Raw genomic sequence first — 57,671 nt, 5'->3', positions numbered from 1 at the left:
GATGCACCCACTCCGGACCCTAAAGCCGCTCCAACTAACGCTGAAGCTAATACTGCTGGACTGACCAACAGCGAATTCCACAATACTTTAGACATTTTCCCTCTTCTCCTCACACCAATTTAGAGTTCGATGGAATACTTTCCCCTGGACTACATTGGGGAAATCAAAACCAACAGCAGAGTGATTATACAGGCTTTCCCCAAATTTGCGGGCCGAATTCACGTGGCCCTGGACGGATATAGGCTGTTCTGGGTCACCCCCCTAAGTCACCTTGGGAGTTTTGGCATCAATCCGCTCGCAAATTAGGGCGCTAGTGTACCCCTGTTGTGAGTGCCTTTATCATGGCCTAAAACTGTAGTTCGGTCAAGAACTTTTATCTATTAATTCTCCCTGGTAGCATTTGTTACCAATTACTCTGGGCTTTTTCCTTTCCTACAAGTAGCGTTATGAGGTATGCCGATGGGTAAAGTTCGTCCGCCTTGTGGATTATAACCTGAATTTTGTCTAGCCCATAAGTTGAATTATAAATTTTGCTAATACCGCGCTTGAAGATTGGAGCGATTGAGAGGGAGAGGGGGAGACCTCCAAAACCCGTCATGCAAAAGATTTTGGGGGAATTATTGGCATTTATTTCAATCAAGTCTATAGCGCATCTAAATCAGTTTGACCTAAAAATAGCAAGCTTTCTACCTCGCAGTCTAAAGTCCTTGGGCTTAGAGCTATTGTCAAATTAATTTTGGGTTACTAATAGTGCATCTAAATCATTCAAACATTCTAGTTAGGTTCGCCATAGGCTGTTAATGAGATGAAAAAATAACCCGATTTTTTTTGCTTTCATTATGGGAAGTAAATCCTAATTTATTGTTAATACATGAGTGAGAAATTGCATTCTTCCTTAACCGCCACAAGCATCTGCAAACCAAAAACTGATTTAAAATAAGGATTGAACTGCTATCCGCTCAGACCAGAGCTTTGGTTTGTTTCAAATTTTTGTTAAACTTTAAATTTACTCAATTAAAATATAATTTTGCCAACCCAATTATTCTTCAATAGATTACATGAAAATGTTAGGCTGTAGTGGCAGTTTATGAATTACCACTACAGCCTAATGCTGTCATACATGAAGAGTTATCGAAATTTTTAAAAGTTGCTACAGCATTTTTTAAAATTCAGTTAATTGAATGATTAATGCGGATGATTTGCCAATTATACAAAAGACAAGGGGGAAAGATTAACGTATTTTTTAGCCGTTTGCTTTGTTACAACAACTTCTAAACCGTCTCCTATTATGGAAACCTTCGGGAGGTTCAAGGCGATCGCTCTTTCCCCATCTACCCCCCCACCCATTCCAATACAACTCGCACCCTTTTAAAAGAACCCACATAAAAGAACCCACAGTCTCAGCCAAAAACCTCTATGTTTAAAACCCTTTGAAAGCTACACTCAGCGCGAGAATGTCAGTCTTCCCATTCTAACCTAATACCAAATCCGATAGTCTCAAGTCGGTTTACTCTATGAAACTGCACAGGTGGGCTATAGCCCTGCGCCCCGGGCTACGAAGCGTGTTAGTATAGCCTCGCTGGATTGGCTGCGGGTTTTTATGTCGATAACCGAATTCCTTGATAACAAGGGTAGAAATCCATCAAATTTTCTCCAGACAAACCCATTAAAAAGAAACCCCCCTTAATTAATTAGGGGGGTTTCAATATCTGGGCTACCCAGTTTTCAAAAGCTTAAGACCAAGGTAGCATCCGGAATCGAATTCCCTGGATTTAGCCCAGGGGTTGATTCCAATTGCTGGTTTTAGAATCGGAAAGTGGTCCGGATGGTTCCAATGACCACATCATCGTTGAGGTCGTTATGATCTGGAGCGGTCAACCAGACAAAGCCCGGAGTAATGGCGATATTCTCCGTCAGTTGATATTGGTAAAACCCTTCAACGTGCAGAGAAGTATCCGTATCTTCGAGAGCTCCATTAAAATCATCGTTGGTGACCCGAGGTTCCATACCCACGACTAGACCTAATTGGCTGCCCGGAGGTCCAGCGTTAACCGCTAAGTTAACGGCCCAGTTCCAAATGCCCAAGTCGCCTTTAACACCTTCGTCTAGGATGCGAGAGTTAGTGTAACCGGCCCAACCTCCGACAGCAAAGGCTCCCGTATCATAGCCGAGTTGAACACCATAGGCGTTGCTGATGGTGGTGTAAGAGCGCAATGTTGGAGAATCTTCACGAATGGGACCAGAAATTGTAGGAGTAGCAAGCTGGCTACCTGTAAGCAGATCGCCACGGTAGGCATTCACGTAAGTCAGACCTAGTTGCAGACCCGTAACGGGTTTAAACACCAATTGGGCTAAGGCTCCGTAAGGGCCATCGGTCAGACCGTTGCGACGGGTGGGAGTCGAGGCATTTTCTGCTAAGTAGCCGAGGCTAACTTCTGCAGGGCCTGCATCGAAAGTTAAACCAATCCCAGAACCCCGAACCATGTTGTAAATCGGAGCGCGGGTCCCGAACCGAGATAAAGCACCACTGCCACCATCGCCGTCGAGGGGGGTGATGGTGCTGGCGAAGTCATCTGCTGCCCCAGCATTTGCCATAAAGACAACATTAGCAGGGCCAACGGTCGTGCTATATAACAAGCTATCTAAGCGGACCGTGGTATCTCCAGATTGGTAAGGGTCAACCCCAAATTTCAGGTCCCCTTCGGGAGTGAAGGTGTTGGTGCCAGAGAAGGCATCGAGGTTGTTGATTTCGAGTCGAGTTCTGAGTAAATCTTCACCTGTGAAGCTGGTATCGAAGTTCAACCGAGTGCGGGTGCCAAATTGAACACCGCTATCGACATCGCCACCGACACTGTTTCCACCTTCTGCTAAAGATAAGGCGAAGATAGATTCACCAAAGAGTTTGGTGGTGGTGGAGAATTGATTAGCTTCGATTTCGGCGACGCGCACTTCGAGGGCATCTACCCGACCGCGCAAGGTTGCCAGTTCTGCGGCAAACTCTTCAGTTAAGCGCTGGAGGGTTAACAGGTCGTCTCTGTTGAGAATCCCTTCAAGCTGGGCGGCAATGATTTCGTTGATGCGCTCTAAACAGGCGTTTAAACCTGCGGCAAATTCATAACGAGTTAAGGCGCGGTTCCCACGGAAGGTCCCATCGGGATAACCGGCGATACAGCGATAGCGCTCAACCAGGGATTGGAGTGCTTGGAAAGCCCAGTCCGTGGGTTGCACGTCCCGGAGTTGAGACACGGAGGTAACTTGGGCGATGTTATTGGTGCCACCCCCTTCCCGACTGTATTGATTGAGTTGTTGTAAGACGTTGGCGGTTTCGGTGGCCGACGGTGCGTCTTGTTGGACTTGGGCGATTAGGTCAAATCCGCCTGCTGAAAATGCAGTGGGTGCAGCCAACTCATTGGCTTGGGCCACGGGCATAGAATCAGCTTGGGTTTCGGAGGCGATCGCTTCCGGTGCGCCCACCACGGACGCTAAGGCCGCTCCAACTAACGCTGACGTTAAAACTGCTGGACTAACCAACAGAGAATTCCACAATACTTTAGACATTTTCCCTCTTCTCCTCACACCTTTAATTATCTAAACGATTTGACTCGCGTCTCTCCTCAATCTTTCAGACAGGAGATAACAAGCCAAAAGAAGGAAATTCAGAGCTGTTTCATTGCTCTTAACCCCTTGATGGGTTATATCCACTTCTCAACTGCACCGATATAGATTTTTAGCCGGAACAGTTATAGGTCCCCACTACCTAGGGTGGGGGTGCTACGGCAGAGCCTAGAACCAGAGGCATCCCCTCCAATCATTAATCTCCCCGATGGAAAAACTAGCCCCATCAAGGATGAGGATGTAAAATCCTCAATCCGACGGCTCGGTTTTCTGATCGGGTTTTTAGTAACCGGATCAAGCTGGTTTCGGAGTTGGCTGGAGGGCCTATTGCTTCTGACAAACTCTCGACTCATTATATAGTCAGCGAGATAGTGGCTGCTTACTTCTGTTATAGATTAACAGATTTACTTCGATTGGAACCGGATATTTGCAAGTCTTTGTTGTTTCTTGCGACCGATGGTAACCCTTGAACGGTTCAGTTCTATGGTGTTTTTTTTCTACTTCAAGGGCAAATAAACCCTATTTTTACTGAAAATTTTCGGTTCAGGGCCAGCCAATGCTCGATCTGAGGCAATAGGCTCCCAGGGATGACTGAAATTAAGATTTTGGAGTTCCCCGATCGCCTGAATCAAGAGGTTTTAAGAAAGCTGAAGAGCCATTAGCTGTGATGGGATCGGGGTGATTAAGCGCTTTCGAGGGTGACGACCTCTGGAGAGTGGCCCAGGACTGAAAAAACTTGACGATGCTCGAATAACTCCAACAGGTCCGCGTTGATTTTGTTATGAATGGCTTCTTCCCGGAGAATTCTGAGGGCCGCTTCTACAGGCAATCCTCTCTTGTAGGGGCGATCGCCTGCGGTGAGCGCATCATAAATATCAGCAATGGTCATAATCTGGGCCTGGATCGGAATTTCATCTCCTTTCAATCCCCTTGGGTAGCCGGAGCCATCTATCTTTTCATGATGGCCGAAAGCGATCTTCGGCACATCTTTGAGATCCCGGGTCCAGGGAATGCGCTTCAAAAACTCATAGGTATGAGTCACATGATATTCAATAGACAAGCGTTCTTCTGGGGTCAGATTCCCCTTCGGGATCAACAGTTGAGTAATTTCATCAGGATCGATCAAGGGCTTCAATTGACCATCCACATCTCGATAGATCTGTTGAGACAGTTCTCGGAGGCGCGCCAGGGGTTCTTCCGCGAGAATACGCGGTTCGTTGGCCTCTAACAAGAGTTTCCAGTAACTATTCAGTTGCTCTATCTTCTCTTGGAGTTGACGGTCTAATTCCTGCAACTCCTGACAATGAGAACAGGCGTTTTCGGGGTGGCGAGGAAGGTGCGAGGGATGCTCAATCAAATACCTAAACTTATTTTGAGCGCATTCCATTTCCATCGTTCGCTCCGCTAAGGCAAAGCGATGGCGGATCACCTCTAGTTGTGATGGATAGAGCTTTTTCTGCTTCACTAAAATCGCTTCAGGGACGCCAACTTTGCCAAAATCATGCAACAACGCTGCATAGCGGACTTCTTGGATTTGACGAACGCTAAACTTGACATCTCGCATGGGTCCAGTTGTCACCGTATTGGCCTCTTGACTGAGGCGAACGGTCAGTTCGGCTACCCGCTCAGAATGTCCAAAGGTACAGGGATCCCGTGCTTCAATGACCTGCACCGATGCGGTTACAAAACCCTCGAACAGATGTTCAATACTTTCTTGCAGATGATTTCGTTCAATGGAGATCGCAGCTTGGGATGCCAAACTTCTGACGATGCGCTCTTCCCATTCTGAGTAAGACTGCGTGACTTCGGTCACGTTTTCTGGAGTGACGACCACATCGGCCTGAGTCTTACGATTAATCAGTTGGAGTACGCCGATCATTTCCCCCTGACGGTTTTGCATAGGCAGCACCAGGACCGAACGAGTCGAGTAGTCCAGATCTCGATCGACACTGCGCTCTAGCTGATAAGGGACTGTGGGTGGCAAGGCGTAGGCATCGGCGAGATTTAGGCTTTCTCCAGTAAGGGCGACATAACCGGCCAAACTTTTAGGCGTTAGGGGTATGGCGAATTCCTGAAATGAAACTTGAGGCAGAGAATCGTTCTGTGCTACCTTAAACAACAACTTTGGGACTTCTTCATCGGTGTGATCGACCAGGTAAACGCTCCCTGCATCGCTACAGGTCAGTTCTCGGCTCTTTGTTAAAATTAGGCTCAACAACTCTCCCAAGTCATAGGTACTCGAAAGCGCTGCGCCAATATCTAATAGCTCTTCGACTAATTCCGCTCTCGTTACATATTCGTTGCTTAATTCCGGGGTATGCAATACCCCAAGGGAGTGATGCTTTACTGTCGGATCGCTGTTCACAGCTTTACCTGAATTCACCTGAAAGTACCGGATGCCTGGAAGCCCTAGCTCTTTAAACCAGGGAGGAAAGGCGGCGCTATTCCATTTATTCTCCGTCAATCTTATTCGGCGATCGAGAGGCCCTTAACAATAACGGTCTACCTGTGGAAACAATTTCAATCATGTGAGACTCCTGCGTTAACTCTAAGGCTTTATCGCCGTAGCCCGGTTAAACAAGCACGATTTGAATGGTTAACTCTACCTAACAGCCCATGAGTGACAGGCCAGGACAATCAGATTTCCCTATCATAAAGTAACCGCAATTGCAATCCCCCGGGTATTGGTATTTGTCTTCAGCCTTTAGAGGCACTTTGACAAAGCTTTGTCAATTGGCCTTAAAGAATATCAGCCTATTCAAACCCGAGACTATCAAGAAGGGACTGCTGGACTAAGGTTCCAGACTTGGTGGAGTGGGGTCCCGTACATTCAGGAGATCCAGATGGGAGAATCAATCCCATTTCCCATAAGCTTCCAACCCATTCAATGGCGATCGCTGTTGACCTTGATCGGGGGTTAGCACCTAGAGTTCGAGGTTATAGGTCAGCCGGTTACTTGGGGAAACTCCCAAAAAAAGGACCCTCTTTTTGGAGGGGGGACCGCTCCTGGTTTTGCCAGAAACATTTTCCCTGAGTTGAGACCTTCCTTTTGATTGTTTCAAATTCATGTCTCCTAAATGATGGACCTATTTTGGCTCCCAAAGCAAGGCCCTACGGAGTCGAAAGTCCCATCAATTCGTTCCTCCTACTTAGAACAACTCCAGAGTGCGCTGATGCTACATCTGTAGTTTACTGATTGGCACAGTTTATCACAAAAATTTTGTTAGGAGAATTTAATCCGTCTCCACCCACTCTGTCAGGGAGGGTAACTCATTTCAACTCGGAGATAGTCTGGGCCATCTGAAAGTCTTTTTCGGTTAAGCCCCCAGCATCATGAGTCGTTAAGCTAATGGTGACTTTATTATAAGAAATTTCCAGGTCTGGGTGATGTCCGGCGGTTTCGGCGGGGTCAACTAATTGATTGACAAAGGCGATCGCCTCGATAAAATCTTTGAATTTTCTTTCACACTGCAAGATTTTTCCCTCTCGGGTCCATCCCCCAAGTTGAATCAACCGATCCTGAATTTCTGTTTCTGTTAACAACTGAGCCATCTGATTCTCCCTGTTGACTTCAATAATTCAATCATAAGAGGGTTAAGCGAATTTTTTCCCGGACTCGGGTTTGCGCTCCCCCCAGTATTTTTCTCTATAAATTGCCGAAAAGATTTAACACGGGCTTAAAAAAAACTATCCGCTCTCACCGGGTGCGCTTAGTTTTCACTATGACGCTGAGGGTGAAAGCGGTCTAGTTGGTCTTCAGATTGGAATCTGACTGCCGGGAGGAACTCCCAACCAGCCTAGTTCTCAAGGATTTTCTTTAATCCCAAAGGGACTAAAGCGAGTTGTTAGAGAACAGCCCCGGCCCACAGCCGATTTACTCCAATCTGATGACCCATGCGTTTACTACTATCTGGCATAGGCATCACCTCCTGTTTACCCTAAGCGGGTTTTATTTCTATAAGCTTTATGTCACCTAGCATAACACAGGAAATTGAAAATTTCCCAACCCTGCTGTTTTTTATCTGGCTAATTTTTTTCCGCAAGTGTGGGGCGTCCAAACTCGGCGGAAACGCCTGGATGAAGAAGTCCAGGGGAAGTGACCCCTGCTTTTTAACACAAAACCCCTACCATTCGGTAGGGGTTTTGACTAAATCAACCTAAAAACTCGGGTGAGTTCAGGAAATTTCTACAGAGCGTTACCGCGAGGTAGAACTTCTTCAGGGAACTCGAAGTTTTCGTGAGGCTGGTCAACCGGAGCCATCCAAGCCCGAATCCCTTCGTTCAGAAGAATATTCTTCGTGTAGAAGGTTTCAAATTCAGGGTCTTCCGCAGCCCGCAGTTCTTGAGACACGAAGTCATAAGCACGCAGGTTTAAACCTAAGCCAACGACCCCGATCGCGCTCATCCACAAGCCAGTTACTGGTACGAACAACATAAAGAAGTGTAACCAGCGCTTGTTGGAGAAAGCGACCCCAAAAATTTGGGACCAGAAACGGTTAGCGGTCACCATCGAGTAGGTTTCTTCCGCCTGAGTGGGTTCAAAGGCGCGGAAGGTGTTGGAACCTTCACCATCTTCAAACAAGGTGTTTTCCACGGTGGCTCCATGAATGGCGCACAGCAGTGCACCGCCCAGGATACCGGCCACTCCCATCATGTGGAAGGGGTTGAGGGTCCAGTTATGGAACCCTTGGAAGAAAAGTAGGAATCGGAAAATTGCTGCGACGCCAAAGCTAGGAGCAAAGAACCAGCCTGATTGACCCAAGGGGTACATCAAGAACACGCTGACGAACACCGCAATGGGTCCGGTAAAGGCGAGTCCGTTGTAAGGACGAATCCCTAGCAGGCGGGCAATTTCCAACTGACGCAGGCAGAAGCCAATCAGACCAAAGGCCCCATGCAGGGCGACGAAGGTCCAGAGACCGCCGAGTTGACACCACCGGGTGAAGTCTCCTTGGGCTTCAGGACCCCAGAGGAACAGGAGGGAATGTCCCAGACTGTTCGGGGGAGTTGAAACGGCTACGGTGAGGAAGTTGCAACCTTCTAAATAGGAGGAAGCTAATCCGTGGGTGTACCAAGAGGTGACGAAGGTGGTGCCGGTCAGCCAGCCTCCCACTGCGAGGTAGGCGCAGGGGAAGAGTAATAGGCCAGACCAACCGATAAAGACGAAGCGATCGCGTTTTAGCCAGTCGTCGAGGACGTCAAACCATCCTCGCTCTGCCTGTGCGCGTCCGACTGCAATCGTCATAACGCAAAATCTCCAAATAAATATGACTACGCTTAACTCTTTCTGAGCGTTTTCACCCAAGGGTTCTGCCTGCTATAGCAGAAAATGGGCGATTGCAGCTCAAGAGTTTACGTTTCTTTACTATGTTTCTCATTATAGGGGGAAACCTGAAAAATTTTAAACCCCCTAATCTAAAAATTTTCTGAAAACTGAGTGAAGGGCAGTGGCGGTGGGGGTGGGACTGCCCGAAAATTTGTCTCGATTGGGGGATGGTTTCGAGGAAATCGATGCCTCGGGTTGAGGGGTGGGGAGGGCCACAGGGAGCAGAAAACGGGTCGGGAGTCGGAGTGCGATCGCCTCTAAGGGAACTCCAAAAAATAAAATGTCCAAAAAACCCACAGGCTGAAGCCTGGGGCTACACGGACGAAGCCCGCCTGCGCGGGCTAAGGGGATTGCAAAATATAAATCCTCCAAACGTTCATGTAGGGGCGCAAGCATTGCGCCCCTACATTGACGGGGCTACTCTGTTGATCTACGAACGAAGGTTTTGGAGATTTTATTTTTTGGAGTTCCCTAAATAGAGTCTTGTTAGGTGCGATCGCATCAAAGCAAGGAGGATTTATTTGTTGGAATACCCTAATACCAAATCCGGGTATGAAAAGTCGTTTTTATGGAGTAGCCTGCGTAGGCAGGCTTTGTCCGCAAACGCCCCAGCCTTGAGCCTGCGGGTTTTTATAGACCTTGACAACCGGATTCCGTATAAATCGGGGTGGTTCATTTCCAGACATCCCCGGAATGCTGAGATTTTGGGATACTAGAAAGGTGCGGTCCAATGAACTTTGCCACAAATCATGTTTACGATTGACTTAACCCTGAAAAACACTCCTTTACCTCTATCGGTACAACGGAAGACCCTAGAAGATGCCCAGGCCCTCTACCAGGAGGTAGTGGGATCGATGCGCTCAGGGAGTTCTGAGATTTTGGAACTCACCTGCGAGAAGATGCCTGAGAAAAAAATCGCCGTCTTTATTAATCAGATCTCAGCGGTGCAAATCTCTGAAAAGTCTGGGGCAGCAGCGGCAGGCAAAGCGCCTGGATTTGCCTCTTTGGTGGAATCCCTGAGTCAATGAACCCCCAGTCTCCTAGTGACGATCGCCCGAATGCGATCGTCGTGCAGGACCTCTGCTTTAACTGGCCCTCGGGAGCAGAGGTGTTAAAATCCTGCTCCTTGGCCGTTCCCCAGGGCGAATTTTGGATGCTCTTGGGGACTAATGGCAGTGGAAAATCCACGTTACTCCGGCTACTGGCGGGTTTGCTTACCCCTAAAGACGGTCAAATTGCCATTTCTCGTCCGGTGGGGTTTGTATTCCAAAACCCAGATCATCAGTTAGTGATGCCGACTGTCGGTGCCGATGTCGCGTTTGGATTAGTGGAGGAAAATCTCACCCTGGCTCAAACTCGGCATCGGGTGGAAGAGGCCCTAACAGCGGTCAACTTACTCGCCCTGCAACGCCGTCCGATCTATGCTCTGAGTGGAGGTCAAAAGCAGCGGGTTGCCATTGCCGGGGCGATCGCCCGCCATTGCGAGGTTCTGTTATTAGATGAGCCCACCGCTTTACTGGACCCCGACAGTCAGTTAGACTTGGTAGCTCAAGTCCAGCGGTTGGTGAAAAGCCGAGGTTTAACGGCACTCTGGGTCACCCATCGTTTTGAGGAATTAGCCTATTGCGATGGGGCTTTCCTACTGGAGCGGGGGCGGATGGTCGATTCGGGAAATCCGCAGCCCCTGATCCAACGATTGATGGAATCTGAGGATTTAGAGTGATTCCCAGGGCTGCGACTGCTATTTGCTGTAGTCGCGGCCCTTTCACCTTTATAAAGATATCGTTATGCTTGGCGGAAGTTTAGTTTAGAATTTTTAAACTAAATTTAAGTTTTTATTATCATAAAAAATGATATAATGCAAAGCGCCTAGTCTGATTCTGAGTAAATTGTAAACAAATGTAAATAAAAGCCATGCCACGCTCCTCAGCGCGACCTTTATTGCTCGTGGATGGATACAACATCATAGGACTATGGTCGAAGCTCAAAACCAAGCGAGACTTTGACGGGTTAGAAGCCTCCCGCCGAGAACTAATCGAGTCGCTGATCAACTACAGCGCCTTTGAAGGATTAGACACGCTGGTAGTTTTTGATGCTCATTCTCGCCATGAGCCGAGCTACACCGAAGTCATCTCGAAAAGTTTATCCGTCTGCTACACCGATTTTGGGCAAACCGCAGACACCTATATTGAAAAAATCTGTGCCACCTTTCGACGAAACTTGGGAAACCTGAATCGCCGCTTAATTGTGGCGACTTCAGACCGAGCTCAACAGCAAACGGTTTTAGGATATGGGGCCGAATGGATGTCAGCGCCACAGTTTGCCCAAGCGATCGAAGCGACGGAACGCCGCTGCCGGAGTAAACAGAAAACCCGCAACAAGCCCTCTAGTCGGTTTTTGGTTTCGGGACTGGATGCGGAAGCCCAACAGCGACTCGCTCAGTTGCGACGGGGTTTGTAGGACAGTCAAAACCCTTGATTTTTCTGAGTGTCAGGCGATCGCCACCTATCCCTCCTGTGAAGCAATCCGAGCCTTCAAAAAAAAATTCAAAAATTTTTTGAAAAAGGGGTTGCCAAAACCAGAAAGGTATGTGTATTATTAATAACGGTGAGCCAAGCAACCCGAAACGTTCCTCGGTAGCTCAGTGGTAGAGCGGTCGGCTGTTAACCGATTGGTCGTAGGTTCGAATCCTACCCGGGGAGTTGATTAATTTTAGACTTTGGATTGAAGAGATTAGATTGAATTTCAATCTAGTCTTTTCATGTTCAAGGTTTAAAAATAGACAAGATGATGTTAAACAACACGGATTTAGAAGGGCAGAGACCGTCCGAATTTTCCGCTTATTGGTCCCTCGACCCGCAAATTACTTTTTTAAATCACGGTTCTTTTGGGGCCTGTCCCTTCCCGGTGTTAAAAGCCCAGGAACAGGTGAGGCAGAAGCTAGAACAGGAACCTGTGCGGTTTTTCGTGCGCGAATTTGAGCCGCTTTTGGATCAAGCGCGGGACCAGTTAGCCCAATTTGTTGGGGTGGATGGACGGGACTTGGTATTTGTGCCCAATGCCACCACGGGGGTCAATTCTGTACTGCGATCGCTGCGGTTTAACCCCGGAGACGAGTTACTCACCACGGACCATGAGTACAACGCCAGTCGCAACGCCTTAGAATTCGTCGCCGATCGCGCTGATGCCAGAATTGTCGTCGCCCCAGTTCCCTTCCCCATCGCCTCCAAGCAGGAGATTGTCGATGCAGTGATGGCAAGGGTCAGCGAAAAAACCAAACTCGTTCTCTTAGACCATATTAGTAGCCAAACCGGATTAATTTTTCCCCTTGAGGAAATCATTCAGCAGCTTTCCCAATTTGGGATCGAGACTCTGATTGATGGCGCACACGCACCCGGGATGCTACCCCTAAATTTATCAGAAATTGGGGCGACCTACTATAGCGGCAACTGTCATAAATGGTTATCTGCACCAAAAGGGGCGGCTTTTTTGTACGTTAAAAGCAGCCGTCAGCAGCAAATTCGACCCCTGACCATCAGTCATGGGGCCAATTCCCCTCGGACCGATAAATCTCGCTTCCAACTGGAATTTGATTGGATGGGAACCGGGGACCCCTCGGCTTATTTATCGGTCCCTGCGGCGATTCAGTTTATGGGGTCCCTCCTGCCTGGGGGGTGGCCCGAATTAATGTCAAGAAACCATCAGCTTGTTTTGTCCGCAAGGCAGATGCTTTGCCAAATCCTGGGAGTGGAAATCCCGGCCCCCTCAGAAATGATTGGATCAATGGCTTGTATTCCAATTCCTGATGGATCCGTTGACGAATTACATGATCAACTGTTCGATCGCCATCAGATTGAAGTGCAGGTGATGCCTTGGCCGAAATCTCCCCAACGGGTCATCCGCATTTCGGCTCAGATTTACAATAATTTTGAGCAGTATCAACAGTTGGCGGCAGTGTTGGAGCAGATGCTGGCTATCTCATAGGACAACATTTTTAGTGCAGGACTTCCGCAATATTTGCGGTCAAATCCTAAATGTAGGGTTGATTCGCGAATCAACCCTACCGTTAAAAGACAGGATTAGATCAGGGTACAAGCAACAACCTACGGGGGTTTAAATCCTAGCCCTGTCAAGGTGGTGAATTTGATGACGAAAAATTGTTATTTCTTGGACAGGCGCTTCTCGAAGCGCCCCTACAAGAGGTGAATTTGATGACGAAAAATTGTTATTTCTTGGACAGGCGCTTCTCGAAGCGCCCCTACAAGAGGTGAATTTGATGACGAAAAATCGTTATTTCTTGTTGGAGTAAATGCTTGCGCCCCAAGGGCGCTTCGAGAAGCGCCCCTACAGATGAATACACCTTGATACCAAATCCGGTTGGTCAAAGTCGGTTTTCGCTTTTAGCCCGCGCAGGCACCGCTTCGTCCGCAAGTGCCCCACCCTTTCCTAGCGGAACGCTGCGCGAACAGGGTGCGGGTTTTTACAGACCTTGAGCAACCGGATTCCGTATGACAGGGCTAGGGTTTAAATCCCCTTAATTTGTTTTAATAATTGCCTGATAGTTTTCCAGAAAGGTTAATAAGGGTTGGGCTTCGGGAGATTCTTTGAGGCTCAGATAAGAGTAGCGATATAACCCCCGACAAATTAACCCTAGCCGGGTTTTGAAATCTAGGGTTGAAGGGATATCGATGAGAATATCTTCAACCGGAGGAATATCCCCCCGTTGACAATACGCGGCTAAACTGATGCGCGGAAATTTGGCCCGTTTGCTACTGCGACTTCCCCAGTGAAATACATATTGATCCCAACAAGAAAGCGTTCCGGCTGCTGTCGGTAAAGCTCTGATATCTTCTAAGTTAAATTCAGTGGCTCCTGTTTGGAGATTGGTAATCGCTTCTCGATATTGAGGGTCTCGGTTGGCGGGGAGGATGTACATACAGGAATTGAGTGGATTTGCCTCGGTAATCGCGATCCAAATGGTGAGTACCGTTGGCATTCCGGTGGAGTCTATGGTGTTTTCATATTCCGCATCTCGATGGGGTTCAAATCCTTTCCCACTGTCTTCCGGATCAATGTAGTAAATCCAAAAATTGGGGACAAGTTTATACCCAGGTCCTAGCATTTCGGACAGAATTGCTTCAAAGTTACCCAAAACTTGATAAAAGACATCGTACACTAGGGCAAACATGGCTGGAAAACCGGCTTGTTTGACGGTTTCAATACAAGTCTTCATTTCCGCAAGGGTGGCCGGGGGGATGAGGGGTTCGGTTTGAAAATAGCCATCCTCTCGGAGTTGGGAGGCCAATTCCTCAAGTTGTTGTGGACTGACTTGCGGGGGTGAAGTCGGGCTATCAAAAGGTTGCTTGGAAATCCTTGAATTGGGATTCAGGTTTTGCCAATAGCGAATATCTTCGGCTTGCGGAAGCAGGGAAATTAAGGGGTCGAGGGCAATCGACTTTCTTAAAACTTGCAAGTCTTGGTTCATGTGATGGGGTTTGGATAATAAGATATTGGCAGAATCTTAGGCTAAGAATCTGGGGATGGAGGATTGCAGTTTAGTTGGTGACGATCTTACCCTATCACCATCACCCTATCAATGAGAATTGATGTAAAAGTTTCGTTAAGGGAAGTCCAAAAAATAAAATATCCAAAAAACCCGCAGGCTGAAGCCTGGGGCTACACGGACAAAGCCCGCCTGCGCGGGCTAACACAGTCTTGTTAGGTGCTTAACCATCGGGATTTGGATGATTTATTTGTTGGAACACCCTAAGGGAAGTCCAAAAAATAAAATATCCAAAAAACCCGCACCCTAAAGGGTGGGGCTATACGAACGTTAGCGAAGCCATGCCCCTTGGGCTATAGCCCGCCTGCGCGGGCTAATATAGAGTCTTGTTAGGTGCGATCGCATCAAAGCAAGGATGATTTATTTGTTGGAATACCCTAAGAAATAGGAGGGTTATCTTGGGGTGACGATCGCCGGTTTATGACTGACCGAACTTGAATTAATCGGCGGCAAACTGTTGAAATTGGTCTTGTCGCCATTGGACATCGAGGTGGCGATCGCTTTTTACCTCTTGGATTTGAATTCTGGACTGGCGAGAAAGCGAATCGCGGCTACATTTAATCGGGTATTGAGGTGGCGATCGCTTTTTACCTCTTGGATTTGAATTCTGGACTGGCGAGAAAGCGAATCGCCTCTACATTTAATCCGGTATCCGGTTTTTACAGACTTTCTTCGGCAAACTGTTGAAACTGGTCTTGTCGCCATTTGACATCGAGATGGCGATCGCTTTTTACCTCTAGGACTCGAATACCCGAACTTGGTAATGGATTTAACAGGAATTGTAATTGCTGCCAATCGTTAATCATCTGATGTTCGATATCATAGGCTGCACATAATCGGGCAAAAGTGATGTTTTGCGGGGTAGCAAAAAACTCGGTGAAGGGCGGGTCAAATTTGGCAATGGGTAACATTTCAAAAATGCCGCCGCCGTTATTGTTGATTAAAATTATTGTTAAATGACCTTGAAAATATTGGCGGATTAACCAGCCATTGGTGTCATGTAAAAGGGCTAAATCTCCCGTTAACATGACGCTACTTTGATGGCGATGGGCGATGCCTAATCCGGTGGATAATGTTCCGTCAATGCCGTTTGCGCCTCGGTTGACGAAGGGTTGGATATGGCGGTTCCCCGGTTTCCAGAAATATTCGATATCTCGGACGGGCATACTATTGGCGATAAATAGGGGAGTTTCTGGAGGTAAATGTTGAGAAATCAGCCATGCAACTTTGGGTTCAATCAGGTCAGGAATGGATGAAAGGGTGGTATCAATTTTCTCTCTAGTTTGGCGTTCAGCGTCACACCACTGTTGTAGATAGGCGGTGGGGGAAGGAGTGGTTTCAAGCGGGGGTAACGTGGCGGCAAGGGAGTTAATTGCCATTCGTAAGGGAATCGTGCGGCCATGTAGGGGGTCGAGGTTGCGATCGCTCTCGGTCACCAAAAAGGTTAGAGGTTGGCTGTTTTCTAACCAACTGCGAAGGGTTTTGCTGGTTGGTAATTCCCCAATTTGAATCGCAATTTTTGGGGTGAGTTTCTCAGCATTTATGGGATTTCTGAGGATAAAATCATAGGTAGAAATTAAATAGGGATTGAGGTCGGCATAATTGCGGAGGGGGGATAATCCTTCGGCAAGAACCGGCCAATTTAAGGTTTTAGAAAGATGGGCGATCGCCTGACAATAGTCTCTGGGATTTTGGGGTTGGGCGACTCCGGCAATAATGATTCCCTGTTGGCAGTTTTGCCACTGTTGGAGAGGGGATGGGGGGGATGGGGGAGATGGGGGGGATGGGGGAGATGGGGGGAGATGGCTAAAGAATTCTTCGGGTTGGAAGGTTGCTGCTAAATGGGTGGCTTTGGGTTCTGGTAAAGGGGCTAATGGATCGCGAAAAGGGAGATTCAAATGGACGGGACCGGGGACGGAAAATAAGGTTTTTTCCCAAGCGTGAATCAGGGTTTGGCGGAGATAGCTGAGTTGTTTTAGTTCTAAAGATGGCGTAGCTAATTCCGTTTGCCAATTGGGATAATGTCCATACAGTTTAATTTGGTCAATGGTTTGACCGGAATGGCAATCTCGCAGTTCTAGGGGTCGGTCTGCGGTTAAAATTAATAAGGGTACTCGGCTTTCTTTGGCTTCAATAATCGCCGGATAAAAATTTGCCCCAGCGGTTCCCGAAGTACAAACTAAGACAACGGGTTTGCCGGTTTGTTTGGCTTTTCCTAATGCAAAAAAACTGGCCGATCGCTCATCTAAAATTGGGATAGCTTCGACCTCGGGATGGCTGGCAAAGGCAACGGTTAACGGGGTGGAACGGGAACCGGGACAAATCACTGCGGTGGTTAATCCCAGGCGTTGGAATGTCTCGACTAAAATAGAAGCCCAAACGGTGTTAGTATTGCGGAAATCTATTGGCATTCTTAAGGGAAAAAGGAATCCTAATGGTCCCGGTAATTGAGGTTAAACTAAGGCTTTTAACAGGGTTTTTAGTTTGAGTTGCACTTCGGCTAATTCTTTGTCTGGGTCGGACCCGGCGACAATTCCAGCCCCCGCATACAATCGGGCCCGATCGCCTTCAATTAAAGCGGACCGAATGCCCACAATAAATTCACAGTTCCCATAGCCATCAATCCAGCCTAATGGGGCCGCATATAAGCCGCGATCGAAGGCTTCATAACGGCGAATTTCTTGACAAGCCGTATCCCGGGGAACCCCAGCTACTGCGGGAGTGGGATGGAGGTCCGCTAAAATGTCTAAGGGATGAATTCCCGGAGGTAAAGGGGCTTGAATTGGGGTCCAGAGATGTTGAATATTGGACAATTGTAATAACAACAATTGCGGGGGGACGTTGGGAGTTAGCCCTAAACGGGTGAGGCGATCGCAGATAAAATCAATCACCACTCGATGTTCATGAATTTCTTTCTCGCTGGATAACAGCAGTTTGGCTAATTCTGCATCTTCTCCGGATGTTTTACCTCGCGGGGCAGACCCGGCTAAAGCATCAGTGGTTAATTGATGATTATAAATCGCCAGCAAGCGTTCGGGACTGGCCCCAATAAAATTAGTCCCGCCGCCGTTTCCCGTGGCAAAGGTGTAGCAATCGGGGTAAAGTCGGCGTAAATTATTCAGGGATTTGATTAAGTTGATGGGGAGGGGAAAGTTTAAATCAATGGCATCAGCTAAAACGATTTTATTTAAAGTTTTGTTGTTAATCCTGTTCAGGGCAGAATAAACAGATTTTCTAAAATTAGCCGTGGGTTTAAAATCGTGACTTTGGAAAGATTGGTTGGGAAAATTTACCGGGTCTAACCAGCGAGAATTGGCCCAGCGAATTTGGGTGAGTTTATTACATAAATCTTGATGTAAGGCTTTAATATTATCCCGGGGGGATAAGGAAAAATTGGCGACGAACACCGAACGGTTGCGACATCGGGCGACTTGCCACCGGGGTAATAACACCGTGGCGCAAGGAAAGGCCGATTCTGGGGGGCGCAGGTCGTCAAAAAAGGTAAAGTTACAAAAAAAGTGGGGTCCGGCAAACGGCAGGTCCGTGGCCCCGGTGGTAATGGTATTCGCCAGACAGGATTGGATAAAGGTTTGCGCTTTGCCAAATCTTGCGGAACCCGAGGGGACATGAAAGGTGATTGCCGCCCCGATCGCCGCGATCGCTTCCCCTTTATTGCCATTTTCAAAATAAAAATGTGGGTCCTCGGGTTGGGCGATCGCCTGCAATACCGCTAGGGGGTCCAGGGGGGGAAGTTCCAAGGAGAGGGTGGCAATCTGGGGGCATTCTTTCTCAACGGATACCTGCTGACAAGCGACAAGGAACTGATAAAGATCCTTGCGGTCTGGCTTCATATTGGTATCAGACGGTACAACTAGCATGGAGGAAAGGATGGCTTCTTGGGCTGGTTGGGGGAAATAGTCCCCGGTTTACAGAGGGTACCCTCAAAAGTACCTCCTATCTATCTAACCATCGCACGGTTCCCACGGACACGCGCACTGGATGGGGACATCTACCCGGTAAAATAGATCCCGCATTCTCAGCATTGTATGTCACTGAGGGATTCACAGGGGGTTCGATGAAGTTGCCAGCAGGCCCTAGGGCACCATTTTTTCTGCAATCGCTACAAATGATTGCCAATCCAGTCGCCTATCTGGACCGGAATGCCAATCGCTATGGTGACCCTTTCACCCTACATTTATTGGGGGGAAACTCTCCCCCGGTGGTGTTTTTGAGTCATCCTGATGGGATTCAACAGATTTTTACCTCGGCAGCAGGGGCGTTTGAGTTAGGCAAAATCACCGACCCCTTTCGCCCCCTTACTGGGTCCCAATCCCTGATTATGCAAGATGGGGCCAAGCATCAAGGGACGCGCCAGCTTTTGATGCCGCCTTTACATGGGGAACGGTTGCAAGGGTATGGCAATCAGATTTGTGATATTACTGCAGAGGCGATCGCCCATTGGCAACCGGGTTCTAATCTGAATTTGCGTCAGGCCCTGTCGTCGATTTCTCTCAAAACGATTTTGCGGGTGGTGTTTGGCATGAACCCTGGGGAACGTGCCCACCAACTCGAACTCCTGATTGAACCGTTTTTGGAGTCGGTGAATTCTACCCTGAACTCGGTGCAATTTTTTTGGAATCCGTTACAGCAAGATTTAGGTCCCTGGAGTCCTTGGGGGAAATTTCTGCGCCAACAGCAGCAAATTGACGAGTTAATTTATGCCGAAATTCGCGATCGCCGGGGTCAAACCGATGGCAATGATGTCCTCTCCATGATGATGTCGGCGCAAGATCAGGCGGGAGAGGGAATGGGGGAGGCGGAATTGCGCGATCAGTTGATTACTCTGCTGTTGTTGGGTCATGATACGACCGCATCGGCCCTGACTTGGGCATTTTATTGGATTCATCAGGACTCCGAGGTGCGATCGCAGTTGGTAGAAGAACTGGATAGTCTGGGGAGTCACCCCAACCCGATGGCAGTGGCGCAATTGCCGTTTCTGCAAGCAGTTTGTCAAGAGGCCCTGCGTCTGTATCCGATCGCCTTAATTTCTCAACCCCGGGTGGTGAAGGAATCGGTGGAAATTCAGGGGTATGAATTTGCACCAGGGACCGTCTTGGTTCCTTGCATTTATTTAGCCCATCGGCGTCCGGAGGTGTATCCAGAACCGTTGGCATTTAAGCCGCAGCGGTTTTGCCAGCGCAAGTTTTCACCTTATGAATATTTTCCCTTTGGCGGGGGGAGTCGCAGTTGTATTGGTATGGCCCTAGCCATGTATGAGATGAAGTTGGTCCTGGCAACGGTCCTCTCCCGCTATGAATTGGCCCTCTGCGATCGGGGTCCGATTCGTCCTCACCGTCGGGGGATTACCTTTGTCCCCTCGGCTAATTTTCAACTGATGGTGAAACAGAGGCGATCGGCTGTTTTATCCGCAGCGATGCGGTAGGACCCAATCCGGTAGTTATCGTAAAAACCCACACCCTCAAGGGTGGGGCTATACGGACGAAGCCTGCCTACGCAGGCTATAAGAGAGAAAACAGACATGATCCCAAATCGGGTTGTTAAAAGTCCATTTCCTGGATGAGCCCGCGCAGGCGGGCTTCGTTTGTGTAGCCCCACCCTTGAGGGTGTGGGTTTTTACAGACCTTTGACAACCGGATTCCGTATGAGACCACCGGATTGCGTATTAATTCTTAATTTTTATTTCATCCTCTGAGACTTTTCTATCCGCCATCGTAAAATGATGGGGCTGGTTGGAAGAATAATAGGAATAATCAATGACAACTCAGACCATTCAGCCCTCGAATTACAAGTTATGGTTAGCTGCTATTAAACCTCCCATGTATAGTGTGGCAATTATGCCAATTTGGGTGGGAACTGCGGTGGCTTTGTATGAGCATCATTCCCTGAACTGGTCGATATTTTCTACCTTTATAAGTTCGGCCATTTTAATCTTGGCCTGGGAAAATATTAGCAATGATGTGTTTGATTCAGATACGGGGATTGACAAAAAAAAGCATCATTCTTTAGTTAATTTAACCGGGAATAAATCTTTGATTTTTTGGTCGGGAAACTTGTGTTTAGCCCTGGGTATTTTAGGGATTGGGGCAATTTGTTGGTGGCAACAAGATTTAACCGTCTTGGGATTAATTTTGGTTTGTTGTTTCTTGGGTTATATGTATCAGGGTCCCCCATTTCGACTGGGTTATCAAGGATTGGGGGAATTTCTCTGCTTTTTTGCCTTTGGTCCTTTGGGGGTTTCGGCAGCTTATTATAGTCAAACCCAGAGTTGGTCCAGTCTGAGTTTATTGGCTTCAATTGTGGTGGGAATTGCGACCACTTTGGTGTTATTCTGTTCCCATTTTCACCAAGTTGAGGACGATTTAGCTGCCGGGAAGCGATCGCCTTTGGTTCGCATGGGGACTCACCGAGGTGCTCAACTCTTACCCTGGTTTTGTGGGAGTATTTTCGCAATTACAGGGCTGTTGGTGGCGATGGGTAGCTTCCCGGTTTGGACGTTACTCAGTTTTGCTGGGTTGCCTGCGAGTCTGAAACTCTGCCGTCATGTTGGCACTTATCATGACAGTCCGGAAAAAGTGAGTAACTGCAAATTTATTGCGATCGCTGTTCATTTTTGGAGTGGGTTGTTATTAGGGCTGGGATTTATTCTATAAGGAGGTTTCCCGGCTATCAAATTTTTGAATAGGGATGGGGGACGGTTTTGCCGTTCCCTTTATTGCGATAAAAATGTCCAGTTTGTATGATTTTCATTCTAAAATTTTCGGAAATACTCAAAACCCTTTAATTCTCTTTTTACATGGCTTTATGGGGAGGGGTGATAACTTTTTTGAAGTGATTGAGAAATTATCCGATAAATTTTGCTGTGTGACGGTGGATTTGCCGGGACATGGTAAAACTCAGGTTTTGGGGGGAGAGGAATGTTATCAAATGTCTCATACTGCCCAAGGGTTAATTGAGTTATTAGATGAGTTAGGAATTTTCCGGTGTTATTTACTGGGATATTCGATGGGAGGGCGATTAGCATTATATTTAACTTTACATTTCCCGGAACGCTTTGAAAAAGTTATTTTAGAATCCGCTTCACCGGGTTTGGAGTCTGCTGAGGCGCGATCGCAACGTCGTCATCGGGATGAAATTCTCGCCCAACAGTTGGAAACAGGCGATTTTTCCTCATTTTTAAGCCAGTGGTATCAGCAACCCTTGTTTGATTCAGTTCGCCATCATCCTGCCTTCGATCGCCTCTTCCAGAATCGCTTACAAAATCAGCCTAAAACCTTAGCTACTTCCCTGCGACAGATGGGAAGCGGCAGTCAAGCCTCCCTCTGGGCACTGCTACCCTCTCATCCGGTTCCCCTGCTGTTACTGGTGGGAGAATGGGATCGTAAATTTCAGGAAATTAATCACAAAATTACCCAAGTCTGTCCCGTTGCCCAACTGGAAATTATCCCCGATAGTGGGCATACGATCCATTGGGAAAATCCCTCTACCTATCTCAAATCAGTGATAAAATTTTTCTCAAGTTAGGGTGATCGCCCCTTCATGAGGAGGGGTTCGGTGAAACGGATGGGATGGCTGTCCCCCACTGGCTGATAATTTCCTCCCTCTTTCATGGCAACCGCATTATATGAATTATAAATTCGAGTTTCGTCCCTATCAACGTAAGTTTAAACGCCCTCTGCAAACCAGTCACGGGACTTGGGAAATTCGGGAGGGAATTATTCTGCGCCTAACTACGGATAATGGAAAGATCGGGTTTGGTGAAATTGCACCCATCGGCTGGTTTGGTTCGGAAACGTTCTTAGAAGCTTTAAACTATTGTCGTAACCTGCCGGATGTGATTAGCGATCGCACGATTTTTTCGATTCCCCCTAACTTACCCGCTTGTCAATTTGGCTTAGAATCAGCCTGGGAATCGGCTACGTTAAAAACTCAGTTCAAATCGGCATTTTCGGAAGACAAAACTCCCGCCTCAAAATCAAACCATAGCGGATTATTACCCGGGGGAGAAGGGGCTTTACTCGGGCGGCAAATCCTCTGGATGCAAGGATATCGGACTTTTAAATGGAAGATTGGTGTTTTGCCATTCCAGCGGGAAGTCCGGATTTTGCAGGAACTGGTTCTCGCCTTGCAGCAAGGGACTGGCGATCGCCCGGGTTCCCTCCGCATTGATGCCAATGGGGGACTGAGTTTGGCGGAAGCTGAAGCATGGCTGCAAATTTGTGATGAACTTGGGGGAATCATTGAATATCTGGAACAACCCCTGCCGGTGACGGAGTTGGAGGCGATGGTGGAATTGGGAATGCGCTTTTCAACGGCGATCGCCTTAGATGAATCCGTCGCTACTTTGTCGCAAATGCAATCCGTCTATCGCCAAGGTTGGCGGGGAATTTATGTGATTAAACCCTGTATCGCAGGTTCTCCCTCTGAATTGCGTCAATTTTGCAATCTAAATAAAATTGATGCGGTTTTCTCTTCGGTGTTTGAGACAGACATTGGAAGAAAAACCGCTTTAAAATTGGCTGGAGAAATTCACCCTAAAAGCCATCGCGCCTTCGGGTTTGGGGTGGACCACTTATTGGAATCCGAGAAGGGTTTAGAACTCTTATGGTAGAGTTTTTTGGGGAAACATTCCCCCAATTCACGCCTAGGAATGTCCGAACCCAGCCTCCCAACCGGGGTTGGCAAAAATCGGATTTGATAGCCTGGATGGAGGCCAAAACCGGGAGTTTAGGGACAACTGCCTTGCAGTTTTTTTCCCAGTTAACCCAGCATAAAACTCCCCCTACTCTGTTACTGGCAGAACGCGATCCGATAAGATTTTTAGGGGGTTTTATTGCAGCAGTTGCCGCCGATTGTCCCTTGTTTTTAGGCAATCCCAACTGGGTGGATAGCGAATGGCACTCAGCAATCCAACAGATTCAACCGGACCGAATATGGCATCAGGGACAGGACTTTCCCGGAAAGGCTTGTCAAACTCCACGGGATACTCCTCCCTCGGGAATTATGATTCCCACGGGGGGTTCCTCCGGTCAACTGCGCTTTGCCATTCATACTTGGGAAACCTTAATGGCATCGGTGGCTGGATTTACCGAGTATTTCCAACTCCCTGCGGTTAATTCCTGCTGTGTGTTACCTCTATTTCATGTCAGCGGTTTGATGCAATTTCTCCGGTCTTTTACCACCGGGGGAACGTTTGTCAATGTTTCTTCTTATCAAACAATTGTAGAGCAAACGGCTGCCAAAATCAACCCGGAAGAGTTTTTTATTTCTCTCGTTCCCACTCAATTAAATCGACTCCTAGAAACTCCGGAATCCGCTGATTATTTAGCCCGATTTCAAACGGTTTTATTAGGGGGTGCACCGGCATGGCCGGAATTATTGCAACGGGCGAGAGAATACCAGATTTCTCTCTCTCCCACCTACGGCATGACGGAAACTGCTTCTCAAATTGTCACCCTCAAACCGGCAGATTTTCTAGCAGGTAATCAGAGTTCTGGGCGACTGTTGCCTCATGCCCAAATTATAATTACAAATCCCGAAGGGGAAGCGTTAGAAGTTGGTAAAACTGGGATGATTACTATCCAAGCGGATTCTCTGGCTAAGGGGTATTATCCTGGGGAAAAATTAGCCTCATTTTCATCGGATTTAAACTCGTTTCAATCCGATGATTTGGGGTTTATCGATGCAGGGGGGTATTTAACCGTGGTGGGACGCCACAGCGATAAAATTATTAGTGGGGGTGAAAATATTTATCCGGCAGAAGTGGAGGCGGCCATTCTCGGGACAGGTTTGGTGGAAGATGTCTGTGCGATCGCCGTACCGGATCGGGATTGGGGTCAAGTGGTGACAGCGGTTTACGTTCCCAAGGGCGGAGTCCAAGCAGAGGCGATCGCCTCGTTACTCTCGGATACTTTATCACCCTTTAAGCGTCCAAAATATTGGGTACAAATAGACAGGTTACCTCGGAACAATCGCGGAAAAATCTCCCGCAGTCTCGTTCAAGAAATGGTCTTAATTCAACTCAAACCTCAATAGACACCGGAACCGGAAACCCATTTCAAACTCCATATTCGGGTTTCTCAAAGAGATTTAATGGTCACTTGAATCATATAGAATTGCCTTAACCTTCCCGCATCAAATGGGGAAATTCCATGTGATAGACCTGTTCCCACAGATATTTCACATAAGACTGATTGGAGGGGACAATTCTGCGATCGTAGGCCAAATCTGCTGCCGCCCGGTCTAAAATTCGCACATCAATCGGATTGAGTCGTTGCCGTCTTTTACTCGAACTGAGTAACCAGACAATTTGAAACATCGTTTCCGGGGCAGCAGTGGTGTTCGGATTTGACCAGGCCCTTGCTAAAGGTTGACTCTCGTTAGTTTCATTAATGCGATCGGTCCGGTCCCAATAGCCTAATTGCCGAATCTGTTCGTAAAGTTCCTGTTCTAGTTTCATTATTGATTGCTAAGTGTTCTACAAGGAAAGTCAGGAAAGTATCGTGGGCGCTCTGTCGAGTCCACGGTGTTCTTATTGAGATATAGTTATAATATTAAACTTTGATTAAAACAGTATTAAGATTTACAAATTTTTGTAAAATTTTTAAAATTTTCCCCCTCAGTCGGACCAACTCTCGATCCAGTGAATCATTTCGGGAGTCAGGGGCTGGCGGGTTCGGGGTTGGGGATCAATGGAAACGTGCTCAGTTCGCGCTTTTGCCAGGGGGCGTTCTGTAGGCATTGAGGTAGCCCGGATTAAGTAGGTAATTTCAAAGCGATCGCCAGTAAGGGATCGCGGAGTCAGGGCGATCGCCACTTCGTCGCCACAAAACAGGGGCCGAAAAAAGTCAATGCTGGCATGAACAATCGGAATCGCCACCCTGGGGTTATTAAAAAAAGTTTGCAACTCTATTCCCGTAGCTGCCAGGGATGCCTCATAGGCTTCATGGCAGATGGAAAGCAGATTGGCAAAATAGACGACCCCAGCAGCATCGGTATCTGCAAAGCGAATTGTGCGAGAGTAGGAAAAGGGCATAGGCTGTTTTAATTTCAAGTTTGGCATCCAGAATAGCCCATCGCCGTCCCCGATCCCCGAGGGGTTCTAATTTTTAAGGCGATCGCCAAAATATTCCGCATATAACCGACAGCGTGGGGTACAATCATTGCCCGTCATTTTGACTAATCCCATACTTTGTAATTTAAACCCCTGTTCCCCAGGCAAGCGGACCGGATCCACCTGAGAAACCACTGCTTTCATGGCTTGAGTGAGAGGTGGATATTTTTCTAAATTCCACAAATGCCGACGCAAATGATCCCCATACAATCCCGTCTCCGTGGGTGATTCTTGTAGTAATTGCGTCAGAGTCACATCTTCTCGGGCAATATGATAAAGGGCTAATCGCACTAAATAGGGATGTCCTCCGACTAATTCCAGTAAGGTTTCCACCTGATTGCTGTTCCAATTAAGATGGTGTCGTTGGGCTAATTCAGTGATTTGGGCGGGAGTAAATTCGGGTAATTCAATCGGCAGTCCCACATTGAAGGGAGATTTATTGACATCTAAGGGGATGTACACTTCGCTAGAATACACCACAATCAAACGGAACTGTTTCCAAATATCCCGTCGTTTGGCTTCTTCATGTAGCGATCGCAATAAGCCAAAAAAGTCATCGGCAATTTCGGGAAATTCAAACAGGCGATCGACTTCATCTAATCCCAGAGTCAAGGGACCGTTGAGTTCCGGGAGTAAATATTGCTCAAAATAGGCTTTGCAACTTTGGTTACTGCCGATCGCCTCCCCTAACTGGGAATACTTCGCCAAGCGGTCTAAATCTAATCGGTCCAACTCCAAGCTAACGCTGGCATAAAACCACTGTAAGAATGTATTTAAACTGCTAAATACTCGGCGATCGGCCAGTTGTAAACTCACCGCTACGGTTTGCGAACCCTGTCGTTCTGCATGGTGGAGAATCCGGGCCATTAATGACGTTTTGCCCATCTGTCGCGGGGCTTTAATGCGGATTAATGCCCCCGGTTGGGTGATTGTTTCATAACAGCGGGATTCAATCGGAGGGCGATTCACATAAAAGGTAGAAGCAATTTCCACTTGTCCCTCGGGCAATTCCGGAGGGGCAACGGGCAGGGGAACCTCGGGAATTGCCCCGGATGACTGATTTAGAGTCAGAGGTAACTTTTGAACCGCCCAAGGATAACCAGAACCCAAAGCAATTCGCCCTTCGGACAACAGACTAATTAAGTCAGAAATCATCGCCTTTGTATCCCCATCATGTCGCCATTGCCAGGGTTGAATTTCCTCTAATAAATGCTGCAACTCAAAGGAGAGCAATGGGTTAGGTTCTAGGTTCAGATAAATCGGTAATATTGCCAGTTTTTGCGGGTTTATACTCTGCAATTCTCGCCCTTGTCGGACTTGTTCCCAGACTAATTCACTTTTTAATCTGTCAGCAGATAACAGTAAAAGCAAATAATCAAAAGACTCCAGGGGGAGTGTATAGTCTTGCAGGGATGACATTTTGTTCAGGGTCGCTTGAGGTAGAATCACCTCATGACCCGCCGTACTCAAAGCTTGGTAAAATTGGAGAGAGAGGGAGGAAGAAGGGGTGCGATCGCTGATTAAAATTTTCCTGGACTTCGGGGATTCAGTCTCCGGTAAACCGTTCTCCTCAAAATCTGCAATATCTCGCCATTCTCGCGCCAAAACCCGACAGAGTTCGATAAAGTTCGCAAAATCTACAGGTTTACCATTCAGGAAATTACTCACCGTGGATTGGGCGAAACCCAACTCTTCCGCCAGGATTTTTTGACTGGGAAACCCATGACGTAACAACGAGGATTTGAGGGTAGAAATACAGGAAGGACGGATTTTAAGCGATCGGGGCATGATGACGACAACCGGAAGACACCACCCTGATTTTAAACGGCAGGGTTCCCAAAGTCGATGAGAACTCGATGAAGTCTCAAATAAGTCAGGGGGGTACTCCCAGGGGGAATCTCTAGAATAGAAGAATGTAAACCCCGGGAGGGCTGTTGTCCTCTTTGAGATGAAAAAATAGGTTAATCCGATGATTGTTGTTGAAAAAACCCCTACTCAACTCAAATTAAGACATCGCCCTTATTTCGTCTGATTGAACCTTGGGTTTTCTGATATAATAAACCCAAAAAATGGGTGGATTAGGAATCGATGTCTACAAAAAAAGAAACAACCACATTAATTATAGCCCTAGTAATCGCCCTAGGGTTGATGGGTGCCTCAGTCTGGTGGCTGACGAAAGAGTTAGACTGGGGACGAAGATTCTTGACGGACTCAGAAAATCCCACTCCGTCCGAGGGAATCGTTAATCCTGGAGGAGACTCTTACCCCGAAACCTTAGCAGAAGTGCAGAATGTTCCAAGGGGATTATTTAGTCACGGGGGGAGTAGCACTTGGGTGTCCATTCGAGTCGCCGTAGACCCGGCAATTCAAACGGTTTGGCCGCAGTTTCAACTCCGCTATACTGACCCAGCCAGAGGTGCACCAAGTTCGGGAACTGGCATTGAAATGTTACTCGATAATCAACTCACCTTTGCGATGTCGGCTAGACCGATTTCCGATGCCGAATATCAAAAAGCGAGGGATAGAGGGTTTACTCTGAAAGAAATTCCCGTCGCTATTGATGGGATTGCGATCGTTGTCCATCCCTCTTTAGATATTCCCGGAATCACGATGGATCAATTTGATGCGATTTATGCGGGAGAAATTACCAATTGGAATCAAGTGGGCGGACCAGATTTGAGAATTCAACCCTACGGCAAAATCGACCGAGATTCTCACCCGAGTGTCATTTTAACTTCCACAACCACTGAAGCGTTAAGGGGAGTTAGTTCGGATCCCGCCGGAATTTATTGGGCTTCGGCCCCATTATTGGTGTCTCAGTGCATGGTGAAACCCTTAGCTGTGGGACGGACTTCTAATAATTTTGTTGCACCTTATAAATTGCCCTTTGTTCCGCTTTCGGAATGTCCTCAAAGGCGTAATGAAGTGAATTTAGATGTGTTTAGAACTGGGGAATACCCCTGGAGTCGTCGATTGGTGGTGGTGGTTAAAGAAAATGGCCAAATTGACCAACAAGCCGGGGAAACTTATGCCAAATTTTTATTAACCGAACAGGGACAAGACTTAATTCGGAAAGCGGGATTTGTGAGTTTACGCTAAAACCCAAGTCGATAGAAACTCGAAGGGAACTCAAACAACTCAGTGTGGATCTCAGTCAGTCCCAGGATGTAATGAGAAAGACAGCGAATCGAGTTGGGAGGAAGTTCCAGTGGTAACCGATTTTTATGCAGTCGTATTCCTAACCCGGGCGACACAGAGTTTAACGACAAGCGGATATGCTTGGTTGCCGATGCCTGTGAGTCCGCCCACCTGGTGGATGCCCCTATTTTGGGGGGTAACGGGTGTGAGTTTTTGTGCGATCGAGTGGGTGGTCCGAAAATATTTCGGTCATAAATATCAGGCGATCGCCTTAATCATGGGAATTACAGCCCTGATTATGGGGGCGATCGTATGGCATTTGATGATGGTAGTCGAGTTGAATTGGCAAATTGCCTATTGGATGGGATTGTCACTGATTTCAGTTCTGTGGTTGCGTCCCATCTTCGTAAAAAGTAGAGGCGCGATCGCCGTCCCGGATGCCACCGAAGCCAAAACCTTATCCCCTATCTTACCCGGGGAAGTCGGGCGAGTCCTCTATGAAGGCAGTTCCTGGCCCGCACAATGTGATGTTCGCGACTTGGCGATCGCCGCTAACCAAAAAGTTTACGTCTTACGCTGCGAAGGCAACACCCTCATCGTCGTTCCCGACCAGCTTTTTCATTCTTAGATCCTATACATTCCGTTTTTCCGTTCAGTTCACCCATCCCATCAGGAGTTTTATCATGTACGAATCCTTATTTGTAATCTTTCTCGCCCTAACTGGAACCTCCCTAGTCGGTAGCGTCAAAATCATCAAACAAGGGGATGAAGCCTTAGTAGAAACCCTCGGCAAATATGACGGAAAAAAACTCAAACCCGGACTCAATTTTATGATTCCGTTCCTGGATCAAGTTGCCTATCAAGAAACCACTCGCGAACAATTCCTGCATATTAAGCCTCAAACCTGCATGAGCCGAGATAATGTTTCAATTAGCGTGGATGCAGTCGTCTATTGGCGGATTTTAAACATTGAAAAAGCCTATTATAAGGTCGAGAATCTCCAGCCTGCGATGGTAAGTTTAGTCACCACTCTAATTCGCTCAGAAATCAGCAAATTAAAACTAGAACAGACCTTCATGGCCCGGAGTGAAGTCAATGAGTTACTGTTACAGAAACTCGATATCGCTACAGAATCTTGGGGAATCAAAGTAACCCGAGTTGAATTACGGGATATCATTCCGTCTTTATCCGTGCGAGAAGCAATGGAATTGCAAATGTCATCAGAACGAAAAAAACAAGCCGCAATTCTCACCTCCGAAGGACAACGAGAAGCAGCGATTAATAATGCGAAAGGAGAAGCAGAGGCCCGGATTTTACAAGCAAAAGCAAAGCAGCAAGCAGCACTTTTGGAAGCAGAAGCGCAACAACAGCAACAAGTGCTGAATGCTAAAGGCACTGCCGAAGCCATCTCCACCCTCGCCAAAACCATAGAATCCGACCCCTCCTACGCCCCGGAAGCGATGCAATTTTTACTCGCTCAAACCTATCTGGATATGGCCCTCAAAATGGATAGCGAGGGAAAGGGAATCATCCCCGACCCGCGTCAGATTCCAGCCACCTTAGACGGCGTGCGATCGCTCGTCTCCCAGCAGAGTAATGGCAAAGTCAAGCAATTGTCTTGACAAGTCCAAACCCTGGGTTAAAATCAGGAGAATTAGGGGCAGGACTTACGCAATCAATAACATCGAAATAATATCGGTTCCTAAATGTAGAGGCGATTCGCGAATCGCCTCTACATTTAGGGTGGGTTTAAAAAAAAAGCGTAAGTTTTGTCTATCTAAATTGAAATATTTTATAATTTAGCCCTAACCATGAAAAAAGCAACTTTTTATTATCAAGCCGGAGGAAGTTTGCCGGAAACTTCTCCAAACTATGTGGTGCGTAAAGCTGATTCTAATTTCTATGAAAAGCTAAAACTTGGCGAATTTTGTTACATTCTTAATTCTCGGCAGATGGGAAAATCTAGCTTGCTGGTGCGAACGGTGCATCGCCTAACTGCCGACGGAGTTGCCTGTGCAACGATTGATATTTCTGATATTGGCAGTAAACAGATTTCCCTCGAACAATGGTATGGAGGAGTTGCCTATAAACTCACCAGCAATTTTAATTTATTAGATGCTTTGGAGTTTATGAACTGGTGGCAAGACCGGGAGTCGATTTCTCCAGTTCAGCGGTTGGGGGAACTGATTGAAACGTTGTTGTTGCAGCAGGTTTCTCAACGGATTGTGATTTTTATTGATGAAATTGATAGCGTGTTGAGTGTGAATGAATCTTTGGAAGACTTTTTTGCCTTGATTCGGTCTTGTTATAATAAGCGATCGCAAAATCCCAACTACGATCGCCTAACTTTTGCCCTCTTAGGAGTCGCCACCCCCTCGGATTTAATTAGCGATCGCACTCGTACCCCCTTTAATATCGGCCATGCGATTGATTTATCCGGCTTTCAACTCGATGAAGTCCAGCCGTTACTGGCTGGATTAACTGATATCCTGACTCATCCCCAAGAGGTCCTCCACCAGATTCTCCATTGGACCGGGGGACAACCCTTTTTAACCCAAAAATTATGTCAATTGGTCCGGGAAATGGGAAAAATTAGCCCCGAATTTTTACCCCAGTCCGGGAATGAAGCCGAATGGGTTGAACGGTTCATTCAAACTGAAATTATTCACAATTGGGAATCTCGGGACGAACCGGCACATCTGCGAACCGTTCGCGATCGCCTCCTCAGAAATCCCCAACGGGCCAGCCGTTTACTGGGATGCTATCAACAACTCTTAAAATTACAAGCAATTCCCGCCGATGATAGTCCCGAACAAACCGAATTACGCCTATCCGGTTTAGTCCGAATCCAAGACGGAAAATTAACCGTTAGCAATCCCATCTATGCCGCCATTTTTAACTTCAATTGGGTCGAAAAATCCCTGTTTAATTTACGTCCTTATGCTGAAGCCTTAGCAGCCTGGTTAGAGTCGGACCGCCAGGATACTTCCCGTTTACTCCGAGGAAAAGCCTTACAAGATGCCCGGGAATGGGCCAAAGGAAAAAATTTGAGCGACCTCGATTATCAATTCTTAGCCGCCAGTCAAGAAGCCGAATTAACCCAGTTTCGCCAAAATGCGGAACAAACTCAAGCCCAAATTCAGCAACTTTATCGGGAAAAAGAATTATTAGAAGAACTCACTCAAGAACAAAATCGCCGCAAAATTACTGAAGCTAAACTGAGACAACACCGGCAAAATAAAGCCCAAATTATAACCGGATGGGTTAGTGGAGTCATGGCAGTTTCTGCCTTTCTCCTGGGCGTATTTTGGGTGAACAAATCCATTGACAAAACCCATACTAAACTTAATGGTGTCGCCTTACTCTCTCAAGCCCTAATTGCCGAAAACCAACCTGAATTGGCCCTGATAGAAAGCCTAGAAGCCGCCCAACAACTCAAGGCATTCATTGGGGTCAACTCCGCCACTCAGTTCCGGGTGGCCCTAGGACTACATCAGGCGATAAATGGTTTAATCGAACCCGCCGATCGCCTCCTCCATTCTCACCCAGCAGTCGCCCTGGAATTTACCCCCAACGGTCAGGGATTCGTCACGGCTACTCATAATACCCTTACTCTCTGGAATCGCGATCGCCAAGTCGCCCTGAATTTACCCGATATTCCCGGTCCAATTAACCGCATTGCTATCAGTCCTGACCGCAAAATCATCGCAGTGGCAACCACAAATCATCCTTTGCAATTCTGGACAACAACCCGGGAAAAATTACCCCTGACCATCCCGAATTCCAGTCCCATCACCGATGTGAGTTTTAGTCCCAAAGCAGAGACGATCGCCACCGCAGAAGAAAACACCGTGAAAATTTGGCGGGTCAAAGATGGAAAATTGCTACAAACCTGGACAGGACATCAGGATCAAGTCTTCTCCGTGAGGTTTTCACCCAACGGCAAAACCCTCGCCTCTGCCAGTGGCGATCGCCGAATCTTCCTCCGCAGAACCAGCGATGGTAAATTGATTCATCTCCTCGAAGGACATGGCAGTCGCGTCGTTGCCATTCGCTTCAGTCCCGATGGTCAATTATTAGCCTCCGCCAGTGATGATGGCACCGTCAGACTCTGGCGAGAAAGCGATGGTAAATTATTAAGTATCCTCCACCATTCCCACCCCGTCACCAGCCTCAATTTCCACCCCGATTCTCAAACCCTTGCCACCGGAACTGCTGATGGTACTGTTAACCTCTGGAATCGAGATGGCAGCTTCCTCACGCCCCTACGCGGACATCAACAAGCCATCACTCATGTATCCTGGTCTCCAGAAGGGGGAGAATTAGCCTCCACCAGTGACGATGGGACGGCGATGATTTGGAACCTGGAACTGGATGATTTAGTGCGTCAGGGGTGCCAGTTATTGGGCGATCGGTCAATCCCCCATTCCATCCCTCCCACCCTCCTCAAACGCTGTTTCTAAGGGGAACACCAACCAGTAGCCCATTTGATGGTAAAATTTGCGATGACCTGCACTCTTGGGAGTCCCAGGCCAATCCCGTTTAACCCCTAACCCCTGACTGCAACCTCCAATGCCCTGGTTTGTCAAAATAGAAGAAGGAATCGTCGATAAACCCACCTTCGATCGCCACGTTCCCGCCCATAAAGCCTACGTCGAAGATTTAATCGCCAAAGGACATAACGCCAAAACTGGCTACTGGAAACGACGTGGAGGCGGAATGCTGCTGTTTGAGGCGGAGTCAATAGAGGAAGCCCAGCAGATCGTTGCAGAGGACCCTCTGGTTAAACATGGCTGCGTCCAGTACGACCTCTATGAGTGGTGTATCGTCGTAGAATAACGGGCCGCAACCACAACTTTAAAAAATATTCTGCCACCCCCTAGACAAGAGTCGGACAACAATGATATAGTTGTAAATGACCTGGACCCATGCGGTCATAACGCCCAAACTTTGTCAGGACCGGAAGGTAGCAGCAATACGGGATGCTTGTGACAGGCGTGGTATCCGGGTCACTTTTTTTTAGTGCCTCTTTCTGGTGGTCACTCGGCCTCTATTAGCCTTATCCTAGAAGCAGTAACCTCAGCGACGAAGGAGCAATACTGCCTATGCCTGGTTTCGGTGATATAGTACAAAGGGCATTTTATCTGGGAGTGGGAATCGCATCTTATGCAGGCGAACAAGCCACCGGAAGACTAGCCGAAGTGCGCGAAAAAGCCCAAAAACTGGCCGATGAAATGGTCGCGCGGGGTGAAATGAGCACCGAAGAAGCGCGTCGCTTCGTCGAAGACATGATGAAACAGGGCCAGCAGCAAATCAAGCAGCCCCCATCGGAACCCACAACGCCAAAAGAACCCCGTCGCATTGAAATCCTAGAAGACGATGAAGAACCCACCCCGGAGAAACCTCCAGAGGTGAATAACCTGCGCGATCAGGTACAATCGTTACAGGATGAACTACGGCGACTCCAGAACGAATAGAGATTGCTTCCGGAAGTCATTAGGCAAAGGGTTATGGAAGATTGGCCGAAAGAATTTTTCAAAATGTTAGAGACAGCGGGACAAGAAGTGGATCGCTTTGTTCAAGAAGTGACGGAAGAGGTCGAGGAATTCGTTGAGGTTTTGGGAAGGTTTTCTTCAGATATTATTGAACTTTCTGAAGAATTCACGGAAGAATTACAAACGACGATTTTCATCGAAATCGACCAATATTTTGAAGAGTTAGTTGATCCATTTTTTGACCTGTATTTAGGACTAGATGAATTTCCAACGGACATGGATGGCTTTGTGTCATCGGTGGAACCCACAGCGGAAAAATATGCAGCCTGTATCGGCTGTAAAAACTATCACGGTCAGGTTTACGGGGGCAATTTACTGGTTTGTGGAATGCATCCCTATGGCTGGGAAACCGATGGCGACTGTCCCGACTGGGAATCGTAATTGGGATAAGTAACAGGAGGCGCGGCGATCGCGCCTTTTGTGTTTTTTAGCGGGCGATCGCCTAGACTCACGGCAGAATCAATTCTGCCGCTACTGTACTATTCCTGAGTAACCGGAGTATTCATCGGGACCCCTTCCTCGCTGACTTGGATGGGGGGACGTAAGACTAGATAAAATGCCGGTCCTAATAGGGGAATTAAGGCGACTATCCAAAATATCACGGGACTGTTTAAACCCCGTCGCGCCATGTCATCTCCGAGGATGGTGGGAAAGAGGAGGCACAGCAGGCAAAAGTCTAAGGTCATGACATGAATAAATCGGCTGGTTTGCCATTGGTAGAGGTAATCGGTCCAATTTCCTTGGGTGATGCCATAGCCGAGTAAGATGAGGGCGGATAAGGCGGCGATCGCCCCGAAAATTCGCGAGTCTATTGCTTTTAAAAACCAATTTTTCTCCCCGGAAAAGCTGGGGTTAGGCTGGCGCAAGGCGAGATAGGGTAACAAGGCAAATGCACCGACCCCAAAGGACAGGGTGACAAATGGCCATGCGGGAATTTTCTGTCCTTTTCCATCTAAAAATAGCACGGCGCTATAGATAAATGGCCATACTCCCATGATATTAAACAGGGCAATAATTAGGGGGTTGATTCCCTCCCATTCGCCGGTTACTAGGTTTTTAATTAAGTTAAAGGTGGCGGTGGGGTTATCCGGGGGTGCAAATCCAAAGGCATAAATGATTAATCCAAGCCATATTAATCCAAAGCCGAGTTTTCTCATGGGAGGTTTGTCAATTCTGCTAGGGTTCCCCTCTATGGTATCAAATGTCAATCAGGCTGAGTTGGATTTAGCACAATTTTTAGCCGTTGCGAAAATCGATGAATGTTTGATAATAGGCATCGGGCATTCCGGTATCGAAACACCGTCCTTTGATTTGATAGCCATACATTCCTTCGGCTTGGCGCACTTGTTCTAGGCAGGTGGTGAGCTGAAATTCTCCTTTTTCTCGGAAATTATTGCGGATATTGGCTTCGAGAAAGTCAAAGATTGTGGGCGTCAGGGCGTAAATTCCGAAGACGGTTAAGAAGCGATCGCCTGTTAATCCTTCTACCGTTAAATTTTTCCTAGCATAGTCTAAATCCGGCTTTTCACAGACTTCGGTGAGGGACAAAATTTCATCGTTATCTTGCCAATTCCCCGTGACGCAACCACAGTGATAAATTTCTTCCCCAGGGGTTACCGTCAGGGCGATTGTACTTTTTCCCACCCGGTTATAAACCTCCACCAGTTGGCTGGCACAAGAAACATCGGTATCCGATAAATAAACATGATCTCCTAAAAACAGCAGGAACGGTTCCTGATTTACCCAGTCTTTGGCGCAAAATACCGCATGACCATACCCCTCCTGGACCTCCTGAATTACCAGAGTAATTTTTTCGCCTAATTCTTGTAAATACTGGCTATAAATTTGATTTTCTGGGGAAAGTTTGTGATAATGATTAGAGTTTAAAGGAGTTTTGAAGAAACTCTCAAAAATTGGAGCGTCCCCGGGTTGGACGATAATCGCCACTTCTTCGATTCCGGCACTGATGGCTTCTTCCACAATGGCTAAAATCGAGGGTTTAACGCGACCTTTGCTGTCGATAATCGGCAACAATTCTTTTTTTACAGCTTTCGTGGCTGGAAACAAGCGTGTGCCAAATCCGGCGGCGGGAATAATTGCTTTGCGAATCGGATGATTTGAGTTTTTCATATATATTAAAAGGGTTCAGAACAGGCTATCAAGTCTCCCGGGTAAGACTGAACTAGACAGGTTGCGGAAATCTTCTGTTATTTTATTCTATAACTTCAGCGGAAGAGGAGGAAATCACCAGTTTCAGACATTGCATTTGGGGGAAATCTCGTTTAATCAGTTCAATCACGCGCTGTTGATTCTCTTGATTTTTTACAATAAATTGTGCCGTCCCATCTCCTTGAGACCCGACGCCTTTTCCGCCCAAAATTAAGCTTTGCAGCGGCGGATGTTTGAGCAGCGAGTGCAGGACGGGGGCGGTTAATTGGGAGGGACAGGCCCGAATTAAATGGCGGTCAAATTCGCTTTGGGCTTGCTTCATTAAGGCCCCGAGAGATTCGGCATCGCCCTGTTCTAAGGCAGTGGCGGCTTCCTGGGTAATTCTGGCGCTAATTTCTCCTAAATATTTATGAACGCTTTGTTTAATTTCATTGGTGGCAAAGGGATAGCATTGATTGAGAATGCTCAAGATTTCATGGGTGTTTTTAGAAGCGGCTAAATCGACGATTACAAAAAATAAATTGCTGGGAGTTTTGAGTTCTATAATATTAATATGTTGTCCATCAAACATCATCATCACGGGTCGGTTACCGTAGGCACAGCTTTGGTCGAGGCGACCACAGCGAGATGGGGTGGTAATTTCACCGTGATAGGCTAACTCCATTTCACCGCGAAGGGTTAATTTTAATTGGTACAACTGATTGAAGGAACGGGCGACGAGAACGGAGATAGCTGCACTTGAGGCTAATCCTTTTTGAATGGGTAAATCGGTTTTATAGTTATCAATTTCTACCCCTTGGACGTGATAAAGAGTCAAGGCTTGATAGGCAACTCCGGCGGCGTAACTAAAGAAACCACCCTTTTTGGCTTCGGCCAACAATTGTTCTCGTTCCATAGGAATTTGTAACAATTCTTTACGAGTGCCATCGGTGAGACAGGAGTGAAGAATGAGGTGGGTCGGATGGGGTTTGACTTGGGCATAAATACCTTGATTGGTGCCGACACTGAGGGTGTATCCTTTGTGGAGAGCCGGATTGATAGTTCGGTATCCTCCGGCCCAATCACTGTGTTCGCCAAATAAACAAAGACGACCTGGAACAAACATTTTCATCGATTTTTTGAATGGGGTGCAAAACCCGAGTTATAAAAATCACTGACAATGGGATAATTGTAGGATGTTTGGATGGGGGTTGGCAAATTGATGACTTTTGATTGAATGAACCGGACTTAAGTTAGGTCATGGGAATGATTTTCAATGGGTCAGTCTAATCCTACCATTAACGCTGGGATTGCATGATTGAAAGAGAATAGAATCCCGGTGAGGATGGCCAATATACGATCGCCACTTTACAGCGGTTAGGTTCAGTCATTCAAGTCGTCAGTCTAAAAAAATAGCAGGCGATCGCTGCAACGGTTGCTCGGTATTTAGGGTGAGTGTGTTTGCTCCAATAACACCGCTGAAAAAATGCGATTAAACCGGGTAGGTTCTATCAGAAATTTTGAATGAATTGAGCCGATTTTGGAACAGTTCAACCCAGATATGAGAGGAGCTTAAGCAGCGATCGCCCACCTACTGCTCCAGTTTCCCACAAAGGCGATCGCTGCAACCGCCTCTTACCAGGGACTGCCAATTAAGGTAAACCCGGCCCAAAAGTAAGGGTGAGCTAAATTTTCCCCGGTCAATTCCGCTAAGTTTTCAGGGAGGGCTAGTTCCCCGCGATCGCTGACTAACTTGCCGTCTTCTAAGCGCACTTCTCCTCGAAGCATGGCAAGTTGTGCCTGCCGTAGGGCGTCTGCCTTGAGTATCGATCGCGCGTTTTCGTCGTCGGTTTTGAACGTATTGTAAAACTCGGACATCAGGGCCAGAGTCCCGAGGTCGCTCACATACCATAAACTTGCTAAGGCAGAGGGAACGCCGCTTTGAATCGCTAATCCGGCAAATCCCTTTTCGGCATCTTGGCTGCCAACGGCTGTCTTACAAGCACTCAACACCAACAATCCGATCGCAGATTCATCAAGTTCTAAGCGTTGCATATCATCCAAGGTGAGTTTACTATCCCACAATTGGATATAAGATTGAGTCGGTTCTCCCTCCTGAAAATCCGCGTGAGTAGCGAGGTGAACGATTCCATAGCGGGATTCTTGCAATTGTGACTGCAAGTTTTCCTGAGTAAACTCTTGATTGAGAAATATCTCTCCGCGCCACAGATAACTGGCAATTTGAGAGAGTTCCACGGGGACCGCAGGCAGGGGAGAGAGGTTTTCAAAAATGGAAGCCCCCATTGCCAATACTTCTGTATTTGCCAGGGTACTGGGATTCAAGTCAATCATGTTAAAGGCGGGAATCAAGGCGAGACTGTATTGTTCCACCAGAAATTCTTCCCCATCATGTAAAGCCGCAAAGGGGACCGATCGCAAGCCCGGACCGACACATAACAACAGGTTTTCGATTCCTAGGGATTGCAATTCCTCACGCAAAGGGGCGATCGTCCAAGTATAAAGATTTTGGGCTTGAGGCAAATAGGAGCGGGTACTTCTTCGGCTAGGGCTAGTCATGCGCTGCCGTAATTGTTGTGCCGTTTCGATCAGCATCTCCTGATTGGTTTCGGCGATCGTCCGACCCGTCACGCCTCCATCAGCAGTGACTAACAACAATTCAAGTTGATCCTCACCGGGAATCATGTAAATTACCGCAGACTTTTGACCCGTTTTTTGTTCAACCACCGCCAACGCTTCGCTAATTTCTGCCCCACTCAGGGTAACCTCCGATAAATTTCTGCCAAAATAATCTTCAAATACAGGTTCCCATTGTTGCTCAATTACCGTGACAGCCTCTGCAAAATCGCGTGGTGAACTTCCTTGGCTGATTTGAGGTTTCCGGTCCTGAGATTGAGTGAGCTGATCAAAACGGGATATCCCGGGTAAAACGGCACGCCCGTGAGCATCACTCGCGACAGTCACCGAGGGAAATAAGGCGAGTCCCAAAGAACATAAAAAAGGAACAATATACCAGAAATGTTTCCTGGAAATGAACGAATTGAATTGTGAGTTTGACTTGAAAAATGTTGGTTTCATGCAAAAGTTACTATTCGCTAAATTCGCTTTTTTTTGAGAAGGTGATCCAATGGAATGTCACCCAGTAAAAGCGCGATCGCGCTTGCGTAGATTTCCCCTAAAGGCTCGCATTTATTGTAACGAAAAAACTTCGGACTTGTCCGAAGTCTGAAAAGTTAAAGAGTAGGGAGTTGAATGTTGAAGGACATCGGGGTATCGGGTTCAAGCTGCCGGGAAAGCACGGGTGACCCGACCCGGCGAGGGTACGAATCCCCCCTTGGGGGTTAACTCACCTCTAGGTCACTCAATTGACCCTGGCTTAATAAGAGTGCAGCCGCCTCACCGTTAACGGGTTCGGAAAAAAAGTAACCCTGACCGTATTTACAGCGCAGGAGTTCGAGTTCATGCATAGAATCGAGGGTTTCAATGCCTTCGGCAATCACATCCAGTCCTAGGGTATGGGCCAGGGTAACAATGGTTCTGACAATTTCCGAATCGTCATTGAGCGGGGACATTTTAGTAATAAAAGAACGGTCAATTTTTAAAACATCCACGGGGAAGCGATGGAGATAACTCAAAGACGAGTAACCTGTGCCAAAATCATCAATGCATAACTGAATATCCAGGGCTTTGAGGCGTTCCAAGATGCCGATCGCCCCTTCGGGGTCTTCCACTAGGGCCGTTTCGGTAATTTCTAATTTCAAATCCCAGCCATCGACCCCGGTTTCCTGGAGAATTTCCTCAACGCGATCGCTCAAATTCTGAGTCAGTTGCTTCCCGGAAAGATTCACACTCATTTTCAGGGAAGGATAGGTGGGAAATTGCTTTTTCCAGCTTCTTAACTGGCTACAGGCTTGAATCAGCGCCCATTCGCCGATGCGTTCGATCGCGCCGGTTTCCTCAGCCACGGGGATAAATACATTGGGAGAAATCCACCCTTTGCGGGGATGATGCCATCGAATCAGGGCTTCAAATCCACTAATTTCTCCGGTGGACAATCTCACAATGGGCTGATAAAACATCTGAAACTCGTTCCGTTCGATCGCCCAGCGCAGATCCGTCTCCAACTCCAAGCGCAGGATGGCTTCCTCACGCATGGTGCTATCAAATACCACATATCCGCCTTTTTCCCGGGCTTTGGCGCGATACATGGCGATATCCGCATCCCGCAGAAAATCGGGCTGACGCCGATCGCCTGCGGTACTATGAACAATGCCAATACTGATCGAGGCAAATACCTCGTAACTTCCCACATTAAAAGGCTGACGCAAGGTTTCGTGGACTTGGTGCGCCACGGCGATCGCATCTTCAACCCGGGGAATATCTTCCAACAACAAGGTAAATTCATCCCCGCCAAACCGCGCTAGGGTATCCTTAGGACCTAAACATTCTTCCAGTCGTCCGGCGATCGCCATCAACAAGCGATCGCCGACGGAATGACCTAAACTATCATTCACCAACTTGAAATCATCCAAATCCATGAACAGGACCGCAAATTCATAATCCGCTTCACTCTGAGCGCGGGAGACGGCTTTGACTAACCGATCCATAAAAAAGCCTCGGTTCCACAACCCGGTGAGTGCATCGTGAGAGGCATTGTATCGTAGTTGGGCCTCCGTCCATTTTCGATCGGTAATATTCACCACGGAGCCTTCATAATACATCAATTGATCATGAACATCGCGCACTGCGCGAGCATTTTGAGCAATCCAAATCATAGTACCATCAGCCCGATAAACCTGGGCCTCAAAACCTGTAACCACATCTTGTTCCTGTAACAGGCGAATAAACTCCTCTGGACATCGGGGATCAACGTAGATTTGATGGGAGCGATCGCACAGAGCCGCCATCAAGTCCGGGAGGGAAGCATACCCATAGATCGCCGCCAAAGCTGGATTCGCATTCATATACCGTCCATCGGGGGTCGTCTGAAAAATTCCTTCTACTGCATTCTCTACAATACTGCGATAGTTGGCTTCGGCTTGCTGAAGTGCCTTTAACGTCTGTAACCGATGTAAGACTGACCCCACTTGGAGGGCCATTGAGGAGATGCGCGGCAGCATTCGCGGATCTAAGTCCCCAGGAGTTGACTGAAAAAAGACCAACACCGCCAGGACCCGGCGATCGGCCAGAATTGGAATACCCAAGGCACTGCTGAGTCCACAGGCGATCGCCCTGTGTTCCCCGGAAAACCCTTTCTCTGCTTCTGCGGCAAGATTCGTAATCCATTCCGGTTCTCCCGATGCCATGACTCGTCCGGGTAATCCCTGATTCAGTTCTAAGCGCAACCCACTACACCTGGGGTAAACGGTTCCCGGTGCAGCGTAATACAATCCAGAACAGTCTAAAGCGGTTCCCTCGGGGTTGGCAACCCAAGCTTCCCCGGCAAAGTATCCCAAGGTTTCTCCGAAGCTACAAAGTGCGATTTTTAAGGCAGATTCAAAATCTGGTGCTGCACTCACCGCCTGGGTCATGTTCTCCCACAGCCGAGTGTGAGATTCAATTCGACTCGGGTCTTCAATCTCGATTCCAGTCGCGATCCAATAGTCTAAAATCTGGCGATCGCCCTTGAACACGGCCCGAACACACCACTCCACCCAGATTTCTTCTCCCTGCTTTGTGAGAATACGGTTTTGGATTCGTTGGGGTTGAGTTTCCTGGGTGAGTTGCTCCCAGGTCTGAGAGACCAATGGCCGGTCAGATTCGGGGATAAATGTCTTCATATAATTCATCCCCAAGGCTTCTGCACGAGTATAACCGACGCGCTCTAACATGGCTTGATTCATAAAGAAAACTGTGCCATTGGGTTTGATAGCACAGTTAAAGGCGGGGTTTGTATCCAGGAGACTCAACCATCCCTCTGGGGCGACTGGCAATGCTTCCTTCTCAGTGAGCTGGGCTTTGAACTGGGTTTGCATTCTCAGACTCATATAGTGCAGCATCAGAACTGTTCCAGTGGTACTTAGGAAGAGCAACAGGGCAATTTGATAGGGCTTTTGGAGGGTTCCCTCGGGGTTGATTACCACCAGGAAGGATGATTCAGAAACATCTTGAGACGGTTGAGGATTGGATGGGTCGTCAACTCTAGCAGTCCCCTCTTTTAAGTTTCCTGAACTTGAGAAATTTTGGGTAAAAAAAGAGTCATTTGAAACTCGGATTAATTTCTGAACCTTGGCAAATGGGTCGTCAATTGATAATCCATTTTTTATTAATTTTAGCTCCCTTGGACGACCCTCGCCTCCGGTGATATCCCCGACTTTTCCTAAGCGTTGTTCCGTCACCCCTCTGGCACGAGTGGGGAAAGAATCAGGACGACTGGAAACTATGGAGAAGCCTGGAGGCGTCACTGCGATCGCCGCTTCAGGGAACAGTTCTCGGGTCTGGGCAAGTTGGCCTACCCAACCCAGTCTACCACCCTGCTGGTCCAGGACAAACATACCCCCGACGATCGCCACTAATCCCAGGGCCAATCCTGCCCTTATCATTTTTTCTCCCTTCTGAGTCTTCATGTTCTGCCCATTCCCCGCCCATCACGTTTATAGTTTAGGACTTGTTTCGGATTAACCGTTGTTTGCTTCGACACAAAAGTTCCCCAAAATGGGTCTGACTTCTGTTCGAGGTCGTTTTGAACTATTGTGAATATTTGTAACTCCTTTAATCATCCCTTCCCGGTTACGATGGCGTGACTCCTAAAGATATCAGAATAACAGGGTACTCGATTTTTTGTTCATAAAAATTAAAAAAAATTTTTTAAACCCCGAGTTAAAAGGCAAAAACGAGAGTCATTTTGTTCACTCTGAACCCCATTATTTCAACTGTTTCCTTTTGATTAACTCAACTCATAACACCTTGTCAACCGTAGGGACACGGAAACTCAGTGTCCCTTGGCGATTCAACTTCGCACCCGGCTCCAATCTCGCAATCGCGGTTAGGGAATGGGTAATGTAATCTTAAATTCCGTTCCTAATCCAGGCCCTGACTGACACTCAATTTGGCCGCCATGTTTTTCCACCACAATTTGATAGCTAATCGACAAACCCAGTCCCGTGCCTTTCCCCGGGTCTTTGGTCGTAAAAAACGGCTCAAAAATATGTTGTTGGGTCTGATCTGTCATCCCACGACCATTATCTGAAATCCGGATCACCGCGCAGTCCCCCACCCGTTCGGTGCGAATGCAAATTCGGGGAGTAAAAGTTCCGGGAGAATCCCCGGTCATTTTCGGAACGTTGGCTCGCCTTTTGAGATAGTTTTGCCCCTCTTCCTCTAAAACATCGATCGCATTCCCCAGTAAATTCATAAACACCTGATTCAGTTGTCCGGCATAACATTCAATCCCAGGAAGTTCCCCATACTCTTTAATCACCTCAATACTTGGCATTCCGGCTTTGGCTTTGAGACGATTTTGTAAAATCAGTAAGGTACTATCAATCCCTTCATGAATATTCACCGACTTTTTCTGAGCTTGATCCAGACGGGAAAAGTTCCGCAAAGATAGCACCACTTCCCGAATGCGATCGGCTCCCACCTGCATGGAAGACATCAGCTTGGGAAAATCTTCCATTAAAAAATTGAGGCCAATTCCTTCAATATGCTGTTGAATCGTCGGAGTGGGTTCTAAATATTCTTTTCGATACAGTTCCACCAGGGCTAAAAGGTCCCGGACATATTGGCGAGCATGAGCGATATTGCCATAAATAAAGCTCACGGGATTGTTAATTTCGTGAGCAACTCCGGCAACCAGTTGGCCGAGACTGGACATTTTTTCTGTTTGAATCAGTTGAGTTTGAGTTTGTTTTAATTCCTGTAAGGTGTGTTTGAGTTCTTCAGCTTTTTGGCGGAATCGTTCTTCCGAACGGCGCAAGGCATCTTCTGCTTGTTTGCGTTCGGTAATATTTTGGGTCATAATCATTCCGGCAATGGCTTCTCCCTGTTCATTTTTCAGGGGTAAGGTATGAGCGAGATAAAGACGACTGCCAAAGGGAACTTCAGTCACGCTTTCTTTGCCCGCGAGTGCATCGCGATAGAGGGTTTCGTAGAGATTCGCAATGTTTGAGGGGAAGGCTTCTGGGAGAGTTTTGCCTTCGATTAATTCTTTAGATAAGCCCACTTTGGGGAGTTCGGTTCCTTCGGCGAGGGTGTGACGCAGTTCCCTATCGAAGAGGCAAACGGTCCCATTGGGAAAGTTTTTTGCCAGGGTGCGATACTGGGTTTCACTCCGGCGTAATGCCACCTCCATTTGTTTGCGATCGCTAATATCAATGCCGATAAAAACGGCTTTGGTTCCTTTTTGATATTTCTGAGCAACTACTAAATAGCTGCGGGGTTCTCCCTGGGATTCTAGGGTGATTTCTGTGGATTGGGTGAGTTCAGGACGGGCAAAAAAGTCCTGAACCATTTCGGAGAATTTGGGACTGGTTTGTAAAAAACCCACCGGGCGATCGGCAAAGCTATCGACTGGCATTTGAAAGGCTGCGGCTAAATGGCGATTCACCCCTAAATAGCGTAAATCTGAACTCACCCAAGAGACTAAACCGGGAACCGCATCGAGGACCGCTTGGAGTTGCTCGTTGGCATTCTGCAAGTCGGATTCGGCTTGTTTGCGTTCGCTAATATCGCGCACGAAGGCACAGTGATATTCTTGACCATTAAAGGTTAAATAATTGACCCGGACTTCCACCGGAATTGAGTGATTTTGTTGGGTGAAAAAATTGGATTCAAAGGTGAAGGTTCTAAACTGTTTGATGGCTCGCCAATGTTCGGCCCAAATCGGGGGAGAAAAGGCGGGGTCAATTTGAGAAACGCTCAGGGCGAGTAACGCTTCTTGGGTATAGCCGAGTAACTGACAGGCGGCTTCATTAACATAGCTTAATTGGGCGTCTGGGGTCATCCAGAGGACGGCATCTGCCGCTTTATCCATTGCAAATTGAGTGAGTTGTAAGGCGTCGGCGAGTTGTTTGCGCTCGGTGAGGAGTTCGGCAGACAACATCAACCCGCCAATTTCGCCATCACTGGCGATCCAGGGTTGAATTTCCCATTTAATCCATTCTTGTTGGCCATTGGGTTTAATGAGACAATCCTCATGGCATAAGGGTTCTCCGGTTTCTATACAATGTTGATAGCGCTGTTGCCAGGATTCGCACAGATGGGGAAAGCGTTCATAATGCGATCGCCCAATGACACAGGTGCGATCGCCGGAACCATATTCACTGTACCAACGTCGCGACCAAGCCAAATATCGCATCTGGCGATCGACCATTGCCACCGCTGCCGGAACATATTCCACAAATTGGGATAAGATGCCTTCGCTTTGCTGGACGGCAGTGGGGATTTTCGTGGATGGCGATCGGCTGGTTTTGGGATTGCCATTGAGGGTTGGGTTGGGTTGCACCTTGAGGGATTGATGGACTGAAATCTGTTGCATGGGGGGAATCCTCCTGGTATGGAATGCAGATAGGGTTTCCGGAGTTGTGGAGTGGAGTTCCTGGATGCGATCGCCGATTTCTGGCTTTTGACTGGTCTTTTTCCCCGTTCAAAAGTTCCGCACCGCGATCGCCGGAACACCGAGTTAGACTGTGGTACTCAGATCCCACGCATCCGAATGATAGTGCCGCCTAGAAAGAGTGATGCAAACCCCGACGATTCGCCGAACCCATTCAACATTCCGATTCTAGATGTCTAGTGAGGCAAGTCGAAAGCATGGCCCTCGGATGTCTAGATCGAGAGACTCCCTGTTAGCCTTCCTGATGAGTTGTTAGTCTATTTTGGTTCAGCGGTAGTTTCTGGCGACCTGATTTTTTTGGCATTTTAGCCAAAATCCTTAACAATTTGTAGCATAGTTTGACCTAAATTTTAACTTTTGTAAAAATTTGACAATTGCGACAAACTATGTTCTCATCAGGAATGGATTAAAATCGCTCAAGTTAATCTGCGATCGCCCCTGGGGTGATGTCCCCAGCTTCCGGTCAAATTGCCTGACTCAATCCTGCCTGCTGTTGCTCAAAATTTAGCCATTTCCTCACTAAAAGTCGGCAACCGACTCACCCATCCTCTTAACTTTCGGCATCTGGCGATCGCGCGGGATTTAAGGGGGACGACTTTAACGAAGTGCCGCAAACCTTACAAAACAGCGCATCGCGATCGTGACGAGACAATCCACATCCTCCACAAGGCGTTTCCACCCGGTTTGAATTTTTCACTAATTCTTTAATTAACGCCCCCAGTTGTCCCGGAATCAAAGCAATCCCTGAAATAATCATCAAAATTGTCAGCAATCGCCCCCCTTGCGATAACGGGGTCACATCCCCAAATCCCACCGTTGTCATGGTGACAACGCAAAAATAGACCGCATCAATAAACGTGCGAAATGCCTGGGGATTCGTGGGATGTTCGACTTGATAAATTAACCCCGAGTAAACAAAAACAATGGTAAACAGGGTAAAGATAATCCGGCGAATAATTAATTGGTCTTCCCCCTCGGTACTGTCAAAAAAAACTTGACTTTCCACAAAGCGCAGCAACCGCAAAATCCTAAACCATCGCAGGAGCCGCAAATAGCCAATCCCGAAATCACCGATAAATAAGGGAAGAATTACAATGAGATCTATCAAAGAATAGATGCTAAAAAAGTAAGTTATTTTATGGTTTGCCGACCAAAATCGTAAAAGATATTCTAAGAAAAATATAATTAAAATAAAAGTATTCAGCTTATTTAAAATCAGGGTAAGCTGAATTGGAATTTGATAAGTTTCAATAACAAATATTGCCGAAGATAATAAAACCAGACTGGTCAAAATGAGGTTAATCCATTTTCCAGCTTGGGTTTGGGTATCATCTAAATAAAAAGCGATTTTTTCGGCCAAGTTTTTAAGGATGAAGTAGTATAAATTCAACCGCATCGAGACTTCCAGTTGGAGGCGGGGGGTTTAATTCCCCGCTTCCTTCCAGAGTCTGGAATCAGAGGGTGACTCCTGGAGGAATCCTCAGAGCATCAGTACCTGATGAGGTCCCAGGGCCGAAAACCCGGTAATAGTCCCCTTGAGTAGCCCTATCAAGGTGATAAATTTGATGACGAAAAATCGTTATTTCTTGGACAGGCGCTTCTCGAAGCGCCCCTACAAGAAACACACCTTGTCCTAGTTCCTGAGAACTTAACGAGAGCGTTTCTCCTTTTCCTGACGGCGGCGATCGCGCCATTCCGCTGCGGTGAGATAGATAATTCCTCCCGTTACCAGGACCATCAACCCTAGGGTTCCCGTTGCTAGAACAGTATAGATAGTCGTGTCCACAAGTCCTCCCCAATCAAAAATCAGTGTTAACAGAGTCCGAGTTTAAGGGGCGGCAGTCATCTATTCCTGGGAAGTCACCTAAATAGAGGACCGCTGAGGGTGGGCTATTTTAGTTAGGTGGTGGCAGTTCACCTAAAATCGTGAATCGGACATGATTGATTGCCAAATCCCCCAGACGGATCTCGCTTTTATGTAACGGGACTCCCTTGAGTTTGAGACTTTCAAACCGGATCCCTTTGCCCAATTCCACATGATACCAAGCTAATCCCATAAAAAACCGCATCGGGTTAGGGCCGCTATCCTGATTATCATCGGGATTGGATTCCATTGGGATCCAACCCAATCCAGGAATATAGAACTCCAACCAGACATGATTGTAGTCCGGTTGCATGGGCATTCCTTGGCGATCGGGGTGTGGGGGGCATTTGTAACGTCCCACAGTCCGACAGGCAATCCCATTTAACCGCAACAGGGCCAGCATTAACCCCACATATTCGCCACAGGAACCGATCCCGCGTTCCAGGACGATATCTGGGGTATCAATATGGGGTTTGATGCCGTAGTCGAGTTTTTCATAGACATAATCGCGAATACTCAGGACCTTTCGCAGGAGATTGGTTTCGGTCCCGATCGCCTCAATTGCTGCCTTGCGAACAATCTCCGTATCCATCGCCAGATTGTCATTATCGACTAAATAGCGATCGCCAAACTCTGGGGGAGGTTCGGGCAGATTTTCCACATCCCGAGGGGAAAGACGATATTTAATACTGCGAACCTCTAAAAGAGCTTTCCAACCAAAAACCCGTGCCTCGTGGGGTTTGAGACTGTCGAACTTAAACACAGCAATCCGTTGTCCATCCATAATTTCCTCCTGAAACGGCAGTCCGATCGCCTCAATTTTCTTCAACTTTTGGCGAGGGGTTTCTGCCGGAAAAGCGATCCGCCATTCCAAATCCGTCAAGTCCAACTCATCCAGAGGAGAGAGTTCCTCAACGTAGGAAATTTCCATGAGATAGCCGTTGGATAGGGCATAATGTTCATCTTCATGGTATTGAAAATGTAACGGATGAATCAACGTGCGATCGCGAAAGGCTAATTGGTGGGGATCGATGGAATTCGGGTCATCCCGAACATAAATTTCTTCCGAAGCATAGGCCACATAGAGAATGTCTTCCCCAGTTTCGGGATGGCGATGAAAGGCCAAACCCGAGGGATGTTCAAAGGGAGTCAGGACACTAAAAATTAGAGTACCTGTAGCGCGATCGAGACAGTAAACCGTTTGTTCCTCCGAATCAGAAACCCACAGGTATTCCGCCTGGACCGTCAAACTTTCCACCCCGATTCCGGGGGCATAAAACCGGGTGATTTCCTCCCCAGTTTTGCGGTTAAAAATCAAAATGTAGCCCGTTTTTTGAGAACTCACATAAACCGTAGAACCCCAAACTGCGACCCCATTTGCCGGATAGGGCAAGGTCACGAAATGTTGGGGATTGAGTTCTTGAGTTCCCAAACCGGACCGGGCATTTTCACAAAAATAAACGCTGTTTTCCCGGGTTAGCCAGAGGGTATCTTCCCAGAAGCAAAGGCCCGTGGTATCGACAAATTCAGAAGCCTGATAGGGATTGAGAATTTTGGTGTTGTCGTTCGTACAGTCAATTTCCAGGAGATAGCCCCGGGCGGTATCAATGGCAATCAGGGCATCGCCAACAAAGGCCATAGAGTGCAGCTCATAGACGCCATAAGGTCTAATCGTGCGTAACCAGGGGTCGATTTGATGAGAGAGAACAGGTGAATCAAAGCTCATAGAAAACTAATCTAAGGGTGCTAAAAGGGATAAAAGATCAACGGATAACTGGCGGTAGAGTCATGGCAGTCGCTTTCGCAAGTCTGCGTGAACTTGTCTCCCGCAAGAGACTGAAAGTGTGCCCTGGGGTTGAGAGCGGTTATGATGGATTTAAACACTTATCGAAAGGTTTAAACCGGCGATCGGAGTGAATCCGCAATCGCCACCCCATATTAAGAGCAGGGTGATGTCTCTTGAAGGGTGCAAATCCTTGGGAAACCGCAGGAGTGGGGGTAAAGAACCCCGCGATCGCTACGGTTTGGGGTGCACGGTTGCTAATTTAGCAATTTTAGTGGGATTCAATGTGTTCAGAGAGAGCGGTTCCCTCTCGGTAGGCCGGGTCCATCTCGTTATTCCGCCTACTTTTACGATCTAAATTCACCACAAGGCCCCTCTATTATGATTTTAAGAAAGTCTTCTCTTGCCTTAATTTCTCTATCAATGGCATTCTCTGTTGGATTCGGTGGGAGTGCCGGTTTGACCCAACCTGCAACCCCTGATTCTGTCTCCCGGGCGATCGCCCAAAATGAGTTACCCACGGATTGGAACGTATTTGAGACCCCCGAAGGTGCACCGGGACGACGAATTGGTGGCGGAACTCGGGGGACCTGTCCGAAGAGTGCATCGGGCATGATTGCCCTAGTCCCCGAGAATAACCTAGGACTGACCCTCTCGAATACCCCTACCTTCTTGTTTTACGTCCCCAAAATTGATGGGACCAGTCCGGAGCAAATTGAGATGGAATTTCTCCTGGTAGATGAATCGGACCCAGAAAATGTCCAAGAAATTTATCAGCAGAGAGTTCCTGTACCCACTGCCGGGGGAACCGTCGCCCTGACCCTACCCGATGACGAGAATCTGCCTCCCTTGCAAGTCAATCAATTTTATAGTTGGTACTTCTCACTGATTTGTAATCCGAAAGCAACAGACCCCTCGGTTTTATCCCTCGGGGGTTGGATCGAACGGATTGAACCCTCACCGACGTTGACTCAGGAACTCGAACCACTCACCTCCCGCGATCGCCTTGCCGTCTACGAGCGGGAACTGTTGTGGTTTGACGCGATCGGCACCCTGGCGCAACTCCTCCAGGAAAACCCCAACGACCCGTTTTTACGGCAAAAATGGGATGCGCTCCTAGAAGCCGTCAATCTCGCAGAAGTGGCTCAGGCCCCTTTACTCAATTGGGAGCAGGAGCAAACCTCCATCCGCGATCCACAGTAATTAGAACCCGGCATTTTAGGTCAACCTTAGCGGGTAGGGGCCATCCCGAGGCGATCGCATTGCCTCTACCCTCTCTTCTATAAACCCCTATTTCCTTGTCATTTGGGTTTCTAAAAACAGGCTTTCTCATGACCCTGCCCTGCCCAGACTCTAGCTGGATAATCCCTGCTCCTGTTTCCCCTAATTATTTAGAAAATCCTACAAAATATTTATCCAAATTAAACAACTTATTTAATTCATGTTGAGCTTTTTGATAAATTCGCATCTGTCCCGTTTCAATATGAGCAAATCCTTCACTTCCAGGTCGTAAACTCTGGTCGTGATTATCAATTAAAATGGTCAAAGTCAACATCGGATTACTCCCGGACTGATCCAAGACGATTTTCGGTAAAATATCTTGAACTGTTGCCCGGTAACTCGGACTATAAGGGTCGCGAACTTTAAAAGTTACAAATTGATTCGGCTTGACCAAATTCCCATCTTCTTGAGAAACTTCTACCGTGGCAGTAAGCTGGGATAAATTAACAATTTCCATCAGTTCTTGACCCATTTGTACCGGAGCTTGATCCACTAGGTCTAAATCAGCCGTCACCACGGTTCCTGTGATTTTAGATTTTAGAATCAAATCCTGTTGGCGATCGCGCAATCGGGCGAGTTCCGCTTCTGCCTGAGCTACCCTTTCCGATTCATTCTTAATCTGTAATACTGCCGATTCCACTTCTGTTTCCACAGAACGTTGTAATACTAACTGCTGCTCCAACTCATTGGCTCGCTCATCTCGCAACTCTTCTACTTGATTTTTAAGTTCTTCAATCTGTGCATATTTAGCTGCAATTAATCCCTGTTTCTGCTCAATCAAATTTTCTCTTTGACGGATTTCGCTTTCATATTGGCGGATTTGCTGGCGCTTCACCTCTATTTGACTGATTTGTTGGTTAATCTGAGCTTTCAGGATATTTTCTTCCTTCTGAGATTTATTAAACTCATTCTGGGCTAACGCCCCTTCCATAAGAATTTCTTGATATTTTTGGATCTCCGATTGGAGAATTTGTAAATTTTCCTGATAACTTGTCGAATCTACTTCTAATGCCGCAATTTCATGGTGAATTCCCGTAATCTGCTCTTCAATGCCTAGCTGATTATTTATCGCCCCAGCTATTTCACTTTCAATACTGTTAATTTCTGCTTCTAGCTGCCGAATTTGCGGTGAATTGTTTCCCGAGACAATTGCTTCAAACTCCGCTTGTTCTTTCTCGGCGCGACTGCGGGCGATCGCCACATCCTGTTTCGCCTTCAATAATTGCATCTCCCCCATTTTCGCCCGACTTTTGGCGTCATCAAGGGCTGAAGTTGCTTGTTGTAAACTCTGTTCTGCCGAAGCAATTTGCTGTTCTATTTCTGCACTATAAACTTCCGCAACAATATCCCCTTCGGTAACCAATCCATTACTCTTAACTTTCAGATTAACCGTACCCGCTACTGAAGTCGTAACATGGTGACGTTCATAACTGCGAGAGGTAATTGTTCCGGCTCCTGTAACATGATTAGCGATGGGAATTTGGGCGATCGCCACCCCACCCACCAATAAAAACAGCAGCATTAACCCCTTCCGATAAAAGGGAGAAGCAGCCGGTGGTTTTGCCGGAGGAACCGCTTCAGGAGTCGGCGAAGCTGGCACCGTCGGTGGGATAGGGGGTTGAACCAACGATTTCGGTGGTACCACTTTCAGCGGAGACTTTTGGGGTTGATTCGGATTAGAACTCATAACAGTCAATGCCCTGAATAGAAAGTTAACAATTCAACTTTTCTTGGTAGGAAAGAAAAAATAAATCAACCAAAGTGTTAAAATCAAAAGAGCCGTCATCGGAATTTTAGTTAAACTCCAATCAGCAATCCTGAAAAATAAAAATCCAAAAACAAAATAGATATAGGCCAAACTCAAAGGGGCATAAATCGCTAAAATTAAAATATCCGATGCTTTTTCTCGTAACGGTTTCCCGCGCAGAAAATTCCCATATAAAGCAAAAGAGCGCGTTCTGAGATTGTTAATTCCCGTCAATGCCACTGCCAGATAATAGCCATCAAACTTAGCCATCGGATTGAAATTAATCGCCACCGTGACTAAAGCCGCCACCATCAATAAATAACTCGCAGTATGTAGCCAACTCCCGGCATGAGTCCAATTCCAAAACCACAAAGCACCGGCCCAAATTGCAAATTGGACCAACAAACCCGCCCCCACAACTAACACCCGCTTAAATCGAGGTAAACAGTAAGAATCCGTCGTATTCGTATAAGCCGCAGGCATAAACATCATCAGCAGCAATCCCATATTTGGAACCACCCCGCCAAAGTTTTTTAACGTAAACGCATGACCCAATTCATGAAAAGCAACCACCAGCATTGACAGCAGAGCAAAAGGAATAATTAAAGCGGGTCCATTGGCTTCCATGAGTTGCTGTCCCGTATAAACAATGATTTCTCGCTGACGAATTCCCAAGACAGCAGAAGCAAATAAACACAGGAATAAAATCACCGCAAAGGGCTTCGTCCAAATCCAGCGAATTCCATCAATATGTCGAGTCAGCCAAGGGTCGGGATTGAATAAAGGAATCCGAAAATAAAGCAACTGCATCGGGTTAAATTTGCCGCGAGGAGGAGTTGGCAACGTCGTTCCTTCCAACATGGCGGATGTCGTCAACAGTCGCAGGAGATTTTTTAACTCTTGGGGAGTAATACAGAATTCTTCAATAATTGAAGAAGGCGATCGCCGTCCCAGTTGGTCGATAATCACCTTATCTGAATCACTCAACTGTAAAAAAGTAAAATCCTCCGGATTGCGAAGAATCCAATATCCATCTGGATGATTAATCCAGTGAACAGACGCTTTCAAACCTGGAGAATTTTTAGGGCGATCGCCCACAGTTTTTTCAGCATCAGACGGCTCAACCTCTTGCTCTGAATCATCCCGTGCTAAAATCTGTAAATCAATCAACTTTTGTATCAAATCCGGGATAAAATCAGCAGAAATTTCCCCAGGAAACTGCTGCTCACAGCGAGTTTGAATCTCAAAAACGGTATGTTTTCCCGTAAAATAGTTTAAAGCATATCCTTCAACCGCCGAAAAAATCACGCGAAGATTGCCTTCAATAGCTTTGAGCAGAATTTGGTCAGAATCAGGGAGAGGAGATAGAGTCCAGTAAGGAGTTAAATCTGGACAAATCCAATCCATAGCCGTCTCATCCTCAGCCGCTAGAATACCCAATTCAATCAATTTTTGCAGGACTTCCCAAACAAAAGAGGGAGAAACTGACTCGCCAAATTGCTGCTGACAACGCCGCTGGATTTGGGCGATCGCCAACTTCCCCGTGAAATGCTGTAAAACAAATCCTTCCATCGGGGAAAACGTAAATTGACCCTCCCCTTGGCGCGACTTTAGCACCACCCTATCCGAACCTCGCACCTTAGCCAATTGCCAGTAAGTGCCGAGATTCGGACAAATCCAGGGATCATAGTGGTTTTGAGGATTGAGGGGTTGAGGGTTCATGGCGATCGCATCCGGGGTGAGAGGGTCTAGGGGTTCATCCAGTGGGTTACGGTTCTATTTCTTTATTAGGAGTAATCCCAGTGAATTATGCCTTATGAACAATTTTAGGGCAAAACTTTACAGACAGTGGTGGCCAATTTCGATAGATTATGTGGGATTGCGCGTGGACATCTCAACCCATCAGATTCTAGACTTCCAAACGAATCTCGAAAGATTGGAGTTTTTCTTGTACCCATCGCTCAAAAAGTTGATTTTTAAGTTCATGTTTGAGAGGTTGTTCTTCTAAAGAAGCTGGAATAAATTGTTCAACTCGGAATAAACAATAACGATCATCAATTTTGAGCGGTCCCACTACCTCTCCAGGATTCGCTAAATCGATCGCCGTTTTCATAATATCCGGCATTGTACCTTTGGGTACTGCACCCATCATGCCATTGGCTGCGCGATCGTCCGTGATAGAATAGGCGCGGACTAATGATTCAAATTGAGCGTGATCGTCCAATATTTTTGCTTTCAGGTTTTCGGCGATTTCTTGGTCTTTGACAATCAAGCGAGACAGAATAACGCGATCAAGCAGAGGTTTCCGCTCTAGGAAATATTCTGCCAACTTAGGTTCTGTTACCTCAGTTTTCAATTGTTCTACCTTGAAACCAAAGGCAATATTTTTGCGAAACTCATCGTACTTAACTCCATTAACTTGCATCCAATTTTGAAACAGTTTAGGATCGGCTAAATTATTGGCGACTCGAAAATCCATCACCGCTTGATCGACTTGAAAATCACTAAACTTAATATCAGTTCGCTGTTCCAGTTCTTTTTGCAGCAAGTATTGTCGCATGATATCTGTCATCATCCGATGGTAGCCACCGGCTGCCTTGAGATAATCTATAGCCTCACCAAGAGAAATAGAATCTTCGTTAACTTTGAGAAAGGGTGCTTTTGTCGGTTCCATGTTGATGCTTCCTTATGTTTGAGAAAAGGCGATTGCCTGTCAGATTTCAGAAGAGCAATCGCCTAGATTGCCTAAATTAAACAACCGATAAACCGAACTACTTCATCAATAGCTGAATTTGATTTTTAGCCAGTTGAACTGCTTGAGAGTCAACCGTTACATCGTCAAACAGGAAACCATTGACAATAGTGCGACCTGAATTTCCGAGAACGCTCGCTGCCTGACCGTAGCCAGAGTAACTTTGGAAACCTGCCAGAGCTGCACTACCCGCTAAAGGTTGTAAGCGATCGCCGTTATCGCCCCAAACATCTTGTGAAAAGCCCACAGAACTTCCCAACCCGTCAAATATTGTCGAGCCACCCCACTGGTAGATTGGCTGAGAAGAAAACATATCTGACGTGACAGAAGCTCCAAATGTACTTGCTAAAGAAGAGTTGGCATCTAGATTCCAGTAGCTCAATAGCGATCGGCCACCCGCATTGACAAAGTTGGTTAAGTTACTCCAGTTTGATAAAGCCAAGCCCGGACTAGATATCAGGACGAGGGTAGTATTGGGATTGGCATTAGCAATTGCTTGGTCAAAAGTATTTGAATCAGTGAATGATTGGTAACTCTTGCCCAAACCACTAACAGCAGTTTGAAGGTGTTTGTCGATAGATGAGTCAAACACTAAAATATTTGAAATGTTTGGGTCGTTGTCGTAGATGTAAACCATGCCACTGGTACTGCTGCCACTATTGTAGGCAGAACTGGATTGCAGGTTAATGCTAACGGTTTCGGTTCCCTCGTAGATACTGTCATTAATTGGATTAATGGGAATGTAAGCCGTGGTTGACCCAGCAGGAATGTCGATGTAGCTATTCAGGTAGCTGTAGTCACTGCCTTTAGTCGCACTGCCACTGATGCTGTAGTAAACCCGTTCACTCTGGCTGTTGTTTCCACCACTGCGGCTCACTTGCACGTAACCGGAGTTACCATCTTCACTGGCATAGGTGTCGTAACTGTTAATGCTGATGGTGGATTTGGCAACATCGTTGTCGTAGATGGTGACAGTACGAGTGGTGTTGCTGCCAACAAGATAGTTGCTGTTGCTGTTTAAGGTCAGTTGAACTTGCTCGGTTCCCTCATAGATGCTGTCATTGGTGATATCTACAGGGATGTAAGCATAACTCCAACCGGCTGGAATCGTCACATAGCCGGAAAGATAGCTGTAGTCACTGCCGTTAGTCGCACTGCCACTGACGGAGTAGTACACAGTTTCCGCTTGGCTGTTGTCCCCACCCGTGCGATAGACATAGAACTGAGCATCGTTGGGAGTTTCACCCGCGTTGCGTTCCCAACCCGAGGTGTCGTTGCTGTACAGATTGATGGTAGATGGTGCGGTATCGTTGTCGTATATGGTGACAGTGCGAGTGGTGTTGCTGCCAACAAGATAGTTGCTGTTGCTGTTTAAGGTCAGTTGAACTTGCTCGGTTCCCTCATAACTGCTGTCATTGGTGATATCTACAGGGATGTAAGCGAAACTCGAACCGGCTGGAATCGTCACATAGCCGGAAAGATAGCTGTAGTCACTGCCGTTAGTCGCACTGCCACTGACTGAGTAGTAAACCGTTTCCGCTTTACTGTTGTCCCCATCCGTGCGATAGACATAGAACTTAGCATCGTCGGGGGTTTCACCAGCGTTGCGTTCGTACCCGTAGGTGTCGTTGCTGTACAGATTGATGGTGGACTTGGGTTGAGGATCGTCGTCGTAGATGTACACAGACCCACTGGTACTGCTTCCCGCATTGTAGTTGGAATTCGATTGCAGATTGACGCGCACGTCTTCCGTCCCTTCGTAGTCGCTGTCATTATTCGGACGGACGGTGATGTAAGCTGTCGTTGAGCCAGCCGGGATATCGATGTAACCAGGGAGGTAGGTGTAGTCATTGCCATTGCTGGCACTGCCGCTGATGCTGTAGTACACCCGTTCACTCTGGCTGTTGTTTCCACCACTGCGAGTTACTTGAATGGAACCTTGGTGGACACCTTCCATCGCATAGATATCGTAATTACTGATGTTAATGGTGGACTTGGGAACGCTCATGTACACGGCATCGTAATCACCTAAATGGCGGTTGCTACTGTTGTTAGTTTCGTTGGTTTCGCTAACTTGGTTGTAGCGGTCAACAACCATCCCCACATAGTAATTACCATCTCCTTGACTCCAAATGCCGTCGCTGGCACCGGGTAATGTCAGGTTTTTGACTAAGGTTCCGGTGTCGCTGTTGCC

The 57,671-nt window shown here is 47.3% G+C and carries 43 protein-coding genes, 1 tRNA gene and 1 other RNA gene (1 of these 45 running past the window's edge); 20 read left to right on the top strand and 25 right to left on the bottom strand.

Annotated features, from left to right (window positions below; genetic code table 11):
- From NG833_RS10490 to NG833_RS10465, 6 genes are all read right to left on the bottom strand, one after another.
- A protein-coding gene (locus NG833_RS10490) for an iron uptake porin (protein ID WP_254565236.1) crosses the window boundary here: on the bottom strand, positions 1 to 95 show its 5' portion. The gene continues 1,666 nt to the left of window position 1, outside the view; only the first 95 of its 1,761 coding nucleotides appear in the window; it begins with the start codon at positions 93 to 95; its stop codon lies off the left edge, out of view.
- Positions 96 to 1,803: 1,708 nt separating this feature from the next.
- Positions 1,804 to 3,558 carry an iron uptake porin gene (locus tag NG833_RS10485; RefSeq protein ID WP_254565235.1) on the bottom strand — a complete coding sequence of 585 codons (1,755 nt, stop codon included), beginning with the start codon at positions 3,556 to 3,558 and terminating at the stop codon, positions 1,804 to 1,806.
- Positions 3,559 to 4,297: 739 nt separating this feature from the next.
- Complete coding sequence (locus NG833_RS10480; RefSeq protein WP_254565251.1) at positions 4,298 to 5,938, bottom strand: HD family phosphohydrolase; 1,641 nt, start codon at positions 5,936 to 5,938, stop codon at positions 4,298 to 4,300.
- Positions 5,939 to 6,885: 947 nt separating this feature from the next.
- Positions 6,886 to 7,167 carry a 4a-hydroxytetrahydrobiopterin dehydratase gene (locus tag NG833_RS10475; protein WP_254565234.1) on the bottom strand — a complete coding sequence of 94 codons (282 nt, stop codon included), beginning with the start codon at positions 7,165 to 7,167 and terminating at the stop codon, positions 6,886 to 6,888.
- A gap of 634 nt (positions 7,168 to 7,801) precedes the next feature.
- On the bottom strand, positions 7,802 to 8,860 hold the full coding sequence (gene psbD, locus NG833_RS10470) for a photosystem II D2 protein (photosystem q(a) protein) (RefSeq protein ID WP_254565233.1): 1,059 nt from the start codon (positions 8,858 to 8,860) through the stop codon (positions 7,802 to 7,804).
- Positions 8,861 to 9,025: 165 nt separating this feature from the next.
- Positions 9,026 to 9,238, bottom strand: a complete 213-nt coding sequence (locus NG833_RS10465; RefSeq protein ID WP_254565232.1) for a hypothetical protein — start codon at positions 9,236 to 9,238, stop codon at positions 9,026 to 9,028.
- 452 nt (positions 9,239 to 9,690) lie between these two features.
- Here NG833_RS10465 and NG833_RS10460 point away from each other — a divergent pair, with 452 nt between their 5' ends.
- The 5 genes from NG833_RS10460 to NG833_RS10440 all read left to right on the top strand — a co-directional run bounded on the left by NG833_RS10460 (position 9,691) and on the right by NG833_RS10440 (position 12,925).
- On the top strand, positions 9,691 to 9,969 hold the full coding sequence (locus tag NG833_RS10460) for a hypothetical protein (RefSeq protein ID WP_254565231.1): 279 nt from the start codon (positions 9,691 to 9,693) through the stop codon (positions 9,967 to 9,969).
- Positions 9,966 to 10,664: an energy-coupling factor ABC transporter ATP-binding protein gene (locus tag NG833_RS10455; RefSeq protein ID WP_254565230.1), complete on the top strand. Its 699-nt coding sequence runs from the start codon at positions 9,966 to 9,968 to the stop codon at positions 10,662 to 10,664. Before NG833_RS10460 ends, NG833_RS10455 begins: the two co-directional genes overlap by 4 nt.
- Before the next feature lie 191 nt (positions 10,665 to 10,855).
- A complete protein-coding gene (locus NG833_RS10450) occupies positions 10,856 to 11,401 on the top strand; it encodes an NYN domain-containing protein (RefSeq protein WP_254565229.1) in 546 nt (181 codons plus the stop codon).
- A 170-nt stretch (positions 11,402 to 11,571) separates the two neighbouring features.
- A tRNA-Asn gene (locus NG833_RS10445) sits at positions 11,572 to 11,643 on the top strand.
- 85 nt (positions 11,644 to 11,728) lie between these two features.
- Complete coding sequence (locus NG833_RS10440; protein ID WP_375293899.1) at positions 11,729 to 12,925, top strand: aminotransferase class V-fold PLP-dependent enzyme; 1,197 nt, start codon at positions 11,729 to 11,731, stop codon at positions 12,923 to 12,925.
- Between the two features lie 550 nt (positions 12,926 to 13,475).
- On the opposite strand, the gene NG833_RS10435 is transcribed toward NG833_RS10440, so the two are convergent.
- The 3 genes from NG833_RS10435 to NG833_RS10425 form a co-directional block, all read right to left on the bottom strand.
- Entirely contained in the window at positions 13,476 to 14,426 is a 951-nt protein-coding gene (locus NG833_RS10435; RefSeq protein WP_254565228.1) for a phytanoyl-CoA dioxygenase family protein, read from the bottom strand.
- Positions 14,427 to 15,163: 737 nt separating this feature from the next.
- Entirely contained in the window at positions 15,164 to 16,915 is a 1,752-nt protein-coding gene (gene menD, locus NG833_RS10430) for a 2-succinyl-5-enolpyruvyl-6-hydroxy-3-cyclohexene-1-carboxylic-acid synthase (RefSeq protein ID WP_254565227.1), read from the bottom strand.
- Positions 16,916 to 16,957: 42 nt separating this feature from the next.
- A complete protein-coding gene (locus NG833_RS10425) occupies positions 16,958 to 18,382 on the bottom strand; it encodes an isochorismate synthase MenF (protein WP_254565226.1) in 1,425 nt (474 codons plus the stop codon).
- Positions 18,383 to 18,579: 197 nt separating this feature from the next.
- Here NG833_RS10425 and NG833_RS10420 point away from each other — a divergent pair, with 197 nt between their 5' ends.
- From NG833_RS10420 to NG833_RS10400, 5 genes are all read left to right on the top strand, one after another.
- On the top strand, positions 18,580 to 19,947 hold the full coding sequence (locus NG833_RS10420) for a cytochrome P450 (RefSeq protein WP_254565225.1): 1,368 nt from the start codon (positions 18,580 to 18,582) through the stop codon (positions 19,945 to 19,947).
- Positions 19,948 to 20,278: 331 nt separating this feature from the next.
- Entirely contained in the window at positions 20,279 to 21,175 is an 897-nt protein-coding gene (gene menA, locus NG833_RS10415; RefSeq protein ID WP_254565224.1) for a 2-carboxy-1,4-naphthoquinone phytyltransferase, read from the top strand.
- 34 nt (positions 21,176 to 21,209) lie between these two features.
- Complete coding sequence (gene menH / locus NG833_RS10410; protein WP_254565223.1) at positions 21,210 to 22,046, top strand: 2-succinyl-6-hydroxy-2,4-cyclohexadiene-1-carboxylate synthase; 837 nt, start codon at positions 21,210 to 21,212, stop codon at positions 22,044 to 22,046.
- Positions 22,047 to 22,146: 100 nt separating this feature from the next.
- Entirely contained in the window at positions 22,147 to 23,133 is a 987-nt protein-coding gene (locus NG833_RS10405) for an o-succinylbenzoate synthase (protein ID WP_254565222.1), read from the top strand.
- Positions 23,127 to 24,557, top strand: coding sequence for a 2-succinylbenzoate--CoA ligase (locus NG833_RS10400; RefSeq protein ID WP_254565221.1), 1,431 nt, complete (start codon positions 23,127 to 23,129; stop codon positions 24,555 to 24,557). The genes NG833_RS10405 and NG833_RS10400 overlap by 7 nt, the downstream gene beginning before the upstream one ends.
- Positions 24,558 to 24,642: 85 nt before the next feature.
- Here the strand turns inward: NG833_RS10400 and NG833_RS10395 are convergent, their stop codons facing one another.
- The 3 genes from NG833_RS10395 to NG833_RS10385 all read right to left on the bottom strand — a co-directional run bounded on the left by NG833_RS10395 (position 24,643) and on the right by NG833_RS10385 (position 27,423).
- Positions 24,643 to 24,981, bottom strand: coding sequence for a hypothetical protein (locus tag NG833_RS10395; protein WP_254565220.1), 339 nt, complete (start codon positions 24,979 to 24,981; stop codon positions 24,643 to 24,645).
- Positions 24,982 to 25,140: 159 nt separating this feature from the next.
- Positions 25,141 to 25,557, bottom strand: coding sequence for a thioesterase family protein (locus tag NG833_RS10390; protein WP_254565249.1), 417 nt, complete (start codon positions 25,555 to 25,557; stop codon positions 25,141 to 25,143).
- Positions 25,558 to 25,623: 66 nt separating this feature from the next.
- Complete coding sequence (locus NG833_RS10385; RefSeq protein WP_254565219.1) at positions 25,624 to 27,423, bottom strand: AAA-like domain-containing protein; 1,800 nt, start codon at positions 27,421 to 27,423, stop codon at positions 25,624 to 25,626.
- Between the two features lie 300 nt (positions 27,424 to 27,723).
- Between NG833_RS10385 and NG833_RS10380 the strand changes: the two genes are divergently transcribed.
- The 8 genes from NG833_RS10380 to NG833_RS10345 all read left to right on the top strand — a co-directional run bounded on the left by NG833_RS10380 (position 27,724) and on the right by NG833_RS10345 (position 34,709).
- Positions 27,724 to 28,734, top strand: a complete 1,011-nt coding sequence (locus NG833_RS10380; protein ID WP_254565218.1) for a PstS family phosphate ABC transporter substrate-binding protein — start codon at positions 27,724 to 27,726, stop codon at positions 28,732 to 28,734.
- Positions 28,735 to 28,843: 109 nt separating this feature from the next.
- Positions 28,844 to 29,401 (top strand): NfeD family protein, encoded by a 558-nt coding sequence (locus NG833_RS30815; protein WP_254565217.1) that lies wholly within the window; start codon positions 28,844 to 28,846, stop codon positions 29,399 to 29,401.
- A gap of 55 nt (positions 29,402 to 29,456) precedes the next feature.
- Entirely contained in the window at positions 29,457 to 30,395 is a 939-nt protein-coding gene (locus NG833_RS10370) for an SPFH domain-containing protein (RefSeq protein WP_254565216.1), read from the top strand.
- 189 nt (positions 30,396 to 30,584) lie between these two features.
- Positions 30,585 to 33,236 (top strand): AAA-like domain-containing protein, encoded by a 2,652-nt coding sequence (locus NG833_RS10365; RefSeq protein WP_254565215.1) that lies wholly within the window; start codon positions 30,585 to 30,587, stop codon positions 33,234 to 33,236.
- A gap of 109 nt (positions 33,237 to 33,345) precedes the next feature.
- Positions 33,346 to 33,612: a YciI family protein gene (locus NG833_RS10360; protein WP_254565214.1), complete on the top strand. Its 267-nt coding sequence runs from the start codon at positions 33,346 to 33,348 to the stop codon at positions 33,610 to 33,612.
- Positions 33,613 to 33,690: 78 nt separating this feature from the next.
- Positions 33,691 to 33,787: signal recognition particle sRNA small type (gene ffs, locus NG833_RS10355), an RNA gene on the top strand.
- 91 nt (positions 33,788 to 33,878) lie between these two features.
- Positions 33,879 to 34,250, top strand: a complete 372-nt coding sequence (locus tag NG833_RS10350) for a phasin family protein (RefSeq protein WP_254565213.1) — start codon at positions 33,879 to 33,881, stop codon at positions 34,248 to 34,250.
- Positions 34,251 to 34,283: 33 nt separating this feature from the next.
- Complete coding sequence (locus tag NG833_RS10345; protein WP_254565212.1) at positions 34,284 to 34,709, top strand: hypothetical protein; 426 nt, start codon at positions 34,284 to 34,286, stop codon at positions 34,707 to 34,709.
- Positions 34,710 to 34,807: 98 nt separating this feature from the next.
- Here NG833_RS10345 and NG833_RS10340 read toward each other — a convergent pair whose 3' ends face one another.
- The 6 genes from NG833_RS10340 to NG833_RS10315 form a co-directional block, all read right to left on the bottom strand.
- A complete protein-coding gene (locus NG833_RS10340) occupies positions 34,808 to 35,485 on the bottom strand; it encodes a DUF2834 domain-containing protein (protein WP_254565211.1) in 678 nt (225 codons plus the stop codon).
- 79 nt (positions 35,486 to 35,564) lie between these two features.
- Positions 35,565 to 36,458 (bottom strand): sugar phosphate nucleotidyltransferase, encoded by an 894-nt coding sequence (locus tag NG833_RS10335; protein WP_254565210.1) that lies wholly within the window; start codon positions 36,456 to 36,458, stop codon positions 35,565 to 35,567.
- An 82-nt stretch (positions 36,459 to 36,540) separates the two neighbouring features.
- Positions 36,541 to 37,608, bottom strand: coding sequence for a mevalonate kinase (locus tag NG833_RS10330; protein ID WP_254565209.1), 1,068 nt, complete (start codon positions 37,606 to 37,608; stop codon positions 36,541 to 36,543).
- A gap of 503 nt (positions 37,609 to 38,111) precedes the next feature.
- On the bottom strand, positions 38,112 to 39,482 hold the full coding sequence (locus NG833_RS10325; protein WP_254565208.1) for a CHAT domain-containing protein: 1,371 nt from the start codon (positions 39,480 to 39,482) through the stop codon (positions 38,112 to 38,114).
- Positions 39,483 to 39,835: 353 nt separating this feature from the next.
- The gene (locus NG833_RS10320; protein WP_254565207.1) at positions 39,836 to 43,036 is read right to left on the bottom strand and encodes an EAL domain-containing protein; all 3,201 of its coding nucleotides are present in this window, start codon (positions 43,034 to 43,036) and stop codon (positions 39,836 to 39,838) included.
- 443 nt (positions 43,037 to 43,479) lie between these two features.
- On the bottom strand, positions 43,480 to 45,972 hold the full coding sequence (locus NG833_RS10315; protein WP_256555903.1) for a PAS domain-containing protein: 2,493 nt from the start codon (positions 45,970 to 45,972) through the stop codon (positions 43,480 to 43,482).
- A gap of 23 nt (positions 45,973 to 45,995) precedes the next feature.
- On the opposite strand from NG833_RS10315, the gene NG833_RS10310 reads away from it, so the two are divergent.
- A complete protein-coding gene (locus NG833_RS10310; RefSeq protein WP_254565206.1) occupies positions 45,996 to 46,166 on the top strand; it encodes a hypothetical protein in 171 nt (56 codons plus the stop codon).
- Positions 46,167 to 46,600: 434 nt separating this feature from the next.
- On the opposite strand, the gene NG833_RS10305 is transcribed toward NG833_RS10310, so the two are convergent.
- From NG833_RS10305 to NG833_RS10295, 3 genes are all read right to left on the bottom strand, one after another.
- Positions 46,601 to 47,410 (bottom strand): ion transporter, encoded by an 810-nt coding sequence (locus NG833_RS10305; protein ID WP_375293898.1) that lies wholly within the window; start codon positions 47,408 to 47,410, stop codon positions 46,601 to 46,603.
- A 288-nt stretch (positions 47,411 to 47,698) separates the two neighbouring features.
- Positions 47,699 to 47,836, bottom strand: coding sequence for a hypothetical protein (locus NG833_RS10300; protein WP_015148176.1), 138 nt, complete (start codon positions 47,834 to 47,836; stop codon positions 47,699 to 47,701).
- A gap of 109 nt (positions 47,837 to 47,945) precedes the next feature.
- Positions 47,946 to 49,640, bottom strand: coding sequence for a transglutaminase domain-containing protein (locus NG833_RS10295; protein WP_254565204.1), 1,695 nt, complete (start codon positions 49,638 to 49,640; stop codon positions 47,946 to 47,948).
- 480 nt (positions 49,641 to 50,120) lie between these two features.
- On the opposite strand from NG833_RS10295, the gene NG833_RS10290 reads away from it, so the two are divergent.
- Positions 50,121 to 50,900 carry a DUF928 domain-containing protein gene (locus NG833_RS10290; protein WP_254565203.1) on the top strand — a complete coding sequence of 260 codons (780 nt, stop codon included), beginning with the start codon at positions 50,121 to 50,123 and terminating at the stop codon, positions 50,898 to 50,900.
- A 184-nt stretch (positions 50,901 to 51,084) separates the two neighbouring features.
- On the opposite strand, the gene NG833_RS10285 is transcribed toward NG833_RS10290, so the two are convergent.
- The 4 genes from NG833_RS10285 to NG833_RS10270 all read right to left on the bottom strand — a co-directional run.
- Positions 51,085 to 52,605 carry an HlyD family efflux transporter periplasmic adaptor subunit gene (locus NG833_RS10285; RefSeq protein WP_254565202.1) on the bottom strand — a complete coding sequence of 507 codons (1,521 nt, stop codon included), beginning with the start codon at positions 52,603 to 52,605 and terminating at the stop codon, positions 51,085 to 51,087.
- Between the two features lie 93 nt (positions 52,606 to 52,698).
- A complete protein-coding gene (locus tag NG833_RS10280) occupies positions 52,699 to 54,447 on the bottom strand; it encodes a hypothetical protein (RefSeq protein WP_254565201.1) in 1,749 nt (582 codons plus the stop codon).
- Positions 54,448 to 54,634: 187 nt separating this feature from the next.
- Positions 54,635 to 55,399, bottom strand: coding sequence for a peptidylprolyl isomerase (locus tag NG833_RS10275; protein ID WP_254565200.1), 765 nt, complete (start codon positions 55,397 to 55,399; stop codon positions 54,635 to 54,637).
- A 97-nt stretch (positions 55,400 to 55,496) separates the two neighbouring features.
- The coding region (locus NG833_RS10270) for a Calx-beta domain-containing protein (RefSeq protein ID WP_305884987.1) at positions 55,497 to 57,671 on the bottom strand (2,175 nt) is incomplete at its 5' end.

Origin of the sequence: Oscillatoria sp. HE19RPO (genome assembly GCF_024220515.1) — a bacterium.
Taxonomy (GTDB): Bacteria; Cyanobacteriota; Cyanobacteriia; order Cyanobacteriales; family Laspinemataceae; genus Laspinema.
The sequence above is the reverse complement of the archived record's forward strand: the minus strand, read 5'-3'. Positions and strand labels throughout refer to the sequence as shown.

Bases quoted from the DNA above. Each gene is read 5' to 3' on its own strand.
- NG833_RS10485 (WP_254565235.1), bottom strand. From the start codon at position 3,558: ATGTCTAAAGTATTGTGGAATTCTCTGTTGGTTAGTCCAGCAGTTTTA.
- NG833_RS10475 (WP_254565234.1), bottom strand. From the start codon at position 7,167: ATGGCTCAGTTGTTAACAGAAACAGAAATTCAGGATCGGTTGATTCAA.
- psbD (WP_254565233.1), bottom strand. From the start codon at position 8,860: ATGACGATTGCAGTCGGACGCGCACAGGCAGAGCGAGGATGGTTTGAC.
- NG833_RS10460 (WP_254565231.1), top strand. From the start codon at position 9,691: ATGTTTACGATTGACTTAACCCTGAAAAACACTCCTTTACCTCTATCG.
- NG833_RS10455 (WP_254565230.1), top strand. From the start codon at position 9,966: ATGAACCCCCAGTCTCCTAGTGACGATCGCCCGAATGCGATCGTCGTG.
- NG833_RS10450 (WP_254565229.1), top strand. From the start codon at position 10,856: ATGCCACGCTCCTCAGCGCGACCTTTATTGCTCGTGGATGGATACAAC.
- NG833_RS10440 (WP_375293899.1), top strand. From the start codon at position 11,729: ATGATGTTAAACAACACGGATTTAGAAGGGCAGAGACCGTCCGAATTT.
- NG833_RS10435 (WP_254565228.1), bottom strand. From the start codon at position 14,426: ATGAACCAAGACTTGCAAGTTTTAAGAAAGTCGATTGCCCTCGACCCC.
- menD (WP_254565227.1), bottom strand. From the start codon at position 16,915: ATGCCAATAGATTTCCGCAATACTAACACCGTTTGGGCTTCTATTTTA.
- NG833_RS10425 (WP_254565226.1), bottom strand. From the start codon at position 18,382: ATGCTAGTTGTACCGTCTGATACCAATATGAAGCCAGACCGCAAGGAT.
- NG833_RS10420 (WP_254565225.1), top strand. From the start codon at position 18,580: ATGAAGTTGCCAGCAGGCCCTAGGGCACCATTTTTTCTGCAATCGCTA.
- menA (WP_254565224.1), top strand. From the start codon at position 20,279: ATGACAACTCAGACCATTCAGCCCTCGAATTACAAGTTATGGTTAGCT.
- menH (WP_254565223.1), top strand. From the start codon at position 21,210: ATGGGGGACGGTTTTGCCGTTCCCTTTATTGCGATAAAAATGTCCAGT.
- NG833_RS10405 (WP_254565222.1), top strand. From the start codon at position 22,147: ATGAATTATAAATTCGAGTTTCGTCCCTATCAACGTAAGTTTAAACGC.
- NG833_RS10400 (WP_254565221.1), top strand. From the start codon at position 23,127: ATGGTAGAGTTTTTTGGGGAAACATTCCCCCAATTCACGCCTAGGAAT.
- NG833_RS10395 (WP_254565220.1), bottom strand. From the start codon at position 24,981: ATGAAACTAGAACAGGAACTTTACGAACAGATTCGGCAATTAGGCTAT.
- NG833_RS10390 (WP_254565249.1), bottom strand. From the start codon at position 25,557: ATGCCCTTTTCCTACTCTCGCACAATTCGCTTTGCAGATACCGATGCT.
- NG833_RS10385 (WP_254565219.1), bottom strand. From the start codon at position 27,423: ATGCCCCGATCGCTTAAAATCCGTCCTTCCTGTATTTCTACCCTCAAA.
- NG833_RS10380 (WP_254565218.1), top strand. From the start codon at position 27,724: ATGTCTACAAAAAAAGAAACAACCACATTAATTATAGCCCTAGTAATC.
- NG833_RS10370 (WP_254565216.1), top strand. From the start codon at position 29,457: ATGTACGAATCCTTATTTGTAATCTTTCTCGCCCTAACTGGAACCTCC.
- NG833_RS10365 (WP_254565215.1), top strand. From the start codon at position 30,585: ATGAAAAAAGCAACTTTTTATTATCAAGCCGGAGGAAGTTTGCCGGAA.
- NG833_RS10360 (WP_254565214.1), top strand. From the start codon at position 33,346: ATGCCCTGGTTTGTCAAAATAGAAGAAGGAATCGTCGATAAACCCACC.
- NG833_RS10350 (WP_254565213.1), top strand. From the start codon at position 33,879: ATGCCTGGTTTCGGTGATATAGTACAAAGGGCATTTTATCTGGGAGTG.
- NG833_RS10345 (WP_254565212.1), top strand. From the start codon at position 34,284: ATGGAAGATTGGCCGAAAGAATTTTTCAAAATGTTAGAGACAGCGGGA.
- NG833_RS10340 (WP_254565211.1), bottom strand. From the start codon at position 35,485: ATGAGAAAACTCGGCTTTGGATTAATATGGCTTGGATTAATCATTTAT.
- NG833_RS10335 (WP_254565210.1), bottom strand. From the start codon at position 36,458: ATGAAAAACTCAAATCATCCGATTCGCAAAGCAATTATTCCCGCCGCC.
- NG833_RS10330 (WP_254565209.1), bottom strand. From the start codon at position 37,608: ATGAAAATGTTTGTTCCAGGTCGTCTTTGTTTATTTGGCGAACACAGT.
- NG833_RS10320 (WP_254565207.1), bottom strand. From the start codon at position 43,036: ATGATAAGGGCAGGATTGGCCCTGGGATTAGTGGCGATCGTCGGGGGT.
- NG833_RS10315 (WP_256555903.1), bottom strand. From the start codon at position 45,972: ATGCAACAGATTTCAGTCCATCAATCCCTCAAGGTGCAACCCAACCCA.
- NG833_RS10310 (WP_254565206.1), top strand. From the start codon at position 45,996: ATGCAGATAGGGTTTCCGGAGTTGTGGAGTGGAGTTCCTGGATGCGAT.
- NG833_RS10295 (WP_254565204.1), bottom strand. From the start codon at position 49,640: ATGAGCTTTGATTCACCTGTTCTCTCTCATCAAATCGACCCCTGGTTA.
- NG833_RS10290 (WP_254565203.1), top strand. From the start codon at position 50,121: ATGGCATTCTCTGTTGGATTCGGTGGGAGTGCCGGTTTGACCCAACCT.
- NG833_RS10280 (WP_254565201.1), bottom strand. From the start codon at position 54,447: ATGAACCCTCAACCCCTCAATCCTCAAAACCACTATGATCCCTGGATT.
- NG833_RS10275 (WP_254565200.1), bottom strand. From the start codon at position 55,399: ATGGAACCGACAAAAGCACCCTTTCTCAAAGTTAACGAAGATTCTATT.